Source organism: Azonexus sp. GW821-FHT04F04 (assembly GCF_059420025.1).
Map to the genome: position 1 here is coordinate 228,429 of NZ_JBWKSX010000005.1, position 57,071 is coordinate 285,499.

Consider the following 57,071-nt stretch of genomic DNA (forward strand, 5'->3'; position numbering starts at 1 on the left):
CGACGGCGTCGACGTCGCCGGTCGCCATCACGGTTTTCAGGCCGAGGCGGTGGAGCAGTGCGATGGCCTCGCGGGCGCCGGCGCGGGGCTGATCGGCGATGGCGAAAATGGCCATATTTTTCCGGTCGACCGTAGCAAACACCGGCGTCTTGCCCTGCTCGGCCCAACGGGCGGCTTCGTCGGCCAGCGGGCCGATGGCGATGCCTTCGGCCTCCAGCAGACGGGCGTTGCCGATAACGATATCCACGCCGTCCACCGTCGCCGTGACGCCCAGCCCGGGCCGCGCGGCAAAGGCTTCGGCGACCAGCGTTTCGCCCGCTCGCGGCCGGCACCAGTCGGCCAGGGCGCGGGCCAGGAAGTGTTCGGAACCGGCTTCGGCCGCGGCGATCAACGCCGCCAGCCGGGCCTCGCCCATGCCGGGCAGGATGAAGGTGTCGGTGACGACCGGCTTGCCTTCGGTGATCGTGCCGGTCTTGTCGAAGACCACCGTGGTCAGTTTGGCCGCCGTTTCGAGCGCCTCGCCGTTGCGGATGTAGATGCCGCGCTTGGCGGCCTGGCCGGTGCCGACCATGATCGCCGTCGGCGTGGCGAGGCCGAGGGCGCAGGGGCAGGCGATGAGCAGGACGGCAACCGAATGGGCCAGCGCGGCGGAAACCGGAGCGCCGGCCATGGCCCAGCCGCCGAAGGTCAGCGCGGCAATGCCGCCGACGGCCGGCACGAAGCGCGCCGAAATGCGGTCAGCCAGTTTCTGCACCGGCAGCTTGCTGCCCTGCGCCTGATCGACCAGCTTGACGATCCCTGACAGCACGGTGTCGCCCCCGACGGCAGTCACCGTCATGACGAAACTGCCATTGCCGTTCAGGCAGCCGCCGATCACCTTGTCGCCGGCCGTCTTGGCGACCGGCAGCGATTCGCCGGTGATCATCGCTTCATCGACCGAGGAAGCGCCTTCGAGCACGCAGCCGTCGGTCGGAATCTTGTCGCCGGCCCGCACGCGCAAGCGGTCGCCGATCTGCACGTCGTCAATGGCCACTTCGAATTCGGTGCCGTCGGCCTCGATGCGCAGCGCCGTTTCCGGCTGCAGCTCGATCAGCTTGCGGATCGCTTCTCCGGCCTTGCCCTTGGCGCGCTCTTCCATGTAGCGGCCGAGCAGCACGAAGGTACAGATGCCGGCTGCCGACTCGAAATAGACGTGGTGATGCATCCGGAACACGCCGGGAATGCTGTAGGCCCAGGCGGCACCGGCGCCGATGGCGATCAGCGTGTCCATGTTGGCTTCGCCCTGCTTGGCGAGCATCCAGGCCTTGCGGAAAATGCTGTTGCTGCTGCCGAACAGGATGGCCGACGACAACGCGAACTCCATGACGCGCAGGGCAGGCAAACGGTGCATGGCCATGCCGGAAATCATCACCGGCACAGTCAGGATGGCGGCCTGGATGAAGCGTTTCTTGGCTTCCTCGACGCGTTCCTTTTCACGCTCGACGATCAGGCGGCGTTGCGCCAGCGTGTCCATCGGTCGCGTCGTATAACCCAGCGCGCCGACGACTTTCGACACCGCCTCACGGTCGATCACGCCATTGACCGTCACCGTCTCGGCGGCGAAATTGACCGAGGCGTAGCGCACGCGCGGGTCGCGCTTGAGCTTCATTTCGATGAGCAGGGCGCAGGACGCGCAGCTCATGCCTTCGATGGCCAGCGAGCATTCCTGCAGCGGGCCGTCGACCGGCGCGGCAACGACCGGCGCCGCTTTCGGCGCGGCGATCAGGTTGCCGAGCACGGCGTCCAGCGTCGCAAGCAGGCGTTCTTCCGGCAAGGTGGCCGGGTCGTATTCGACAACCAGCGAACCGATGTCGGCGACGATGCGCACTTCCTTGATGGCCGGATGCTTGCGTAGCAGGATTTCCAGGATGTAGCACCGCTCCTGCTCTTTTTCGAGCGAGGGGGCCAGCACCCGAAGGCGGCGGCGCAGGCGGTGGGCGATCCGGAAATGCTTTGGGGTCACTTGGTTTTACGGTAACGGACGAGCAGGAAGACGAGATAGAACACGGTCAGCCAGGCATTGCTGTTGGCCACCGGGTTCTGCAGCCAGCGCTTGGTGATCAGGTCCCAATGCACGCGGATCAGGTAGAAGGCGACGATGTCGTTGAAGAAATTGGTGATTGCCTTCTCGGTCAGCGCGCTTTCGACCATCGGCTGGAAACGGGCCTGCAGCGAGCCTTCGGCCGGTGGCGCGGCCGGGATGATCAGCGCCTTGAGCTTGTCGAGCAGCGGCTGGAGGCCGTTGTTCAGGTCGATGGACGGGGTGGCTTCCGGCTCGGCGGTCGGCGCTGCATCCAGCGGCAGGCTGGGCAGCAGGCTGAACAGGTGGCGGGCGACCTCGGGCGTGCTCAAAATCTGCGCGTTGAAGCGGATGGAAATCCGCTTCCAGCCACGGTCGACCGCAGCGCTGCTCAGACCAGCCAATGACTTCATGCCTTCTTCGATGGCGCCCACGGCGGCCTCGCCGCAGATCTCGGCCGGCAGTTCGAGGCGCAGATAGCCCGGTTCGCGGTGCAAAACGACGATGCGTTGCGCCAGTTCGGCGGTTTGCGTCATGTTGCCTCCGTCAGGCAGCCGGGGTTTCGCTGGCCGGCGGCGGGTTGCCGGCGAGTTTTTCCTCGGCTTCGGCCATCAGGTCGTTCAGGTTTTCCTTCTGGTGCAGCGCGAAATCCTTGCCCATGCCGGTCGCCTTGGACAGGCCATCGACGATTTCCTTCTGGTATTTGAAGAGCAGGAAACCAGCGGCAATGCCGCCCGCCGCGCCAACGGCCAGCAAGGTCAGCGGATTGCGCAGCAGGGCGCCGCCGAGCAGGCCCTTGCCGGCGGAAAAGCCGGCACCCGCCATCATCGCGCCGGTGGTGACTGGCTTGCTCATCACGTGGCCGGCCTGACTCATCATGTGCGGCATTCGCTTCATCATTTCTTCGGTCATCATGGTCGTTTCCTTTCAGGATTTCTGGTCTGTATTTCGGTCATTCTGAACCGGCGATTCCTGGATATCGTGCAACATCTCGTAAATCCCCCGGCAACCCTCGCAACAGAACCGGTACTGCTTTTCCGGTGTATTCAGGACGAAGGGCTTGACCCCGACATCGAGGCTGCACAGGTCGCAAGCCCGGTTCTCGCTCATTGCAGCAATTCCCGGACGTAGCGGGTGAAGGTGGCTTCATCGGCCTCGCCGACGATCTTGCCGCGCACGATGCCCTTGCCGTCGATGAAGAAGGTGGTCGGCAGGCCAACAACGCCATAGCTGCGGGCGATGGCCGAGTTTTCATCGAGCAGCGCCGGGTAGGTGACGCCGATCTTCTTGATGAAGGCATTGATCGTTGCCTTGTCCTGCCCGGCGTTGATGGCCAGCACCTGCAGCTTGCCCTTGTTGGCCCGATAGACCGTTTCGATGGCCTTCATCTCGCCTTCGCAATACTTGCACCAGTCGGCCCAGAAACGGACGACCAGCGGCTTGCCGAAATAGGCGGCGGGAAAATGCTCGGCCCCGCCATCGGCCCGGAAGGTCTGGAAGGTGGGCGCAATGCTGCCGATGTTGATGTTGGCCTTGGGCGTCTCGCTACCGCAGGCGGCCAGAAACAGGCTGATGATCAGGAGAAAAAGGCGCATTTCAATGTTCGATCAGAATCAGGTTGGAGGTCAGGACGAACCAGGTGGCCAGGGCCGTGAACAGAATATAGCCTGCTGCGGTCAACCCGGAAAAACGGCCGGAAATGGCAGGAATGATCTTCGCCAGACTTGGTACCCGGGCGAACGGCTGCATGGCCCCGGCACCCAGCCCGGCGGCCGTGGCGACGAACAGCGGCACATAGAGCCAGTAGCCCTGATAGTCGTATTCCGGCTTGAGGATGCAGAACGGACAGTGGTGGTGCGGGTGCTCGTAGATGTAGAGCGAGATGAAGGACAGCACGCCGGTGATGGCCGCGACGAAGCCGCCAGCGCTGGTCAGGGCCAGCAGATAGCCGCTAACCCGGCTGCCACGCCGCCAGTGCCACAGCGCCACGCCGATGGCGGCAGCCATCGCGCCATAGAACAGCCAGATGGCTGGCAGCGGTTCGAGGCCGGAGGCTTCGGCGGCGATGGTCTTCGACTCCTCCGAGAACATGCTGCCGCAGCAGGAGGTGATCACGTTGGCCTTGAGGGCGGAGAAATACTGGAATTCCAGCCAGAAACTGGTGGCGAGGATGGGCAGCATAAGCAGCAGCAAACCGTATTTGATGCGAACCAGCGGGTAGTCGCGGGCCTGGGTGTCGACGTGGTTGATGGCCAGCCACATGGCAGCCAGGAAAAACACGGCTATCTGCGCGATCAGCGACGGAAAGCCGTAGCCATTGACGTTGAGCGTACCGACCGCACACATGGCGCCGACGAACATGACCGACAGCCGGTCGGCGTTGAAGACAAAAAGCAGCAGTGCCGCCAGCTGGACGAGCATGACGAAGGACAGCAAGGTCGAGAACAGGTAGGTGCGGCGCTCCAGCGCCAGTTGCCGCTCCGAACCGCTGGCGATGTCCCAGTGCCGGATGACCTGCACGGCAAAGGGTGCGGCGGCGAGCAGCATGAGCACCGCGACGCCGGCGGCCATGAGCAGCGCGATGATGGCGGGCTGGAAGAGCATCAGTCTTCGGTCAGCCGACCGTCACGCATACCGACGACGCGATGCACGGCGCTCGACTCGACGACCAGCGGGTCGTGGCTGGTCAGCAGCACTGTCTTGCCGGCTGCCGTGAAGCCTTCGAGGATGGCCATGAATTCCTTGGATAGCGCGGTATCGAGGTTTGCTGTCGGCTCGTCGGCGATGATCACTTCCGGATTGTTGATCAAGGCGCGGGCGATGGCGACGCGCTGCTGTTCGCCGCCGGACAGCCATTCGACCTTGGCGGCGCTGCGGTGGCCGAGCTTGAGCTGGTCGAAGAGCTCGCCCGCCGCCGTAACCAGTTCGGCGCGTGGCCGGCCGGTCGGAAAGGCCGGCAGGATGACGTTCTCAAGCGCTGACAGGCCCCTGATCAGGTTGAATTGCTGGAAGACGAAGCCGAAGCTCTGGCGGCGGATATCGGTCAGGAAACGTTCGGGCAGGCCGGAGATGTCTTCGCCCTTGAAGCGCACCCGGCCGTGGGTCGGCCGGCTCAGGCAGCCGACGATGGTCAGCAGCGTGGTCTTGCCGGAACCGCTCGGGCCGCGGAAGGCGGTGACCTTGCCGGCTTCGACCGTCAGGTCGATGCCATGCAGCGCCCAGTATTCGTTGGGCTGGCCCTGGTTGAAGGCTTTCTTGATGTTGCTAAGTTCGATCATCGCATCACCGCATCAGGGTCGGTGATGGCCGCCCGCCAGATCGGCACCAGTACCGCCGCCGTGTAGGGAAACACAGTGAAGAAGAACAGGGTGGCGATCTGCAGGCCGTCCACCGCGGGCACTAGCGTGAATTTCGGGTAAAGCACCGACCAGCCCTTGAGCACCGGCTCGAAGACTGCCGCGCCAAAATGGAAGACATGAACGTAGGCGGCGATGAAGCCGAGCAGGAAGGCGGTCAGCGAAATGAGCAGGCCCTCCCAGGTTTTCATGCGGATAACGTCGGCTGTTTCCCAGCCGATGGCCTTGAGGATGCCGATCTCCCGCTTTTCCTCGGCCGACAGCCCGGATGCCTTCTCCCAGGCGAGGATGGCGAAGGCGAGGATGGCCCCGGCCAACACGGTCAGGATGATGCCCTCGCGCCAGTCAAAGACGCTCTGGTAGGTGCGCAGGACCTCCTCGCGCAGGATCGGTCGGGAATCGGGCAAGGCGCTCGACAGCTTGGCGGCGACCGTGCGGACCTCCTGCGGGTTGGCCACTGACAGCGCGATGTCGGTGTAGTGCCCGGCCGGGTACTCGAAGAAACTGCGGAAATCGTTCTCCGAGAGCAGCACGAGATCGGCCGAGAGAAGCTCCGAATCCGGCGAGAGCACGCCACTGACTTCGAACGTGAACAGCTTGCCCGAGTAGGAACGGAAAGAGACGGTGTTGTGCAGCGCCAGCCCCCGCTCGCGGGCCAGGGCGTTGCCGACCATGATGTGGCCGTCCGCCACCTCGTCGGCCGGGCGCGCCATGAAGGTGTAATTGGCGTTCAGCACCGGGTCGTAGTAATAGCCCCAGAGCCGGCCTTCCTTCTTCTGCACGCCACGGATGCGGCCGATCTTGTCGAGATAGCCGGGCGGAATCAGATCGTGCCGGCCGGCCACCATGCGCTGCAAAATCACTTCCGGCGAACCGGCCAGGACAAAAGTCGCCTCCGTGCGCAGGGCCTGCGTGAATAGCGTCAGCGAGGCCAGCACGAAGACGAGCAGCGTGTAGGCCAGCAGCAGGCCGATGTTCTTCGTCTTGCGCCGGGCCAGTGAGGCCAGCGTGAAATCAATCAGGTGACGTTGTTTTTCCAGCCAGATGCGCATGGGGTTGGGTCAGGATAGCCGGGGGAGGAAGCAGCGAGCCGCTCGGGAAATGGTCGAAGGCGCCGGGATGATCCTGCAGGGCCGAATGCAGGTCGGCCTGGGTCGGGTGGCGGGTGTAGCGCGCTTCGGTAAATAGTGCCAGGTCGGTCAGGCCGAGTTTTTCGACCAGCGCGCGGTTGGCGGTCAGTTTTTGCTCGTCTTCCACGGTCAACCGGAAAAAATGGCCAAAAATCAAAAGACAGACGCCGGCCAGAACGGCCAGCACGCCGAGTGCCACAGTCGATGGCCGCATCACAGCAGCTTTCTGATGGCGCCAACCACCTTGTCGGTCGACGCGCCCAGCTCCAGCACGGCCGCCAATTGCCCGTCCGGCCCGACAACGTAGGTCGAGGTCGTGTGATCGACCGCATAGCTGCCATCAGCGGCCGTCGGCAACTTGATGTAACCCGCCCCGAAAGCCTTGGCCAGGGCGGCAATCTGCTCGGGGGTGCCGGTCGCGCCGATCATTTCGGGATGGAAGAAAGCGGTGTATTCCTTCAAATGCTGGACGCTATCGCGCTCGGGATCGACCGAAATCAGGATCAACCTGACCCGACTGCGCTCCTCGGCGCTCAAGGCTTTCAGCGCCTGCCCGCCCGCAGCCAGCGAGGCCGGGCAGATATCCGGGCAATGCGTGTAGCCGAAGTAAACCAGCAAAACCTTGCCGCGCAAGGCTTTCGAATCGACCGGCCCGCTCGCCGACTGCAACACGAAATCGCCGCCGACCGGCAGTTTTGGATCACGCGCCGGGGTTCCACCACGCATCAGCACCGCCACACCGAGCAGTACGGCAAGGCCAAGCGCCACGCCGATCAACCAGTACTTTTTCATAGTCGGGAAAAACAAAAGGCAGACCCAATGTCTGCCTGCATTGTTGCGATGGCGATAACGATCAGATCAAAAACGGTTCGATGCCCGCATCAAGGCACCACGCAGGGCGATGGTCACGGCCGAACCGAGGCCGACGCGCTGGGCGACGGCGGGCAGGATGATCAGCGAGGCCAGTGCAAAGCCGGCGCCAAGCAGCAATGAAGCCATTTCCGGCTGATTCTGAGATTTCTGATCCTGCTGCATGGCGCTCTCCCTTACGCATTTGTCGCCATGCTAACGACTTCGGTGCACCAGGGGGATGCGACATATTGCCGCACACCGTCAAAACAGCCAGAAAGCAAAACGGCCCCAATGGGGCCGATGCAATTCCTTGGCGGGTCCGGTGAGATTCGAACTCACGATGCTTTTCAGCACGCCGGTTTTCAAGACCGGTGCATTCAACCGCTCTGCCACAGACCCGGAAGGCGCGCATGATAACACAGTCGCCACCGGTACAATCTGACACAAAAGCGCACAGGAATATTTGAAACTTCCCTCCCGCTCCGTTAGTCTTAGCGTTTGTCGTAACAACACAAGGGAGTTTCCCGCATGAACACCAACTTCGAGATTGCCAATCAGGGCTCTTCGGGGCTAGCACTGCAGCAGAACCGCGTTCTGCGCAACACCTACATGCTGCTCGGTCTTTCCATGGTACCGACGGTCATTGGCGCACTGGTCGGCATCCAGATGCAATTCAGCTTCCTGGCTGGCAGCCCGTTCATTTCCTTCCTGCTCTTCATGGGCGTTGCCATGGGCTTCATGTGGGGCATCGAAAAGAACAAGGACAGCGGACTGGGCGTCGCCCTGCTCCTCGGCTTCACCTTCTTCATGGGGCTCATGTTGTCGCGCATCCTGCAAGTCGCCCTCGGTTTCTCCAACGGCGGCTCGATGATCGCCATGGCCGCAGGTGGCACGGGCGCCGTGTTCTTCACGATGTCGACCGTCGCTGCGGTCAGCAAGCGTGACTTCAGCAGCATGGGCAAGTTCCTCTTCGTCGGCATGATCGTCGTGCTGCTTGCCGCTGTCGCCAACATCTTCTTCCAAATTCCGGCGCTGTCGCTGACCATTTCTGTCGCCGTTGTCGGTATCTTCTCGGCCTACATCCTGTACGACATCAGCCGCATCATTCAGGGTGGCGAAACCAACTACGTGAGCGCGACCCTGGCGGTTTACCTGGACGTTTACAACGTTTTCGTCGGCCTGCTGCAACTGATCATGGCCTTCACCGGCGAGCGCGACTAAGCTTCGCTGACGCAATAGCAAAAGGCGGCCTCGGCCGCCTTTTTTATGCCTGAAAAACCCGTGTCGTCAGGGCCGTTCGAAAACGGCAATCGACTCGACGTGGGCGGTGTGCGGGAACATATTCACGGCACCTGCCGAGACGAAACGGTAGCCCTTCTCCGAAACCAGTACCGCAGCATCGCGGGCCAGCGTACCGGGATTGCAGGAGACGTAGACTATGCGGCGCGGCGCATCTTTTCCCAGGGACCTGACCAGTTCAACCGCCCCCTCACGCGGCGGGTCGATCAGCATTTTGTCGAAACTGCCCAGCGCTGCCAGCGATTGCTCCGAGCATTCGAACAGATTGGCCACACCAAACTCGACGCGCTCCGCCAGACCATTCGAAACCGCGCTCTCGCGCCCACGCGCCACCAGCCCGGCACTGCCTTCGACACCGACCACGACAGCCCCCGACCGGGCAATCGGCAAGGTGAAATTTCCCAAACCGCAGAACATGTCGGCGATCCGCTCGCCCGGTTGCGGGTCAAGCAGGCGCATGGCGCGGCGGACCAACACGCGATTCACCGCATGGTTAACCTGGGTGAAATCATTCGGCTTGAAATCGAACTCCAGACCGAACTCCGGCAAGGTGTAGGACAAGCGCGGGCCGGGCAGCGGATGAAAATGCTGGATGGAATCCGGGCCTTTTGGCTGCAGATAGAAGACGATGGCGTGCCGGTCGGCAAACTCGCGCAACAAGCGCTCGTCAGCCGTAGTCAGCTGATCCAGAATGCGCAACAGCACAGCCGTACAATGCTCACCAACGGCCACCTCGACCTCGCGGATGCGATCGGCCACGGTCAGCGCGCCAAACAGGTCGCGCATGGGCATCAGCAGGGCCGAGACATGGGGCGGCAAAACATCGCAGCTTCGAATATCGGCGATGTAGCTGCTGCGCCATTCATGGAAGCCAATCAGCACGTCCCCGTTTTTCGAAACCTGACGAACCGCTAGTCGTGCCCGGTGCCGATAGCCCCAAGGCTCGCCCTGAATCGGTGGCAACATCGTTTCCGGACGAACACGACCGATGTGCCAGAGGCTGTCCTCAAGGACACGCTGCTTGGCGGCGACTTGCGCTGACGGATCCATGTGCTGCATGGCGCATCCGCCACACACGCCAAAATGCGGACAACGCGGCACAACGCGGGCGTTCGATGGCTTGATGACGCGGACCAGATGCGCCAGCTCGAACTTGGATTTTCTCCGGAAGCTGGCGTATTCGACGGTTTCACCCGGCAGGGCGCCATCGACGAAGATGGCCTTGCCATCCTGGCGGGTAATCCCCCGTGCCTCATGGTCCAGCGATACGATGATCCCGATTGGCACGGTCAACTCCGAAAAAGCGCGAATTCTATCAATCCTCCGGGCAAGGGTGGTGAGGTCTCTACGTCACCCTGCCCAAAAGAAGTCCCGCTACCTGAACAAGATCCATCTGGAATAGCCACGGCCGACAATCCTCAGGCTTTGATCGCAGCCATGAGACCTCAATTTTCGGTATCGGACGCTGACATATACGTGCTTGAAGGTATATGCCATTCAACTTCGACTAGCTAGGATGGACCGAAGAAATGCGCGAGGGTAATCAATGATCCAGATCACCCATCAGACGGTGACAAGCTGATTCTGCGCCATTTCGAGAATTCAATGTACTTCCTTTTTATGCGGGAGCCGATCATGGAATGCGCAACTGAAGTTGACATGAGCGTTTCTCAGGCAATCCAAACGAGGTGTTCGGTGCGCAGCTACCGAAATGAAAATCTTGATCGTGAAACCGTTCAGGTGCTACTCGACGCTGCTGTACGGGCGCCTACTGCGATGCACGAAGAGCCATGGGCATTTCTTGTTATCCAGGACAGGCATCTGCTAAAGACCATTTCAGATCGGGCAAAACCGCTTTTTGCCGAGCAGATACGAAGATCCGGTAGCGAGCGATCCAGCCGTTCCTTTGACCACTATGCCAGTCCCGATTTCAACATCTTTTATGACGCCGGTACCTTGATTGTGATTTGGGACAAGCCGATTGGCCTCTTCAACGAGGCAGACTGCTGGCTCGCTGCCGAAAATCTAATCTTGGCTGCATGCGCCAAGGGTCTGGGAACCTGCGTTATCGGCTCAGCACTGGAAGCTTTGAACCTGCCGGAGACCAAGTCTGAACTCGGCGTTGCCGATGACTATTCGGCGATTGCTCCGATCATTGTCGGGTATCCGGCCGGCGAAACGCCGGCGTCGTCGCGGCGCAAGCCTTTGGTCCTCGCTTGGCGCTGACGCCCCCCCGGTTTGTTACAGGACTATCGATCATTCAACGCATTTCTATGGAGTAATCATCATGGACCAGCGAATTCAACTCAGTAAGGAAAAGGTCATCTCCGATCTCAACGCCGTTGTTGCCGACGCAGAAGAACTGCTGAGCGCCACCGCCGGCCAAACAGGAGAGAAGATCGCCGAAATACGTAGCCGCATGCAGGAACATCTCAAGCAAGCGAAGGGCAGCCTCTCCGAAGCCAAAGGTACGCTTGCAGCCAAGGCCAGGGGGGCTGGACACGCGGTCAATGATTACGCTCGACAAAATCCCTGGCGGGCGGTAGGCGCTGCCATGGGATTTGGTTTGGTCCTCGGCCTGTTGATAAGCCGGCATTAGGTCTTCGGAATTGATGCGCAGCTAGGGCAATCAAGTTTTGAGCTCATGCCGGAACACCTCGCAGCACAAATCGCCAAGAAAGATTCCCGAGGGTTTTGCAATTCATTTGCCAGCCGATCCGTAGCAAACATGCCCACCCACAACGCCGACATCGCCGCGATCTTCAACGAGATCGCCGACCTGCTGGAAATCGAACAGGCCAACCCCTTCCGCATCCGTGCCTACCGGAACGCCGCGCGGATGCTTGCCGAGTTGGCGCGCGAAGTACGGGGCATGATCGAACGAGGCGAGGATTTGACTGAGTTACCGGGCATTGGCAATGATCTCGCTGCAAAGATTCACGAAATCGTTACGACAGGCAAGTGCCGCGCCTTGGAGAACCTGCACGCCGAACTGCCACCAGCCATCGGCGAGCTGCTACATGTCCAAGGTCTTGGCCCCAAGCGCGTTCGTACGCTCTGGCACGACCTCGACATTCAGACACCGGAACAACTTGCCCGCGCGGCACAAGACGGTCGTATTCGCGCACTGCCCGGCTTCGGAGCAAAGACCGAGGAAAACATCCTCCAGGCTATCGAGGCACACCTCTCGAAATCGCATCGCGTCAAGCTGGTTACCGCAGCCCAGTACGCCGAGCCTCTTGCCTCCTGGCTGCGCGGCGCATGCGGTGTACAGCACGTCGATATCGCCGGGAGCTACCGGCGCAGCCGGGAAACCGTTGGCGACATCGATATCCTTGTCACTCTCAATGTCGGAGCGGATGGCAGTGACGCGATGCGCCACTTCGTTTCCTATGACGAAGTCGCCGAGGTTCTCGCCCAAGGCACCACACGCGCCAGCGTCATCCTCAAGAGCGGCTTGCAGGTGGATCTGCGCATCGTCAGCGCAGCCGCTCATGGCGCTGCACTATGCCATCTTACCGGCGCCAAGGCGCACAACATTGCGCTACGCAAGATCGCCCAAGAAAAGGGCTGGAAACTCAACGAATACGGCATATTCAAAGGCCGCCAGAAAGTCGCCGGGGCCAGTGAGCTGGATGTCTACCGCTGCCTCGGCCTCTCCTGGATTCCGCCGGAACTGCGCGAGGACCGGGGCGAGATCGACGCGGCCCGCACAGGACTGTTACCAGAGCTCGTGGCTCTCCGCGATCTCAAGGGCGACCTCCATGCCCATACCAAGGCCAGCGACGGCCGCGATAGCCTTGAGGCGATGGCGTGTGCCGCACAGGCGCTGGGTCTATCCTATGTCGCCATTACCGACCATTCCCGCCGACAGGCGATGGCCCATGGCCTCGACCCTCAGCGGCTGGCCGAGCAGTGCGATACGATCGACCACCTCAATGACAGACTCAATGGTATCGTCCTGCTCAAGGGAATCGAGGTCGACATCCTCGTGGACGGCCGCCTCGATCTGCCTGACAGTTCGCTACGGCAACTGGATCTGGTCGTCGCAGCAGTGCACAGCCGGTTCGATCTGCCGCGCACCAAGCAGACCGAGCGTATCCTGCGTGCCATGGACAACCCGTACTTCACCCTGCTCGCCCACCCGACCGGCCGCATGATTGAGGAACGCGCGCCTTACGACGTCGACATGCTAAGGGTCATCCGCCACGCGAAACAACGTGGCTGCTTCCTCGAACTCAATGCGCATCCCGAGCGGCTTGATCTGCTCGACACGCATTGCCGAATGGCGCATGACGAGGGCGTTCTCGTTGCAATCAATTCGGATGCCCACAGCTTGGACGACTTCAACAATCTGAAGTATGGCATCGGTCAGGCACGGCGTGGATGGCTGACAGCTAGCAACGTCCTCAATACGCGAGCGTTGCCTGAACTGAAGCAACTACTCGCCGGAATACGTGCGTGATAGCTGAAACCCTCACGATCAGTCAGACGTCGGCGCCCCCTGCCTGGGCAACACGCTCGCCGAGACAATTTCCGGCAAAGTGGGCAAGTCGGGAAGACTCGCGCATCTGCCATAGTAAGCAGCTGCGCAGGGGCCGTTTTGTCGTCGCGCACATTGACAGCGCGCTACCCGCACAGCATGTGCAGGATAATATGCCTCAGAGAAGCCCCCTTCATTCCACTGACCAAAAGGATCAGGTCCGACGCAGGCGGAGTGAGCTCCTTTTCGTAGCACTATCAATCGACTACACTTTGCATCATGGCTCGCGAACTGATTACCTCCTGGGCAGACTACCAGATGGCGCTCGACCGCCTGCTGGCCATTGCCTGTCATAAGATCAGCATTTATGACGAAGACCTTGTCGCGCTGAAGCTTGAATCCGCCCCCCGCCTGCTTCATATCAAACGAGTCCTTCAGGCCGGTGAGCCCAACACCCTGCAAATAGCCGTTCGCAACGCCGGTCCGATCCGGCAAAAAAATCCGCAATTTCTCAACCAACTCGCCACCTACGGCCACCTTGCCACTGCCCGTCAAACGCCGCCACAGCTTGCCCATCTTCGGGACAGCATGATCCTCGTTGACGACAAACACGCCCTGATCCGCTTCGAACGGGATCAGCCACGCAGCAAATTACTAATCGATGAAATTGACGAAGTCCGGCCCTATTTGACCCGCTTCAAGGAAATCTGGTCAGAAGGTGGAGAAGGCGTGACCAGCACCGCGCTTGGGCTCTGAACTTCAAGCGCTATTTTGCACTGCAGCAAGTCTCGCCCACAGAAATAAATTATTGTTATAATCATAGACTGATTAGGTAGCTCCTGATCTCCGATCAATTCAGATTTTGTTGCCTCTTGTCGATAAGGAAATCCCATGAATAAGTCTATCCTCGTTGCTGCTCTGCTCGCCGTTGCCCTGTCCGCTTGCGGCAAGAAGCCGGAAGCTCCGGCTGCCGCCCCGGCCCCGGTTGCTGCTCCGGCTGCTGAAGCTGCCAAGCCGGCTGAAGCCGCTGCTCCGGCCGCTGCCCCGGCTGCTGATGCCGCCAAGCCGGCTGAAGCCGCTGCCCCGGCTGCCGCTCCGGCTGCTGATGCCGCCAAGCCGGCTGAAGCCGCTGCTCCGGCTGCTGCTAAGTAATTTTCCTGCATCAAGAAAAACGGGGCTTCGGCCCCGTTTTTTATTGTCCTGATTTTTATACCACGCTTCGCCAATCAAATCCGCGATCAGGGCTCGCCACGCCGACCCACTCATCCGGGCACCCCAGCACTCTCGCCACCGCGTCAACCGCCAATTCGGGCCGATTATTTCGCTCGCTCAAATGGGCAGCAACCAACGTTTGCAGGCATGAATAATCAATTTGCCCCAGCAATGTCGCTGCCGCAGAATTTTCAAGGTGACCATAGCGCCCGGCAATGCGTCGCTTGAGTGACACTGGATACGCCGAACGCTCGAGCATATCGGCATCATGGTTGAATTCAAGCACCAAGCCAGCACAACCGGACAACATTGCGCAAACATGCGCCGTCGGTTCACCGATATCGGTCAACACCCCCAACCGAACACCCGAACCGGAAAAAACGAATTGCACGGGTTCACGCGCATCGTGAGGCACCGGAAAAGGTTGAACCTCCAGATCGCCGATGGAGAGCAAACGATGACTATCGATGATGCGCAAATCCAATCGGGAATCCGCCTCGCGACAGCCCACCCAGGTACCGTGCGTCATCCAGACCGGCAGTCCGAACTTGCGCGCCAGCCGAAACACGCCGGCGACATGATCGCCATGCTCATGAGTAACGAGAATCCCCGCCAGATCAGATGGCGCTCGGCCAAGGCGAAGCAACCGAGTCTCGGTTTCCCGTAGCCCGAAGCCACAATCGAGCATCAGGCAAGTTGCCCCGTGCTCGACAAGCAGCGCGTTTCCAGCGCTGCCGCTGCCGAGCGAGGCAAAACGAATCACTGCAACTGCTGGAGGAGCAGGCCGAGAATCTTCTTTGCGGTTTCCGACTTATCCGTGCCGCCTTCGTTGGACAGGACCTTGACGGTACTCTGCTCGCCAGCATCGCTGACAAAAATACGATACTGGACCTTGGAGTTGGCCGGTGGCTCGGTACCCTTCCAGAAAGCCAGCTTGGACAGGAATCCATCATCCTTCTTGCTGCGGTTGTCCAATTCCGGATCAACATAGCGCACGAAATACAGGCCACGCGAGCGATCACGATCCTCGACCGTAAACCCGACACGATCCAGTGCCAGTCCGACACGGCGCCAGGCGCGGTCGAAGCGTTCTAGCACTTCCAGGGTACCTGCACCATCATCCGACTTGGCCAGTTTTGCGCGCGGCTCAGCTTTGACCGATGCGATTGAGGCTTCGGCACGTTTTTCTTCTGAACCCAAACGAACCATCAATCGGCGCAGCATCTCCGCCTCCAGTTCAGGATCGGCTGCACGTGGCTGCCAACGCGTATCATCCTTGGCCGACGAGGTGTAGACCTCCTCCATGGCACGATGACTGACGAATACATCTGTTGTTCCCGGCGTTGAACCTGGTTCGAAGCGGGTACGGAACTTGTCGCGCTCGCCGGTCGAATACAGGGAATCGAGCAGACGGCCGAGGGTGTTGCGAAGAATATCATCACCAATCTTGGCGCGATTTTCGGCCCAATCGGTTTCCATCACACCGGCTTCAGGACGCTCGACGGAAATGATGAAACCGGTTTCCTGCCAGAAGTCCTTGACCGTATCCCACAGTTTGTCAGCCGGAGCAGCAACCACGAGCCAGCGCTGATTCCCGGATCGCTCGACACGCACCTTGTCGACCTGAGGCAGGACGACGGAGTTCTGAGCCTGGGCCGACGGCGTCCGGTCGGCGCTGTAGGCCGAGAACGTTGCACTGCCCTTGCCCGCCACATCTGGCACGAGATAGCGGTCATCGCGGGTGATCTGGGAAAGATCTGGCGGCACTTCGAGGCTCGGCACCTTGCCGGCCGACTTGTATTCGATCTTGCGAGAATCAGGAAGAACACCGCATCCTGCCAGCGCAATCGCCAGCAGGGAAAGGGAGAGGCCAGAAAGCCGACGATTCATTTTTTCTTTACTCCGCTCAGGCGAGTACGCCAGCCTGGCGCATGGCGGCCAGAACACGGGCATGGTTGGCTTCGGACAGGGTGGTCAGGGGAAGACGGATGCCGTTGGGCGACAGGCCCATCTTGTGCACCGCCCACTTGACCGGAATCGGATTGGCTTCGCAGAACAGGTCGCGATGCAATCCAAGCAACTTGAAGTGAATTTCGCGTGCCTTGACGATGTTGCCGCTGGCAGCGGCAACACACATTTCATGCATCAGTCGCGGGGCAACGTTGGCCGTTACCGAGATGTCACCATGAAAACCGAGGCTGATGGTTGCCACAGCGGTCATGTCATCGCCGGTGTACAGGGCGAAATCCTTCGGGGCTCGGGCAATCAGATCACAGGCGCGATCGATATTGCCGGTCGCATCCTTGACGCCAACAATGCCCGGCACTTCGGCCAGACGCAGAATGGTGTCGTTCGACATATCGGCAACGGTACGGCCCGGTACGTTATAGAGCAGGATCGGAAGCTCAACCGCTTCGGCTATCGCCTTGAAATGGCGATAGAGGCCTTCCTGAGTTGGCTTGTTGTAATACGGAACCACCGACAGCGCCATATTGGCGCCAGCCTTCTTGGCGAACTCGGTCAATTCGATGGCTTCCGCCGTCGAGTTCGCGCCGGTACCGGCAATGACCGGAATACGACCAGCGACATGGTCGACGGCTACCTTGATCAGTTCACAATGTTCCTCGACATTGACCGTTGGCGACTCGCCAGTCGTACCGACAACCACGACGCCATCGGTCCCTTCGCTGACATGAAAGTCGAGCAGGTTGCGGAATGCGTTTAAATCGAGGCTGCCATCCTCATGCATGGGCGTAACGATGGCGACAATGGATCCAGTAATCATGGCCTGTTTATGGAATAAGTAATCTGTTGATTGTAACTGAAGGCCATTCCCCGCGGAAAGGCGCTTGGTAACACTTTGTTATTTTTCCGGCAGCCAACAGAGCAGGCCACGCGCCACTCGCATTTTCCCGCCAGGCAACACCAGTTCCGGGTGACGATCCGGAGCAGCAGATTGCAGTTGTCGGGCAAACTCCTCAAGGCGTGCCGCCACCGGAACTTGCCATCCGAGGCAACGCAAACGATAGCGCAGCAGGTTCTTGAGGCGGGGAAGTGAAAGCAGACGCAAGGCCGGCATACGCGCAGCATCCTTTTCGCAAACCAGTTGCCAATCTTGCGCCGCGAGCTCATCAAGCAGGCCGGCCGCTTCGGCGAAATGGCCCGCAGCCTGAACCAGTGACGCTTCTGCCGACGGAAAGCGCTGGCTTATTGCGGTCAACGTCTCGTGACGAAGAAAATTGCGCGTCAACGAGGTGTCGGCATTACTTTCGTCGTCGATCCAGGCCAGACCTTCTGCGGTCGCATACTTTTCGATTTCGGCGCGAGAAACATCGAGCAGCGGACGTAACAGACGCAGCTTGCCAAAACGGCGTTCGACCGGCATTCCCGCCGCCCCGGTGACGCCGGTCCCGCGCAGCAGGTTGAACAATACGGTTTCGGCCTGATCGCCGCGATGCTGGGCCAGCAGAAGACTGTCGCCGAGACATTCGGCAAAAGCCGCATATCGGGCGGCACGGGCAGCTGCTTCCAAGCCAAGCCCGGAAGACATATCGACCGCGACATGGCGAGTCACCAGCCGGACGCCAAGCCGTTGGCAATACCCTGCACAGAATTCCGCCCAGGCATCGGCATTGGGCGACAGCCCGTGATGGACATGAACGGCCGCAATATCGGCAAAGCCGAGACGGCTCAAGACGTGAAGCAGGACTACCGAATCGCAACCACCGGACAGCCCAACCCAAAGCTGCTTGTCCGACTGGAGACGGGTGGAAAGAAAGGCACCAACCCGCTCCCTGAGGTTAGGTAACAGGTTGTTCCTTGTAGCGGCCATAACTCATCAGCCGCTCGTAGCGGGTGGCCAGAAGTTCGGCCGTCGACTGGCCGGATAGCTGTTTCAGCGCGTCCTGCAGCGCCTTCTTGAGATTTTGCGCCATCGCGGCGTGATCGCGGTGAGCACCACCCAACGGTTCATTGACGATCTTGTCGATCAAACCAAGGGTTTTCAAGCGTTGCGCCGTGATGCCCATTGTTTCGGCAGCTTCCGGCGCCTTTTCGGCGCTCTTCCAGAGAATCGAAGCACAGCCTTCCGGCGAAATCACCGAGTAGGTCGAATATTGCAGCATCTGCACCGTGTCGCCGACGGCAATGGCCAGCGCACCACCAGAACCGCCCTCGCCGATGATGGTGACGATGACCGGCACTTTCAGTTCAGCCATCACGTACAGGTTGCGACCAATTGCCTCGGACTGGCCACGCTCCTCGGCATCGATACCCGGATAGGCACCTGGCGTATCCACGAAGGTCATGACCGGAATGCCAAATTTTTCGGCCAGCTTCATCAGGCGCAGGGCCTTGCGATAGCCCTCTGGACGCGGCATGCCGAAGTTGCGATAAATTTTGTCCTTGGTATCGCGCCCCTTCTGGTGGCCAATGACCATGACCGCCTGACCATTGAAGCGGGCCAGGCCACCAACGATGGCGTGGTCGTCAGCGAAAGCGCGGTCACCATGCAACTCTTCAAAGTCGGTGAAGATCAGCGACAGGTAATCCAGCGTGTAAGGGCGCTGCGGGTGGCGCGCCACTTGAGAAATCTGCCACGGACTCAGTTTGGCGTAGATATCCTTGGTCAGTTGACCGCTCTTCTTCTCCAGTCGCTCGATCTCTTCCGAGATATCGACGGCGGAATCATCCTGCACGAAACGCAGTTCTTCGATCTTGGCTTCAAGGTCGGCGATGGATTGTTCGAAGTCGAGGAAACTAGTTTTCATGGACTGCTCGTTTGCTAAGTTGGCGCGCATTTTACCCCAAAGGTAAGAAGGCTACCGTTTCAGTACTCGACGGGGACAGGATCGAGACTACGCCACAGATACCAGGTGGCGACCGAACGCCAGGGGCGCCAGCGCTCGCCGAACTCGGCGAGGGCGCGGCGAGACTGCTTCTCACCAGCAAAATACCGTTCATAGACAGCGCGCTGCAAGCCGATGTCGTCAAGCGGAAAAATATCCGGCCGCAACTGATGAAAAATCAGGAACATCTCCGCAGTCCACCGTCCAATACCGCGAACAGCGGTCAGTTCGGCAATGATCTCCTCGTCGCTCAATCGCAACCAGGCTGATGGATCCAGTTGCCCACTGACAAAATGCCCGGCCAGATCGCACAGATATTCAATTTTTCGCCTGGATAGGCCGCAGCCCGCCAAGCCACACTCGCCCAATTCAACGACACGGGCCGGCACCACTTCACCGATCTGCGCGACGAATCGGCCCCAGACTGCATCGGCGGCCTTGACGGAAATCTGCTGACCGACAATCGAACGCGCCAAAGTACCGAACGCATCACCACGCGAGACAAGCGACACGCCGACATAACGCTCGACCAGTTCCGCCATCGTCGGATCCTGGCGTGAAAGTTCGGTGGCAGCTTGGGACCAATACTCGGGAAACATCGGCAAATTATAAGGGGATGCCACAGTCAACCGGAAAAACAAGCCCATTTGCGAATTACATAGGACACGGCCATGGTCAAATTTGCTAACATTGCCAAAAATAATCCGGAGAAAAACCAATGCCCGGCACTGGCCTAGTTTTTGTTTATCCGCTTCTCGGCGCGGATGATTCGTGGTCTGGCTTCAGCATAGAACTCGCCCCCGGAAAAACCGATCGCGAGACACTGACACGGCTATTTTCCTCGCCGCTGCTCGACATGTTTGAGCATCGACTCCCATGGTTAATGCCGGCACTCGCTGGCGGATATGACGCAGGCTTGCTGACCGAACGTTCGGTCACCATCTTCCCAAGCCACCCCAACCCACAGGATAGCGATGCACTGAGCGAACTCGAGGCGAATCTCCGCCTGACTCGACGCAAGGTAGGACTGGCCGCGTCACCCGAATCCAAGTTGCCCGGCGCAGGATGCTGGGACTACCTGCTGATCAGCAGCAGCCACGCCCGCAGCCTGCCGCCCTTTACTCTGATCGGCCTGGCCAGTCGCACCGCGCTGGTTGCCACCGATGTGCACACGCACAACGACCGCGAGTGGATTTTGAACAATGCCTGCGTCCTGTCGACTTGCGAATTTTTGCAAACTCGCTCAACGCCGAATGCGAAGGCCGACATTACCCGCCTGAAGTTGCTGAAATTGCTCACCCTGATCGCCGATGATGCCGATGCCGGCGCCCTCGATACCATTTTCCGCGAAGAGCCAAAACTCTCTTACAGCCTGCTTCGACTCGTCAATTCAGCAGCCCTTTCGCCAGGCAGCCCGATCACCAGCTTTACCCAGGCCATCACTCTGCTTGGCCGTCGGCAGTTGCAGCGCTGGTTGCAATTGCTGGTTTATTCCGACCCGAACAACGGCCAGCACCCCAACCCACTGCTGCAAAAAGCAGCGGCGCGTGGTCGCCTCTTTGAACTGCTGGCCAGGCACATAACACCGCCACTTCCCCCCGAGCAGCTAGCCGATACAGCCTTCATGATCGGCACCTTCTCCCTGCTCGACGTACTGCTTGGCATGTCCATGCCGGAAATCATGCGCCAGCTCCCGCTCCTCGACGTCGCTCAGAAAGCGCTGGTCGAACATGCGGGCGGACTGGGTCAACTTCTGGCCGCCGTCACCGCCGCCGACAAGCACGATCTGAAAGCGGCATCGGTCATGCTTGGAGAACTGGGCATCGACAGCAATGATTACTTTGCGGCCCAACTCGAAGCCTATGGCTGGGCTTCGAAGATCCACGTTGGCGCCTGATCAGCCAAAGCGACCGCTCAGGAAAGGGTTGTATTTGCGCTCCTCGCCAAAGGTCGACATCGGCCCGTGGCCGGGCACAAAATCAACGTCGTCACCGAGCGGAAAGAGTTTTTCCTTGATCGAGCGAATCAGCGTGTCGTGATCGCCGCGCGGGAAGTCAGTCCGCCCGATTGAACCCTGGAACAACACATCGCCGACCTGGGCAAGATGGCTCGGCGCGTGGTAGAAGACGACATGTCCAGGCGTATGGCCGGGGCAATGCAGCACATCCAGTTCAACCTCACCGAAGCTGACCTTGTCGCCATCCTTGAGCCAGCGCGTCGGCTCAAAGCTGAGCACATTGGGGAAGCCGAACATCTTGCTCTGCTGCGGCATGCCTTCAATCCAGAAACGGTCTTCCTCGTGCGGGCCTTCAATGATGCTGACACCACACTGTTCGGCCAGCAGCGCAACGCCCCCGGCATGGTCGATATGGCCATGCGTAACGAGTATTTTGGCCAGGCTCAGCTTTTCATCTGCCAAAAAGCGCTGGATGCGCTCGACATCGCCACCCGGATCGATGACAACAGCCTGACGGGTCTTCTCGCACCAGAAAATAGTGCAGTTTTGCTCGAAGGGAGTAACCGGAACGATGGCGTAGCGCATGGCTGAAAATGGATAATTTGACCGGCCCGGATTATCGCATGCCAACGCGCTTGCCCGGCACCGCCCGCCCCCTTAAACTCCCTGCCGACAGCCCATTTCCCTTCTCGAAAGCCAGCCACTCATGCTCGACCACCCGCTACCGGATCTTGATGCCTGGGCTCTTCTCTTCAGCAGCAATACGCTGCCCATCCTCCGCATTACCAAGCGGCGAATCGAAGAAATGCGGGCCAATCTTGACCGCGTCGACGCCCGTGAACTTGCCCGGCTGATCCTGCAGGACCCGATCATGACGGTCCGCGTCCTGGCCTTCACCCAGCCGATGCGCGGACGTTCCCTGCAGCACGACATCACAACCATTGCCAGCTCGGTCGTCATGGCTGGCATCGAGCCATTTTTCAATCACTTCAGCGAACTGTTCACAATCGAAGACCAACTCAAGGAGGCGGGGCCACATGCTCTGCTCGGTGTCCTGCAGATCGTCCGCCGAGCCCAGCGGGCCGCCGACTACGCACAGGACTGGGCGGTCTGGCGGCATGACGTGAATATGGAAGAGGTGCGTATTGCCGCCCTGCTGCACGACCTTGCCGAAATTCTGGTGTGGTGTTCCGCGCCGAGCCTCGGGCTGGCCATTCACGACCAGCAGAAAGCCAACCCGACGATGCGCAGCGCCGATGCGCAGAAGCAGACCCTTGGCTTCTCCTTCCAGGAAATCCAGCTCGAACTCTGCCGCGTCTGGAACCTGCCCGAATTGCTGCGCACGCTGATCGACGAAGACAACGCCGAGAACCCGCGCGTGCGAAACGTCACGCTGGCCGTCCGCCTCGCCCGCCACTCATCCTACAACTGGGAAGACCCGGCGTTGCCCGACGACTACAAGGATATCGGCGAGCTGCTCAATGTCACGCCGGACACCGTTCGCCAACGCCTCGGCCTGTTGCCGGTACCAGCCCGCGAGGCTGATGGCGAAGCCGCCCTGGCCTAGCGCACTATCCGCAGAATCGCAGGTTGGCCCAATCGAGCAGGAGTTCCGGCATCTGATAGGCAGCGAAGATCAGTGCCAGCACCAACGCCAGCAGTGCTACACCAACCCCACCGAGGAACCAGCGCCAGTTCGGCTTCACGTTGCCACGCTGAGCCGGGCAAGCGGTTTCTCGCTGACCGGCCACGAACAGATGGCAGCCAGAATCGACAAGCCGATCGAGATTGACCAGGCCAGCGAGTACGAGCCGGTTTCGTCGAAAATACGCCCGCCGAGCCAGGCGCCAAGGAAGCTGCCGAGCTGGTGGCCGAGAAAGACCACGCCGGTCAGCATCGACATGTAGCGCAGCCCGAAAATCTGGGCGATCAGGCCGTTGGTCAGCGGCACGGTGCCAAGCCACAGGATGCCGATGACGGCAGCGAAGATCCAGGCTGCTGCGGTGGACAGCGGAACCAGCATGAAAATCAAAATGGCCACGGCACGCAATCCGTAGATCCAGACGAGCAGATTTTTCTTGCTCGAGCGCCCGCCAGCCCAGCCAAAATAGAAGGATCCAAAAATGTTGAACAGGCCGATCAGGGCCACCGCTGTCATGCCGACATTGGCCGACATGCCGGCGTCTACCAGATACGACGGCAGGTGCAGCATGATGAAAGCCGTCTGGAAACCACACACGAAATAGCCCCAGAACAGGTAGTGGAAACTGCGCTCGCGGCTTGCCTCGTGCAGCGCCTCGACGACCGATTGCCCAGCCCCGGCTGAAGGCTTGTGACCATCGGCCATGGCATACGCCAGCGGGGCGATCAGACCGACACCGCAGGCGAGCAGGACGAGCGCGCTCTGCCAGCCGTAGGTGGAGATCATCATCTGGCCGATGGGGAGCACGGCGAACTGGCCGAACGAACCGCCGGCACTGGCGATACCGAGGGCGAGGCTGCGCTTTTCCGGCGTCGTATGGCGGCCAATGACGCCCATGATGACCGGGAAGGTCGTTCCGGACAGACCGAGACCGATGAGCAGGCCGGCCGACAGGTCGAGCGTCAGCGGCGTCGGCGACACCGACATGAGGACCAGCCCGAGCACATAAAGCGCCGCCGCGACGAGCAGCGTGCGCCCGGCACCATAGCGATCGGCGATGGCGCCGGCAAACGGCGAGCCGAGGCCCCAGACCAGATTCTGCAGGGCAAAGGCAAACGAGAAGGTCTCGCGGGACCAGCCATTGTCGGCCGACATCGGCTGCAGGAAGAGGCCCGCCGTGTGGCGGACGCCCATCGACAGCGTCAGGATGACGCAGCCGGCAATCAGGATGAGCGTCGGCGTGCGCCAGTTCGTATTTGTTGTCGTCATGAAAGATCCCGAGCAAGGTCCGTTGGAGCCTCTGGCTTACGCCTGGTTCCCGGCACGTGCTTCGAGCCCCTCCCAGCGCTCGAGCATGACCATCAGTTCATCATCGATGGCAGCCAGACGGTCAGATGCCTTTTGCGCCGCAGCCGGATCGGTCTGGTAGAGGGATGTATCGGCGAGGCGCTTGCCCAGTTCGGCCTGCTCGGCTTCCAGCCCAGCAATTTTTCCCGGCAACTCCTCCAGCTCGCGCTGCTCTTTCCACGACAGTTTTTCGCCCTTCGGCTTGGCCGGCTCCACGACTCTGGCTGGCTCGGCAGCCTTGGCGAGCGGCTTGGCCTCTGCTTTCGCCTTGGGCGTTTCCTTCGCCACGCTAGCCTTGTAGGTCGCCCAGTCGGTGTAACCGCCGGCGTATTCCTTCCAGACGCCATCACCTTCGGCAGCGATGGTCTGGGTCACGACATTGTCGATGAATGTCCGGTCGTGGCTGACCAGAAACAGCGTGCCTTCGTAGGTCTGAAGCAGCTCTTCGAGCAATTCCAGGGTTTCGATGTCGAGGTCGTTGGTCGGTTCGTCGAGGACCAGCACGTTGGCCGGCTTGGCGAACAAGCGGGCCAGCAGCAGACGGTTGCGCTCGCCACCGGACAGCGAGCTGACCGGCGAACGGGCGCGCTCCGGGGCAAACAGGAAATCTTCAAGGTAGCCGATGACGTGCTTGCGGGCACCGCCGATATCGACCCAGTCCGAGCCAGGGGAAATCACGTCGGACAGGGTCGAATTGGGATCGAGTTGGGTGCGGAACTGGTCGAAATAGGCGATATCCATTTTCGTGCCCTGGCGCACGATGCCGGAATCCGGCTTGATTTCGTCGAGGATCAGGCGGAGTAGCGTCGTCTTGCCGGCGCCGTTCGGGCCGATCAGGCCGATCTTGTCACCGCGCTGAATGCGGGTTGAGAAATCGCGCACAATTTGCCGTTGACCGTAGGATTTATAGACGTGCTCGAGTTCGGCCACCAACTTGCCGCTCTTGTCGCCGGAATCGAGTTGCAGATTGACCTTGCCCATCCGCTCGCGCCGGGCCTGCCGTTCGGCCCGCAATTGATCGAGCCGCTGAACACGGAACACGGCGCGCGTCCGCCGCGCTTCGACACCCTTGCGAATCCAGATTTCCTCTTCCTTGAGCAGCTTGTCGGCCCGCGCATTGGCCAGGCCTTCTTCGTGCAGCATGGCTTCCTTGCGCAACTGGTAATCCTTGAAACTTCCGGGAAAGCTGACCAGCTTGCCACGATCCAGCTCGACGATGCGGGTGCACACGCGGTCGAGGAACGAACGATCGTGGGTGATGAAAAACAGCGTGACGCCCGACTCGATAAGCAGATTTTCGAGCCATTCGATGGCCGCAATGTCGAGGTGGTTGGTCGGCTCGTCAAGGAGCAAAACCTCCGGCGCGACGGCCAGGGCCTGAGCCAGCGCCAGGCGCTTCTTCTGGCCGCCGGACAGGCTGCCGACCTTGGCATCGGGATCCAGACTAAAACGCTCGATGACCCGCTCGGCCTGCGCCTCGAAGGCCCAGGCGCCACGCGCCTCAAGCTCGTGTTGAAGCTCGGACATGCGTTCGAGCAAGACGTCGTGATCGGCATCGATTTCACCCAGCTTGTGCGATACCTCGTGGTATTCGGCCAGAATCGCCGCGTTTTCGCCCATGCCGGATATGACCGCCTCGAAAACCGTCGCCTCCATGTCGAAAGGCGGTTCCTGTGGCACGTAGCCGACGCGGATGCCCGGCTGAACCCAGACCTCGCCATCATCGAGCCGACCACGCCCGGAGCCGGCGGCCATGGCAGCGAGCATGGATGACTTGCCGGTGCCGTTGCGGCCGATCAGGGCGACCCTTTCGCCCGGATCGAGCAGGAAATCGGCGTGATCGAGAAGCGGCACGTGGCCGTAGGCAAGGCAGGCGGAGGAGAGTTTTAGGTAGGGCATTGGTCGCAATAAAAACGGCGCCCCACAGGGCGCCGCGTTGGGAAGAAACGGATTTTATCCGCTAGCGGAGCAATCAGGTGGTAAAGCGTGCCAACTGGGCTTGCAAGTCATCCGCCATGCGCTGCAGGTTCTGCGCCCGATCACTGTTTTGCAGGGCACGACTGTTACTGCCCTCGGCAGCCTGGGCGATATTTTCGACCAGACGGGCAATCTCCTGGCTCGCCGTGCTCTGCTCACGCGTGCTATCGGCAATGCTATGCACGACCTCCACCGTTTCCTGCGCCCGCTGGTCAATGATCTGCAACGACTCGCCGGCCTGCCGTGCCATGTCAACGCTGCCACTCATGTTGGCGCTAACACTCTGCATGCGCTGCACGGCCCGCCCCGTTTCATCGAGAATGGCCGACACCGTGGTGGCAATTTCCTGGGTGGACACGGAAGTCCGCTCGGCCAGCTTGCGGACCTCGTCGGCAACCACGGCAAAACCCCGCCCCTGCTCGCCAGCCCGTGCCGCCTCAATGGCGGCATTAAGCGCCAAGAGATTGGTCTGATCGGCAATTTCGCGAATCACGCCGACCACACTGGAGATCTGTTTCGAACGCTCGCCGAGCGACTCGATCAATACGGCCGACTCATTGATTTCACCGGCAACGCGCTCCAACTCGAGCATCGCACTGGACACCACCTGGCGTCCGGAACCCGTGACTTCTTTGGCGCTCTCCGAAATCTGTGCCGCATGATTTGCGTTATCCGCAACATGGGTGATGCTCACCGACAACTGTTCGACCGAGGCCGCGATCCCCGAGGCCGATGACGAAGCCTGTTCGGACGCCGCCAAAGCCGAGCGGGCGGCATCTTGCAGATCATTGGCCGCAACACCAACTTGCGACGACGAAGCAGACACGCCACGTACCAGATTTCGCACACTTTCCGACATCAGCCTGAAGGCATTGCCGATAACGTGTACCTCGTTGCGGCTATTCGAATCACCCACCAGAAGCCCTGAAGCTCGCAGGTCGCCATTGCTGATTCGCGTCGCCTCCTCAACCATCTGCGCCAAACCGCGCAGACGGAAACTGACCAACAGATAGACGATGGTCGCCAGCAGAGCGGCGGCCGCGATGCTGATCAGGATAACCATATTGCGCAAGGCGTGGCTCTCTTCCAGGTACTCGTCCAGCCAGCTACCGGTTGCCACTGTCCATCCCCAGGCCGCGGAAGTGGCGCCATAGACAATTTTTTCGCGCTCGGCGCCGGAAGCATCGTTCATGGCATAACGAACCAGCCCCGCCTTTTTGGCCAGCAACTCGGCAATCGCCGCCTTGGCAACGGCCGGCACATCGGTCTCGCCAACCATCACGCCCTGCAACTTGGGATGCAGCACGAACTCGCCGATAGCTTTCTCGTCAGTCGGCCGCACGATGAAAACGTAACCCGTCTTGCCGGCAACCTGGCTGCCAAACTGGTCGCGGATGCGCTTCAAGTCGTTGTCGAGCGAAATGCGTACCGAATAGGCGCCCCAAGCTTTTCCATCCGGTCCCTTGAGCAACTTGACCGTGCTGAAATTGTATTTTCCACCACGAATAGCCAGGCCCTGATAGTCCTGCCCGGCAAGAATGGCCTTGGCCACCGGGTCGCCATCGGGAATCGCCACACCGTTCATGTATTTGCCGTCCTTGTCCTTCAACAAGGTGGCCAGACGATAGAGCTTCTTGTCGTGAATAACCAGGAAGGCTGTATCGTCACCGGTCAAATCGCGAAATGCCTTGAGCAGCCGATCATTGCCGTTGAGGACTTCGCCGCCCAGCCTGACCACCGGCAAGTCAACCGCACCGGTCTTGATCATGCCAACACCGAGTTCCGGCTGGCCGCCAATGAATTTGACGAAGAACTGGGACTCCGCGTCGCCTCTGACCTGCACGCCGCTAAATATTGAATCCAGCATGCTGGCCATCAGCTTTGCTTCATGCTCCAGATTCTTTTCGGCAACGGCAACGGCAGCGCTATCGGCCTTGTTTTGAACCAGCAAAGTGAGAATTGAAAAAACGGCGATCAGGGCAGCAATCGTTGCAAATATCAATTGCTGAGCAATAGGGCGTCGCGCAAATCCAGCAAACATGACAAATCTCCCCGTATCGTTATATTGTGATTTTCAAATCTATCATAATGCTTTCCTCGTCGGTACAATGCGCTCCGCTGAATGCCTCCATAGTTAAATGGATATAACACGCCCCTCCTAAGGGCGAATTGGTGGTTCGATTCCACCTGGGGGTACCAGCCCCATTCCTCGGCGCAAGGCCATGAGACCCGCAAAAAAAACTCCCCAACACGCCGTCGATATCAGCGAAGAGAGCGGTGTCCGCAACCTGCATTTCGGCTCCGACTGGATACAGGGTGCCATGCGCATTGCTCGTCCGTGGTCGCTGGAACTGGCCTACACCCGAGAAATGATGGCCGGGCTGCTCATGCGGCCAACCAGCCACTGGCCGCGCAGCGCCCTGCTGATCGGCCTCGGCGCCGGGTCGCTGGCCAAATTCATTTACCGCTACTTGCCCGACTGCCGGATCACGGTGGTCGAGATCAATCCGCAGGTCGAGTTCATCGCGCGTCAGTATTTCAAGTTGCCGGACGACCCGCGCCGCCTTGATGTGGTGCTTGGTTGCGGCGCCGACTACATGCTGGGCGGCGACCGGCGTTTCGACATGATGCTGATCGATGGTTACGACCCCGACGCGAAAGCCGGCGTGCTCGACACCGATCCTTTCTACCAGGCCTGCCGGGCCCGCCTGAGCGACAAGGGGCTGTGCAGCATCAACCTGCTTGGCCGCAACCGCGGTTTTGCCGGCAGCGTCGAGCGCATCCGCTCGGCGTTTGATGGCCGTGTCGCCATTTTTCCATCGTGCGACAGCGGCAACACCATCGCTTTCGCGACCGGTGGTGAGCCGGTCGATGTCTCGCTCGACGACTTGCGCGCCCGCGCCGTACAACTAAAAAAAGACACCCGCCTTGACCTGCTGCCAACGATCAGCCGCCTGCAGCTGGCCCACCCGCTACCGGACGGCCGCCTGCGCATCTGACCCCGGCAAGGCTTGCTTTTCCGGATTTTTCAGCCAGAATGGAATGATCCTCCACCGACAATAACGACAAGGCGGACAGAACAAAAATAACAAGCAGGGGTTTTAACCTGACTTTTTATTTTTCCTATCCAGGAGGAGCTTATGCTGTCTATTCAGGATGTTATTGACTATTGCGACCTTGACCAAGGAGAGATCGAGGCCATCGCAGAACACGAACACATTCCAATCACGGTTGCTGCCGAAATGAGCGAAGTATTGTTGTGCTCACCCGATGGCGTTTGCCGTCTGCATTCGATGATCATCGAGAACATGCAGCAGGCGCTTGAATCAGGCCATTACCAGCACGTGAAGGATTTGGCGCAAACCTACGAACACCTGCAGCGGACTCACCCGATCCCGTCGAATTAGCGACCGTATCTTCGCCAGTCAGGCTGTACGACCCGAGCCCCCACCATCAAGGTCGGGGTTTTTTCATTTCAATTTAGGCCAAAATTTCGGGTTGACCGTAGCAAACGTGCCACGCCCCGAAGCCTGTGGGTCAGGCGTGGCGGGCTTGGGCGTAGCCGTGCTCGACAGCATAGAGGGCGACCTGCACGCGGCTGCTCATGTTCAGTTTCTTGAAAATGTTCTGCACGTGAATCTTGACCGTGCTCTCGGCCAGATCGAGCTTGCGGGCGATTTCCTTGTTGCTCTCGCCATGGGCCAGAGAAAGCAGGATATCGCGTTCGCGCGGCGAAAAACGATCGCGCTCGCCGCTTGTTGCTTCAGCCTTGGGCGGATTACGCACGCCCTGGATCAGTTTCGCCGTCATTTGTTGAGAAACGACTGACTCGCCCTGTGCGGCCCGCCGGATGGCGTCGATCAGCGCGTCAGTTTCGATATTCTTGAGCAGATAACCGCTGGCCCCGGCCCGCAAGGCATCGACCAGATCCTGCGCATCCTCCGACACGGTCAGCATCAAGACGCTGACCTCCGGCATTTCCTCGGCGATGACCTTGACCGCTTCGAGGCCGGAAACCCCGGGCATGTGGAGGTCAAGCAAGGTCACATCCGGTTTCAGCGAACGAGCGCGCTTGATGCCTTCCAGCCCGTCACCCGCTTCGCCGACGACCTCGAAATCATCATTGCGCTGGAGCAGCGACTTGATTCCGCTGCGAAACAGCGTGTGGTCGTCAACCAGCAGGACACGGATTTTTTCGCTCATATTCAGACAACCTCTTTGTTTTCGCGGGGCAGGGTCAAGGTAACCCGGGAACCTTCGCCGGGTTTCGATGCGACGCGACACTCGCCGCCAATGCGGTGGGCGCGTTCGCGCATGATTTTCAGGCCGACATGGCGGTCGGACAAGCAGTTCGGATCGTTTTCCGGATCGAAGCCGACGCCATCATCCTCGATATTGACGCCAATCCGGCCAATTTCGCGTTTGACAACGACCCGAACCTGGCTGGCCTTGGCGTGCTTGCGGATATTGGACAGCGACTCCTGAACGATGTGCATGATCTGGATTTCGTCGGTCGGCACCTGCGCGGCGCCGCTGCCGATGCGCTCGAAAGCCGTGGCGATACCGGTCTGCCCCTCGAATTTTTCCAGCGTGGACTGGATGGCCGTATCGAGGTCGGACTGATGGACGCGCGTCCGGAAATGGACGAGCAATTCGCGCACGTCGTCGTAGCTTTCCTGCACCCCTTCGCGTAGCTGGCCTGCCGTCTGCATGGCTTCTTCGACCTTGCCCTTGCGCAGCGAGTCCTGCAGCAACTGGACCTGGATGTTGAGAAAAGCCAGGCCCTGAGCAATCGAGTCGTGCAACTCCTGGGCAAGCAGGTTGCGCTCCTCGGAAACAGCCAGCTCCTTCTCGCGCGACTTGAGGCGCTGGTTTTCGATGGCGACGCCGAGGTGATGCCCGAGCGTTTCGAGCAGATGGATTTGCTGCTCGGAGAGCGCCTGCGGCCGTTTGAAATAAAGGTTGTAGACGCCAAGTTTCTGCTTGTCGTAAAGAATGCTGAAGGCGGTCGCTGTGGCAAAACCTTCGCGGATGCAGGTGCGCAATTTCATGCCTTCCGGCGGGTTGACCGTGGCAAAGGCGGCCGAAATGCCGGTCTGGAAGACCTCGCCGCACAAGCAATCACCACAATTCATTTCCGCCTCGTGGTCGAGGAAACCATCGGACAGTCCTTGATGGGTGATCAAAAACAACCTGTCCGACTGCTGTTCGTACATGCGCACCGCACCGGCATCCGCCCCCAGGGCGCTCATGATCTGATCAAGAAAACCCTCGCTGAGCACTGTCACCGGGGCCGGTTCGCTGAGAAAGGTGGTCACCGAATAGAGGATGCTCAATTCGTGATTGCGCTGGGCGAGACGGCGGGTTTCGGCCTCGACCCGCTGTTCCAGCGTGTTGTAAACATTCTGCAGATGCTCCGCCATCTGGTTGAAGCCGAAGGCCAGCCCGCCCAGTTCGTCATCGCTGGAGACCGGAACGCGCACCGTCAGGTCGTCAATGGTCATGCGCTGCATGCCGGAGTGGAGGACGCCGACCGGCCTGATGACCAGCCGCGAAAAATAGCGGATCAGAACGATCGTACCAATGATCGCCAGAACGACCAGCGCTGCCTGCACGGTACGCAGCAAATTGGTATCGAAGGCGTAGGTACGCTCCATCGCCAGCGCCAGTTCGTTGATCTTGCTGACAAAGGGCTCGAGTTCGGCGTCAAAACGGTCGACGGCGCCTTCCCGCTCGCCCCGCACGCCAGCCAGATAGCCGGCGACCAGCGGCCGCACCGTATCACGCCAGACCTGCTCAACCTTTTGCAGGTGTTCCTGCACCTCGGCATTGCGTGGCGGCGACAACGGCCGCTCCGGATCACCTTGTTGCAGGTCACGCAGAACCTTGTCGAAACGCTGCATTTCTTCACTCAAGGCCTGCGAAGCGCCGACCTCAGGCGCCTTCGCCTCGAGGTCGCGCGCCATCAGGTGGCCCATGCGGTAGGTCCGCATGCGCTGGCTACCGGCATCATTGATTGCCGCAGCGACACCTTCCAGTTGCCAGGAAATAAGCAGCGTCAGGCCGATGGCCGTGGCGGCCACCAGAAAAAAGACCACCAGCATGCCGATGATCTTGCGCGAGAGCTTGCCGGGGTTGGCTAGCATCAATCATTGCCCGAATACGAATTGTCTAACCTTAGCGCCCCGCCAGCGGGAAAGCAAAGGGGATAGATCAAGAAAAAGCCCGCCGGTTTGACCCGGCGGGCAAAAGTCGCTTTGGAGAGAGCGCGGCGACGATAAATCGACTGAAAACCTCAGGCGGCCTGTTTCTCGACGTGGGCCTGCTTTTCGTAAAGGAACTCGAGCACGGCGGCGCGGTAGCCGATGTAGTCCGGATCGTGGGCCAAGGTCAGGCGATGGCGCGGACGCGGCAGGTTAACATCCAGGATTTCGCCGATGGTGGCCGCCGGGCCGTTGGTCATCATGACAATCTTGTCGGAGAGCAGCACGGCTTCGTCAACGTCGTGGGTAACCATGACCGTGGTCGCCTTGGTCGCCTCGCAGATGCGCATCAGCTCGTCCTGCAGCTTGGCGCGGGTCAGCGCGTCGAGGGCGCCGAACGGCTCGTCCATGAGCAGCACTTTCGGTTCCATGGAGAGCGCCCGGGCGATGCCGACGCGCTGCTTCATGCCGCCCGAAATTTCGTTCGGATATTTGCCGCTGGCGTGATCGAGGCCAACCAGACTGATCGCGGCGGCCGTCCGCTCACGCAGCTTCGCTTTGCCTTCCTTGGCGCCGAACACCCGTTCGACGGCCAGATAGACGTTTTCGAAGCAGGTCAGCCAGGGCAGCAGGCTGTGGTTCTGGAAAACCACCGCGCGTTCCGGGCCGGGACCGGCAATTTCGCGGTCTTCGAGCAGCAGCACACCGTCGGTTGGCTTGGTCAGGCCGGCAATCAGGTTGAGCAGCGTCGACTTGCCGCAGCCCGAGTGACCAATCAGCGCGACGAACTCGCCTTGCTTGATGGTCAGGTTGATGTCGCGCAGGGCGACAAATTTGCCCTTCTTGGTATCGAAGGTCTGACCAACGGATTGAACCTGTACGAACTTTTCCATGTTGTGCGCTCCGCTCATGACGATTCCTTGGTCAACTTCCTGGCAAGCAGGATCAGGCTTTGTTCGAGGATGAGGCCGACGATACCGATGACGAAGATGGCGATGATGATGTGCTCCACCTTCAGGTTGTTCCACTCGTCCCACACCCAGAAGCCGATGCCGACACCGCCGGTGAGCATTTCTGCGGCCACGATGACCAGCCAGGCGGTGCCGATGGACAGGCGGATGCCGGTCAGGATGTAGGGCAGCACGGCCGGCAGCAGGATCTTGGTGACGACCTTCCACTCCGACAGCGCCAGGACGCGGGCGACGTTGAGGTAATCCTGCGGCACGCGCTGGACGCCCTGGGCGGTATTCATGATCATCGGCCAGATCGAGCAGATGAAGATTGTGTAGGTCGCCGCCGGGTCAGCCCGCTTGAAGACGAGCAGGCCGATCGGCAGCCAGGCGAGCGGCGAAACCGGACGGAGCAGGCTGATGATCGGATTGATCATGGCCGACAGGAAGGCCGAGCGGCCAAGAATGAAGCCAAGCGGGATGCCGACCACCGCGGCAAAGCCGAAGCCGATGCCGACGCGTTGCAGCGAGGACAGGATGTTCCAGCCGATGCCCTGGTCGTTCGGGCCGTTCTGGTAGAACGGGTCGGCGAACAGCAGGGTGGCCGCATCCCAGGTTTGCAGCGGGCCGGGAATGCTGCCGCCTTTCATCGTGGCGATGTACCAGATGCCGATCAGCACCACCATGCCGAGCAGCGGCGGCAGGACGGCGCGGCCAACACCGGCCAGCCTTTCGCTGAAGGGAGTGCCCGGCTCGGCCGGGACGGTTACTGTTTTTTCCATTATCTTTTCCTTGGCGGGAGCAGCTGCCGCTTCTACGACGGCGACTTCCTGAATTCCACGGTCAACCGGAATTTTTGCCCCAAATTCAACATTCATCGTCAGTGCGCTCATGGTTCTCTCCTAAGCGTTTGGTGAGCCGTCATTCCCGCGCCGCGCAGGGAGTACCCTTGGGGTGCGAACGCGGGAATCCAGGATGAGGCGTCTGGATTCCCAGTCATGCCGGAAATGACGAGTCCGGGCTTGATTTAAGCCTTGACCTTGAAGCCATCGGCGTACTTGGCCGGATCCTTGCCGTCCCAGACCACGCCGTCGATCATCTTCGAGGTCCGCATCTCGCTCTTCGGCAGGGCCACACCCGCGGCAGCGGCGCCCTGCTTGTAGACGTCAATGCGATTGACCTGCTTGGCGACCGCCAGATAATCCGGATGGTTCTTGAGCAAGCCCCAGCGCTTGTGCTGGGTCATGAACCACATGCCATCGCTGAGGTAAGGGAAGTTGACCGCACCATCGTTGAAGAACTTCATGCAGTTCTTGTCATCCCAGCTCTTGCCGAGGCCGTTCTGGTAGCGACCGAGCATGCGGGCGACGATGACTTCGGTGTCGGTATTGACGTAAGCCTTGCTGGCGATGGTTTCAGCCGTCTTCTGCTTGTTGGCGATGGAGGCGTCGATCCACTTGCTGGCATCGAGAATGGCGGCGACCACAGCGCGCGCCGTATTCGGGTTCTGCTTGACCCAGTCTGCCGTCGTGCCGAGCACCTTTTCCGGGTGATCAGTCCAGATATCCTGGGTCGTCGTTGCCGTGAAACCAATGTTGTCCATGATGGCGCGGTTGTTCCACGGTTCGCCGACGCAGAAACCATCCATGTTGCCGACCCGCATGTTGGCGACCATCTGCGGCGGTGGCACGGTAATCGTCTTGACATCCTTCAGGGGGTTGATGCCCTGGGCGGCCAGCCAGTAGTACAGCCACATGGCGTGGGTGCCGGTCGGGAAGGTCTGGGCGAAGGTGTATTCGCGCTCCTTCTTGGCGACCAGCTTGGCCAGACTGCTGCCATCGGTGGCCCCCTTGTCCTTCAACTGGTTGGACAGCGTGATCGCCTGGCCGTTGTTGTTCAGGCTCATCAACGCAGCCATGTCCTTCTTCGGACCGCCGACACCGAGCTGGACGCCGTAGATCAGGCCGTACAGCACGTGGGCACCATCGAGTTCGCCATTGACCAGCTTGTCGCGCACCGAAGCCCACGAGGCTTCCTTGGTCGGGATGATCTTGATGCCGTACTTCTCGTCAAATTTCATGACCGAGGCCATGACGACGGAGGCGCAGTCGGTAAGCGGGATGAAGCCGATACGGACTTCCTTCTTTTCGGGGGCGTCGGAACCAGCGGCCCAGGCACCGCTGCGAACGCCGGGAGGGACCATGGCCATCAGAGAGGCTCCCAAGGCAGTTGAAACGAAATCACGACGTGAAAAGCTCGGCTTGTCAGCGACGACTTCCGGCACGACCAGTTTATTGTCTTCCATTGCTTGCTCCTTGATTACGAGAATCTAAAAAACAAAATGGGCGTCTCATCCTGGCTGCCGGTTGGCAGCTCGGATGGACGCCCTTGTCCTTGAATCGGCTTTACTCGACTCTCGCCCGGCCGCCATTGACCGTGCGCTTTGACAGGACTATCGCAATGGCCGTGCCAGGCCTAGTTATTTAGAACTAGTTACAAATAACTACTTTATTTTCAATTACTTGGTATCTGCATTTCTTGCCCCCCCGGGCCGGCACCGATGCACTATTGCAGTGCAGCAAGTGGTTTTACCGCACAGCTTTAGAGCAGCACGCGCGCCATATCGATGACGTCGCGCGCCACTTTGGCCATCGACTGACCGCGCTCCATGGCCAACTTGCGCATGGCGTGATAAGCCGCATCCTCGTCCAGGCCACGTGCCTTCATCAGGACGCCCTTGGCCTTGTCGACGAGCTTGCGGTCGGTCAATTTCTGCGAGACCTCGTCGAGTTCCCGGCGCAGGGCCTGGGTATCCTCGAAACGAGCCCGCGCCACTTCGACAATCGGCTTGATCCGTTTCGGGTCGAGACCGTCGACGACATAGGCCGAAACGCCTGCCTTGACAGCGTCGCGGATGGTTGATTGGCCATCCTCCTGGGTAAAGATGACAACCGGGCGCGGCATATCCTTGTTCATTGCCGCCAGATGTTCGAGGGTGTCGCGACTCGGGCTGTCGGTGTCGATCAGGATGACATCGGGTTGCAGACGCTCGACTTCGGCTGTCAGGTTTTCCGAGCCGGCCAGAATGGCTGCGACCTGATAGCCGGCCAGCGCGAGACCGGCACAGATTTCGCCGGCGCGGGAACGGGATTCATCAATAACGAGTACGGTAATCATGAGGCTTGACTAGCAAGCTACAGGCCAGCAACCTCGAGCGCCGCCGTCGCCATGGCCTGAACCACCAGTTCATGCTCGCCGATGGCATTGCCCAGCGAAAATTCGACATTCGGATAGGTCGACCGTAGCGCTTCGATCATCTCCGGCGTCTCCTTCTTCAAATGGCCGCCACGGGCGACGAACATCGGCATTACGACGATCTTGTCGGCGCCCTGGGCGATCAACTCGGCGGCCCGCTCCGGCAAGGTCGGACTCATGAACTCGAGAAAGGCCAGTTCGACCGGCACGCTCGTCATGCGTTGGCGAATGGCCGCCTGCACGCGGCGCATCGGATTGGCCCATTCCGGGTCGCGAGCGCCGTGGGCGAAGAGGATGAGGGCGGTAGTCATGGCAAATCTTCCGTTCGTTTGTTCAGTCTGGCCGCCGGAACTGGTGGCCGCAGGTAGTGCGATATCTTAACTGGAGGATTCCCCGGGATATCGCAAAAACCATGAACGGCCTCGAAATGTGACGAAAAGACAAGCCAGGAAAACCGCATCGTGCACTTTGCCAACGCTTGCGATAGGATGGACGAAATTCGAAAGATACCCGATGGACGGGGCCCGGACGGGGGAAGAATGCGAGGATTACTGAATCGTCAAATCATCTTTTGGCACCTGACAGTTTTTCTGTGCTGTTTGGCCAGCGCCCTCTGGTCAGTTGCGGCATTGGCGGCAAGCAACGGCACCGAAAGTGCTCCCCGCATTCTTCATGTCGTCACCGATGACAACTACCCGCCCTATCTTTTCCGCAACTCGGCTGGCGAACCCGAGGGCTATCTGGTCGACTACTGGAACCTCTGGGAAAAGAAAAATGGCGTAAAAATCCAGTTGACCGCGACAAACTGGGCGGAAGCGCAGGAAATGCTCAAGGATGGCCGGGCGGACGTCATCGACATGATTTTTCGCACGCCGTCACGCGAACCTTTTTATGACTTCTCGGCCCCCTACGCCGACCTCCCGGTTGCCATCTTCAACCACGCCTCAATCACTGGCATCAGCGGCGTATCGACACTTCACGGCTTTCAGGTCGGGGTCCAGGCGGGCGATGCGTGCATCGACAAGCTGGCCGAGAACGGGATTACCAATCTGCTCGTTTACCGGAATTATGCCGAGTTGATCGATGCCGCCCAGCGTCAGGAGGTCAAGGTTTTCTGTCTCGACGAGCATCCGGGAAACTTCTATCTTTACAAGGCCAAAGCCGAGAACACCTTTCTCAAGGCATTCGTGCTCTACCAGGGCCAGTTCCATCGTGCCGTCCGCAAGGGCAATCTTGAAACGCTCAAGGTGATCGAGCAAGGCATGCAGGCGATCAGCGCCGATGAAGAGGCCGCGCTTCGAAAAAAATGGTTTGGCACACCGCTCGATCTCGGGGCCTACGGTCGCTATCTGGGCTGGGGCGTTCTTTCCATGGTGCTGCTTGGCACCGTACTGCTGGCCTGGAACCTGACATTGCGCCGCCAGGTTGCGGCCAAGACATCGACGCTCAAGCAAGCACTGAAGGAATTGCACGAGGCGCATCAGGTAACCCAGAAAGCCCAGGAAAACCTTGCCACGACACTACAAGCAATGCCCGACCTGCTCTTCGAACTGGATGCCGACGGACGCTATATTGACGTCTTTGCCAGCCAGGAGGCTCTGCTCGCCAGCCCGAAGGAAAACCTGATCGGCAAACGGGTCGACGAGATTCTGCCGCCCGATGCTGCGCACATGGCCAAGGCGGCGATTGCCGGGGCCATCGAGCACGGCAGCGATTACGGCAGGACAATTTGCCTGAAGCTGGGCGACAAGAAGCACTGGTTCGAACTCTCGGCAACACGCAAGGCGCCGGAAGCCGATGGCTCCTTCCATGCCATGGTGCTGTCCCGCGACATCACCCAGCGCTGGGAAGCCGAACAGGCTCTGCTGGAAGCCAGGGAAGCTTCGCTCCTGGCCGAACGTGACAAGCATTTCCGTACCCTCTTCGAGGCTGCACCGGTGGCGCTTTCCTATGTCAGGGGCGAGGAAATCACCCTGGTCAATCAGCGTTTCGTTGAACTGTTCGGCTATCGAAGCGGAGAGATTCCCGACCTCGAAACCTGGTGGCTGCGCGCCTATCCCGATCCGGTCTATCGCGACTGGGTAAAGGAAACCTGGCAGTCCGCCATTGAACGGGCCAGCGCTACCGCCGGCACGCTGGACAGCCTGGAGTATCGAGTGCACAGCAAGGATGGCCGGGAATTGACCTTGCTTATCGGCGGCCAGTTGATCGACGAGGGCATGATCGCCACCTTTACCGACATCTCTGCACAAAAGGCGGCTGAAGCGGCCCTGAAGGAAGCCAAGGAACTGGCCGATGCGGCCAACGTGGCAAAGAGCTCTTTTTTGGCCAATATGAGCCATGAAATCCGGACGCCGATGAATGCCATCCTCGGCTACACCTATTTGCTGGGCAAGACGCCCTTGCTGCCGGAACAAACGGACCGCCTGGAAAAGATAGAAGGTGCTGGCAAACACCTGCTCTCGATCATCAATGACATTCTCGACGTTTCGAAAATCGAAGCCGGACAACTGATCCTCGAACAAGCCAGTTTCCCGCTCAGCAGCGTCATCGATCACGTCCATTCAATCATTGCCGAATCGGCCAGCGCCAAGGGGCTGAGCGTCACGGTCGACTACGGCACAGTGCCCGCCATGCTGCGCGGAGACTCGACGCGGCTGCGCCAGGCCTTGCTCAACTTCGCCAGCAATGCCGTCAAATTTACCGATCAGGGCGGCATCACGCTGCGCGCCCGACTCCTCGAGCGGCAGGGGGCACAACTGCTGATCCGCTTCGAAGTCGAGGACAGCGGCATCGGAATCCCCCGCGAAAGCCGGAAGGAACTGTTCCAGGCCTTCAAACAGGTCGACTCCTCAACCACGCGCAAATATGGCGGCACCGGACTTGGTCTGGCGATTACCCAGCGACTGGCCCAACTGATGGGTGGCGAGACTGGCTTCGAGAGCGAGGTTGGCGTCGGCAGCACCTTCTGGTTTACGGCGCGCCTTGAACCAGGTGACGAGATGGCCGGGGAAATGCCCGCCACGCCCTCGCCCCCCGAAAAAGCCATCGAGCGCCACCACGCCGGCGCACGAATCCTGCTCGTCGAGGACGATCCGATCAACCAGGAATTGGCCTGCGAACTACTGAAAGAGACCGGCCTGTATGTCGAAATCGCCGAAAATGGCCGGCAAGGGGTGGCCAAGGCGGCCAGCGTGAATTACGCGCTGATCCTGATGGACATGCAGATGCCGGTCATGGGCGGCCTGGAGGCCACCGCCATCATCCGCAAGATGCCGGACAGGGCGTGGACACCGATTATCGCCATGACCGCCAACGCCTTCGATGAAGATCGGGAACGCTGCATCAGCGCCGGCATGAGCGATTTCATCGCCAAGCCCGTCGTCCCGGAAGTTCTCTACCAGACGCTGGCCAAATGGCTGGCCACCCCGAGGAACTGATTGCTGGAACACGCGGACAGCCCTGGCCGACGCATTTCGTTTTTGGGCGTTTATTCCGGTTGACCGTGGAACGCGGTATTTGGCGGCAAGGCGCGAGAAACGACTCACCCCGGTTTTCGGCGCCAGGCCAGCAGCAGCAAGGTGAGCAGACAGAAAACCGCCCCTGCATAGAAGGTGAAAGCAGCGCCAAAGACATCCCACAGCAAGCCGGCACAGACGCTGGCCAGCAACATGGCGATGCCGCTGAGCAGGTTGAAAAATCCGAAAGCCGTGCCGCGCAAATCAGCCGGCGCCGTATCGGCCACCATCGTCGCCAGCAGCCCCTGCGTCATGCCCAGATGCACGCCCCACAACACCACGCCGCCGAGCACGGCCGCCCAGTGCGCGCTGCTCGCCAGCACCAGATCGGCGGCGATCAGCACAAGCAGCCCAATCGCCAGCAACCGGGTGTGGCTGACCCGATCCGACAGCTTGCCGAACGGATAGGCCGACAGCGAATAAACGACATTCATGGCAACCATGACCAGCGGAATCAGTGCCAGCGCCATGCCGCCCTGCTCCGCCCGCAGCACCAGAAACGCCTCGCTGAAGCGGGCCAGGGTAAACAGCCCGCCGACCGCCACCACCCACCAGTACGGCGAACCGAGCCGGCGCAGATTGGCCCGCGTGACCGGATTGCGCCGCACCGTTTGCGCCGGCCGATCCGGCTCATGTACGCCGAAGACCAGCACGGCGACGGCAAGCAAGCCGGGAATGACCGCCACCCAGAAAACGGCGCGAAAATCATCGTGCCACAGCAACATCAACCCGACGGCGAGCAACGGCCCGACAAAGGCGCCGACCGTATCGAGTGACTGACGCAAACCGAATGCCGCCCCGCGCAATTCCGGCGGCGCGATGTCGGCGACCAGCGCATCGCGCGGCGCCCCACGAATCCCCTTGCCAATCCGATCGGCCAGGCGGGCAGCGAAGACCAGGCCGGTGCTCGAAGCCAGCGCAAACACCGGCTTGCTCAGCGCCCCCAGCGCATAGCCGAACACCGCCAGCCCCTTGCGCCTGCCCAGGTAATCGCTGAGCGCCCCGGAAAAAACCTTGACGATCAGCGCCGTCGCCTCGGCCAACCCTTCGATGACGCCGACCACCAGCGCGCTCGCGCCCAGTGTGCCGACCATGAACAGCGGCAGCAGGCTGTGGATCATCTCGGACGAAATATCCATGAGCAGGCTGACGAAACCCAGCATCCAGATGCCGCGCGGCATCTGGGTCGGGATTGGCAGACTGCACTTGAGATCGCTCATGGCTGCGGTGGCGTCGACGGGAGATGGAAATGCCAGCTTAAGCGAAGCCCTGCCTGGCGACCACCCTTTCAATTTTGGGCAAAATTTCCGGTTGACCGTAGCACTCGACTTCGGGGCATTTAAAAGATGAAAGGCCGTGGTTTCTATTGATTATTTTCAAACAAACCGTGCTCAACCCTGTGTTTTCCTGGTTCCTGTTTTCTATTCACATCCCGTTTACGTATGGAGGCCAGGGAAAATACCAATGAGGGAAACCCGGATTGACTGTCTGGTCTACATGGACAAAATCGGAGCCTGCCTGCGCAATGGCGCATGGCTTGGAGGGGTTCGGGTGCAGCAGCCAACCGATGGAGAAATAATGCAAAAATTCATAAACTTGTATGCAATTTTGGCGATCGCCTTGTGGTCAGTGGGTGGTCCGCTATGGGCCGAGCCGCAAAGTATCAAGATTGGCGTGGTCGGCCCACTCAGCGCAAAGTCGTCGGAGGACATGGGGCTGAGCATAGTCGGTGGGGCCAAAGTGTTTCTTTCGGACATCAACACGACGGGCGGGATCATGGGGCGGCCGATCGAACTGGTCATCCGTGACGACCAGGCCAAGCCGGAGGTCGGTGTAGCCATTGCCCGGGAACTGGTGGAAAAGGAAAAGGTGGTCGCCGTCGTCGGCTTCGCCAATACCGGGGTCGCCTTGCCGTCGTCCAAGGTGCTGCAGGAGGCGAGAATTCCGCTGATCGTGAGCGGCGCGACCGGCGCCACAATCACCCGGTCGTTCATGCCGCCAGCCTATCCGGTCAGCTACGTGTTCCGTACCTCGGCCAGCGACGAACTGCAGCCGGTCGTCATCCTCGACGATGTGATCGACCGGCGAAAACTGGGCCGGATCGCGCTACTGCACGACGAATCACCCTATGGCCAGTTCGGTCGGCAAAGCGTGCTGGCCGAACTTGAACGGCGCAAGCTCAAGCCGGTTACCGTCGCGAGCTTCAAGGTCGGCGAGACGGATATGAGAGCGCAACTGCAGCAGGTCAAGGAGAGTGGCGCCGACGTCATCGTCATGTATTGCCTGGGGGCCGATGCTGCGATGCTGATCAAGAGTGCCGAGAAAGTGAACCTGAAATTGCCGATGGTCGGCCCCTGGACCTTGTCCCAAAAAACGTTTATCGACCAAGCAGGAAAGAGCGCCGAAGGGGCGCGGACATCGGTGACTTTCATCGAGAGCGAACTGAGTTCGATCAAGAGCCAGTTCTCTCTCAATTACCGCAAGATCAACAAAGTCAGCCGAATTCCGTCGGCGGTGGCCGCGGCCCAGACCTACGATGCGCTGCGCCTGATCTCGCTGGCCATCTTCCAGGCCAACTCGACGGAAGGGCCGCAGATTCAGGCAGCTCTCGAAAATTTGCAGTACCAGACCTCCTCGACAGTCGTCTCGCGCTACGCCAGGCCTTTCACCAAAACCGACCACGAGGCGGTCGCCGGGAACATGGTCATCATGGGTGAAATTCGCAATGGGCAGGTCGTCTACGCCTATAAGGAAGACGCCAGCAGCTCGGTGATAATGCGGACGAAAGCCCCTGCTAGATAAGGTGTAATTCCGGGTCACACAGGAACAGGGCGCAGTTTTCAGTATTTTTTGCCATATGCCCGACATACCCGCTCTATGAGAACCGGTGAGCCCCTGCCCGCCGACTAGCGCATCAATATGAGCAATAAAATGAGGTTGACCGCGAGCGATAGCGCTGCCAAAACTTTCCAGAATTGCAGCGGATTGCGCACGATCAGGGGCTGCCGGCTCGGTGCCGCGATCGGCCGGGTGGCACCGCGTTCGAGCGCCAGGACGAATTCCTCGGCGGTTTCGAAGCGATCTTTTGCTTCGCGCGCCACGGCCTTGAGCAGGATGTTTTCGAGCCAGCCGGGAATTTCCGGGCGCCAGCGGGTCGGTCGGGCCGGCTCGCCAAATTTTGGCGTCTGGAAGGGTTCGATTTCGCCGTAGGGATATTTGCGCGTCAGCAAGTGGTAGAGCGTCACGCCGGCGGCGTAGAGGTCGTAACCGGGCTGCGGTTCGGAACTGTCGAACAGCTCCGGCGCCATATAGGACGGCGTGCCGGCCTGACCGATCGGGTCGTCGGCCTTGCGTTCGGCCAGGCTGATGGCGACGCCCAGATCAAGGACGCGCAGCACGCCATCCTGGCCGAGGTGAATGTTGTCGGTCTTGATGTCGCGATGCACGATGTCGAGCCGGTGCAAGGCACCAATCGCCCTGAGCAGGGCAATGCCGAGCCGGACGACCTCGCCGGCCGGAAAATGCTGGCCGGCATCGAGCCGCGCCTGCAGCGTCGCTCCGGCGTGCCAGGTCATCAGGTAGTAGAGGCAACTGCGCTGTTCGGCCGGCACGACTTGCGGGAAGAAGGGCGAGACGACGCGTTTGGCCCGCCATTCCTCCATGAGCAGGGCGGCGATGGCGCCCTGGTCGCCCTCCATCGCCGGTTGCAGGGTTTTGAGCACCAGCTGCTGGCTATTGCGCGGGTTGCGCACGCGATAGAGCAGCGTTTCGCGCGAATCGTGCAGCACCTCTTCGACAATCAGGCCGTCGAGTTCATGCCCTACTTTGAGGCGGTGCGGCAGAGGCAGGCTGGCCGCGCTTTCCAGACTGTCGCGCAGGCTGGCCGGCGGCAGGCCGAGCACGTCGACGACCACCGCCGTCGCATTGTCGTGGCCGCCCTGAGCCAGCGCCAGGCTGGTCAGCGCGGCGGCGGCGGCCTGCGGATCGGGATGATCGAGCAGCACCTCGGCCATCAGCGCATCGGGCAGGATGCCCCAGACGCCGTCGGAGACGAGCAGAAAACGGTCATTGACCGCCAGTTCGCCATCGGCAAAATCAAGCAGGACGCGCGGGTCGAGGCCGATGGCGCGCGACAGCACGTTGTTGAGTTCAGGATGTTCCCAGGTGTGATCGACCGTCATTTGCTGCAGACGGCCTTCCTGCTGGCGGTAGATGCGGCTGTCGCCGATATGCGCCGTGTAGAAGCGACGGCCGCGCAGGACGAGCACCGACAGCGTTGTTGCCATACCGGACAGTTCGGCGTTGCGGCTGCCTTCGGCGATGACCCAGCGGTTGAGCGCCGTCGTCACCGTTTCGATGGCACGGGGCACACCCCAGGTGTCGGGCGTCGCGAAATAATCGGAGAGCAGGCCGCGCACCGTGTATTCGGAGGCTTCGCGACCGCCCAGGTGACCGCCGATGCCGTCGGCGACGGCGGCGATGACGCCCTTGTTTTCGAGCTCCAGCCCTTCCGGCGTGGCGACGCCGCAAAAGTCCTCGTTCCGCTCGCGCGGCCCGGTCAGCGAGGCGTGACCGATGGCCAGTTGCAAACCGCTTTTCGCAGGATTATTCATGCCCGTCATGTTACGCCACCTGTAGCCAGCCCCCAGCGGGCATCAGCCACGCACCAGGCTCTCGTAGCGGCCGGTCAGACTATCCATGATTTCGAGAATCCGCTCGCTGGTCGTCGCCACATTGCGGGCAGCGATTTCCCGGACCGCTTCCCGACCATTCAGCGCCTGTTCGAAAAAGAGCCACTGGGTGTTGGCCAGTTCCAGTTCGGTGCGAATGGCCGCATTGTTCTGCGGCGCCGCATTCAGCTCGGCCAGCGCCACGACGAATTCGCGCCGCGCCGTGTCGCGCTCGGCGCGCAGGCCGTTCGAATCAAGGCCGGACTGTTCGAACAGGAAACACTTGGCCATGCGCTGCGACAGCATGCGTTGGCGCCCGGAAATATTGACCAGGTGACCGGCGCTGTTGGCCGCGTATTTTTCGTAGAGGACGGTCAAGGCATGGGCGGCGCGCAAGGTATTTTCCGACTCGGCCAGCACCAGCCGGGCATTTTCCGGCGAACGCGGCCGGGACAACACTTCGCGATAGAGCCGCCAGGCGGTATCCAGCCCGACCAGCGCGGCCTGGATTCCCTCCGTCGGCGCCAGCGTCTTGAGCTCGGTCAGCTGCGCGTCGAACAGGCGACGCGAGCTATCGAGCAGGGGCCCCGCACGTTCCGGCATCACCCCGGCCGCTTGCATCGCGTAGGCCTTGGCCATGCGCTGCGACAACATGCGCTGGCGACCGGCCTTGTTGATCGCGGCGCCAACGCCCAATCCGCCGGTCGGCCTGGCCTCGTTCAGGGCAAATACCGGGGAAGCCAGCAGCCCGCCGGCGGCGCAGATCAGAAACGTTCTTCTCTTCATGGCTGAGGTCGGCAGCAATCAGATCTTGGCTGCGGTCAGGTGGCTGGCGCCCCAGGTCGTCCGCCAGCGGGTCTTGACGCTGGTCAGGCCGACCAGCGCGAAGACGGCCAGGGCGGCAAAAATGAGGAAGCCGGCCTGGTAAGTCCCGGTCAGTTGCTTCGAGTAGCCCAGGCTGGAGGCCAGGTAGAAGCCGCCGACACCACCGGCCATGCCGACCAGCCCGGTCATCACGCCGATTTCCTTGCGGAAGCGCTGTGGCACGAGCTGGAACACGGCGCCATTGCCCATGCCGAGGGCGAGCATGGCGCCGACGAAGGCGGCCAGCGCCATCCACGCTTCGGGCAGGCCGAAGCTGACGATGGCCAGGAAGATGGCGGCGAAGACATACATCACCGACAGCGATTTGACGCCGCCGATGCGGTCAGCCACGTTGCCGCCAATCGGCCGCACCAGCGAACCGGCAAAAACGCAACCGGCGGTGAAGAAGCCGGCCATCTTCGGATCAAGACCGTACTGGGTGTTGAAGTAGATGACCAGCGACGAGGCCAGGCCGACGAAGCCGCCGAAGGTGACTGAATAGAAGAACATGAACCACCAGGCATCCTTGTCCTTGAGGACCTTGAGGTATTCGGCGAAAGTCTTGGGCGGCGGCGCATCCGGTGCATCCTTGGCCATGAAGACGAAGACGATCAGGACAAGCACGAGCGGAATGAGCACGATGCCGAAAACGTTGGTCCACCCGAAAGCAGCCGCCAGTCCGGGGGCGAACAGCGCCGCCAGCGCCGTGCCCGAGTTGCCGGCCCCGGCAATGCCCATCGCCGTGCCTTGATGCTCGGCCGGATACCAGCGCGAGGCAAGCGGCAAGGCGGCGGCGAAGGAAGCGCCGGCGACGCCAAGAAAGAGGCCGAGGATCAGCACTTCGGCGTAGGAATGCACGCCGACCTGCCAGGCGTAGGTCATGGCGGCGATCACGATGACCTGCCCGATGATCGCTGCCTTCTTGGGCGACAGGCGATCAACCAGAATGCCCATGATGATGCGCAACAGCGCGCCGGCCAGCACTGGGGTGGCGACCATCATGCCCTTTTCCGCATGCGACAGACCGAGATCCTTGGCAATGCCGACGCCGAGCGGGCCGAGGATGACCCAGACCATGAAGGCAAGGTCGAAGTAGAGGAACGCAGCGAGCAGCGTCGGCGTGTGGCCGGCCTGCAGGAATGATTTCTTGTCCATTTTGGATAATTTTCCGGGTTGACCGTGGGAACGGTCGTTGAGGGAGGATGGCTTGCTTCAGCGCATGGCGTCATCGCCATCAGCCCACCCTCGTTGGCGGAAAATCGCTGTGATGGACTTGCTTCGCAAGCTGCGTGCCAAGGCAATAAACCACTGATTTATTGAGGGCATGGACAAAACAGTGCAGGACACCCGCACCAAAATAGCGCGCGCATTTCCATTGCGGTGCAGCATTTCCTACCTGTGCCATTTTATTTTTGGCCGTTGTTTGCGTTTTACCCCGTTGACCATGGGCGTCGCATCCCCGGTTACGTAACCATCCGCCTCTGGCGGTCTCGCAGTTCGATGCTCCTGCCGCGTCGAAACAACCCGGCTGTACTCAAATTTCTCCGGCTCAGACCAGAACGGAGTGAACCGGCCGCCGCATGGACAAGGGCATGCCCGGACCGCGGCCGAAGCGCACGACCAGATCAGGTCGCCGGTCGCCCAGACCGATGGCCGCGGCGAACTGCGGCCGCAGCGCGGTGACCTCGACCGGTTGGTTGAGGAGCGCATTGCGAATGCCCAGCGCCGTCGCCTGCAAGGCGAAGCGCTCATAGCAGCGGCCGGTTTCCACCCAATGCGCCTTGTCGCTGGCCTCCGAAACGAACACGGCGATGCCGGCCGAATTGCGAATTTGCCGGGCATAGCGCTCGTTTTCGGATTTTGCCGTGAAGAACAGCTCCATCATCGGGCTGCCCAACCAGCGCGGCACGGCCGGGTTGCCCGTGGCGCCGGCGAACAGGCCATCGCCAGTCCGAATCGCTTCGTCATGGCTGAAGCGAATCCACATTTTCAATTCCTCGACGAAGGCCGGATCATCTATTTGCGCCGTGTTGGCGGCTACCACGTAGTCGAGAACCGTCTCCATCGCCGACCGCTCAGTCAGCAACAGTAGGCGCATCCCATTGCCGCTGCCGGCTTGTTCAAGCAAGCGAAGCTCCGCGCTGGACAGCGGCCGGCCATCGTAGTCACCACGCGTGCACTGCCGCTCGGCAATCGCCTGAAACAGCGGCGAGGCATGGGCCTTGGTCGCCTCCAGTCGCACAACAACCTCACCATCCCCGGCCGGATCGAAGCTGGTGCCGGCCTGCAGCCCGTTGGCCAGGGCAGCGTGCGCCAGATTTTCGGTAGCGCAGCCCAGCGAGACAAACAGGTGATGGTCATCCGGATCGACCGCCGGGCAGCGCCGCGAAAAATCCGGCGCGATGGTGATCAAGCCATCCTGAACCCGAAACTTCCAGCACTGCGTGTTATGGCTCGATGGTGCCAGCGTGGCTTGGCGCACCAGTTCACCAAGCAGCAGCGCGTGGTCGCTGGCGCCCACCGCCACCGGGCGACGAAGGCGGCGAGCCGCAGCCTCAACCGGCGAGTCCGTCGAACAGCCCACCAGCAATGGCCCCGCAACCGCCAACGCACCCGCGCCCACGACAAACTGTCTGCGTCTCAACATGGCATGCCCCGCTCAGTATGAATAAACCGCGAATACCACCAACATATTCTCTACCAATTATCGGCTCTGTTCGATAGCGAACGCAGGAAGAGGGCATTTCATTTTCAGGGCTTTTTTCGGGTCGACCGCAGAAGAGGCGCAGCAAGACTGCTTTGACACCCAAAATATCGGGGTTGTCCCTGATTACGCGCTGACTAAGCCGTGAGCCAGGGCCCCTCAAGCTGCATCTGGACGAATGACGGTCTCCGGCGGAGCGTGCTGGATCTGGTACTCGACCATCCGGATTGCCGTCAGGATATCGGTCTTGCGCTGGGCGCAGACGTATTTGTCGGCTTCGGAAAACACCGTCCGCAAACGCCGCTTCTCGGCATCACCGAACTGCTGGCCGTTGGCGATGGCCAGCAGCATGTCCTGGATGCCGCTGTAGAAATTGATCGAGCGCCTGTCCTTGTTGATGTAGGCCAGAGCCAGGGCAACGTTGAAGACGCCGGCGACCGAGGCGACATGGAGGTTATTCCATTCGCCGCTGGCCAGCAGGAGCGAGAGATGAAGATGCGGAATCAGCATGATGTGCACTTCTTCCGGCTCGCTGATGCCAAGTTCGGCGCCGAGCAGACGATTTATTTTGCGATGACCTGAAAAAGACATTGGTTTCGGGGTGTCCTTGAGATGGCTGCGGGGCGGCTGCCCGGGTTAGTGAAAGCGAACGGTACTGACAACGATGAGCCCCAGCATCAGCACAAACGACACGCTTTTCCAGAAGATCACCGGGTTGCGCTCAATGAGCGGCGGTTTGGTTTTGTTGAGGAAAATCCGGTTCGGGTGGTGGAGGTCGTAGATGAACTCGGAAAGCTCTTCGTAGCGGGCGAAGGGGTCGGGGTCGACGGCTTTGCGGAGGGCGTCGTCGATCCAGGCGGGGATTTCGCGTTCTTCGCTGAGCACGCTTTTGTAGGCCAGTTTTTTCTGCGCCGATTTGGTGCGCGACTTGGGGACTTCCGTGCCGTAGGGGAAGCCGCCGGACAGCATCTGGTAGGCGATGACGCCGAGCGAGTAGAAGTCTGAGCGGGCGCTGCCCGGCTCGCCGAGGAAGTATTCCGGCGCGGCGTAGAGGGCGGCGCCGAGCAGGTTGATCTGGTCGACGGCGGTGGTGATTTCCTCGATGCCGGCGACACGGGTGGCGCCGAAATCGATGATTTTCACGGTGCCCGTGGTGTCGATCATGATGTTGTCGGGCTTGAGGTCCTGATAGACCATTTCCAGCCGGTGGAAGGCCTGCAGGCCCTTGGCGATCTGTTCGAGGAGGCCGCGCACGACGGCCAGTTCGGGCCGCGGGTTGTCGATCATCCATTGCGTCAGCGTCTGCCCTTCGATGTATTCGCTGACGACGTAGATCGACTGGCGCTGGCGGGTGTGGGCACAGGGTTTGAGGACGTGCGCGCTGTTGATGCGGCGGGCGATCCACTCTTCGAGCAGGAAACGTTCGAGCGCGGCTGGGTTGGCCTGCATGTCGGTAGACGGGGTCTTGATCACGACCCGCTCGCCGGTTTCGCGGTCGACCGCGAGGTAGATGTGGCTGCGGGCGCTGTGCTTGATGACGCGGACGATCTGGTAGCCCTCGAACTCGGCCCGGGCGTCGAGCAAGGGCGGGCACGGCAGGTCGGCAAGCTGGCGGTAGACTTCGTTGGCTTCGGGATCGGGGAGGACCTCAATGCGCACGAGCTGGATGGTCAAGTTGTCGGGGCTGCCGCGCTGCAGGGCCGCCTCGGCGATGCCCCGGGCCGCAGCATCGAGATCGGCGCTACCGGCGATGGCGCCAAGAATGCAGGCGGCGTCGACGTATTCATAGACGCCGTCGGTAGCGAGCAACAGCAGGTCGCCGACGGCGAGTTGCTGCGCGTCGTAGTCGATATCGACATTGCGGTCCATGCCCAGGGCGCGAGCCAGGTAGCTCTGGACCGATGAGACCCGGACGCGGTGGTCTTCGGTCAGTTGCGTCAGCTCGCTGCCGCGCAGGCGGTAGATGCGGGCGTCGCCGACGTGAAAGAGATGCGCCGTCGTGGACTTGATGACGACCGCGCTGAAGGTGCACACGTAGCCGCGCTCGCGGTCATAGCGGTGATGGCTTTGCTGGGTCTGCGAATGGAGCCAGGAGTTGGTGGCACTGAGCACGTGCTGGCCGGACTTCCTGACCGACCAGGCGTCCGAAGTGCAGTAATAGTCTTCGAGAAAACCCGTCACCGCCGACTGCGCGGCCTCCTGGCTGACCGCGCTGCTCGAGATGCCGTCGGCCAGCGCGATCGCGATGCCCTTGGCCGAGCGTTGCGGTTCTCCGGGAATGGCGACACCATGGAAATCCTGGTTGAGTTCCTTGCGCCCCCGGTCGGAATACTGCCCGATGGCGACTTTCAGATGACGGCTCATGGCGCCCCTTGCCTCTGCTACGGTCAACCGGAAATTCCGGCCAAAATTGAAATCAGCCCCCGACCGTCGCCGGGGACTGTGCTGCAATTCCGCGCCGATCAGTAGGCGTTACGCTTCGGGGCGGTGCGCACGTGGGTTGAGTACAGGGTCAGACCGACGAAGGCGATGCCGCCGACCAGATTGCCGAGCACGGTCGGAATTTCGTTCCACACCATGTAGTCGTAGATCGAGAAGTTGCCGCCGAGCATGAGACCGGACGGAAAGAGGAACATGTTGACGATCGAGTGCTCGAAACCCATGTAGAAGAAGACCATGATCGGCATCCACATGGCGACGACCTTGCCGGTCACGTTGGTGCAGATCATGGCGCAGACGACGCCGGTGGACACCATCCAGTTGCACAGCACGCCGCGAATGAACAGGGTCAGCATGCCGGCGGCACCGTGCGCGGCATAACCGACGGTACGGCCTTCGCCGATGGTGCCGATCTTCTGGGCAACGGCATTGGGGGCCTCGGTGAAGCCGAAAGTCCAGATGACCGCCATCATGATCGCCACGCTCAGCGCGCCGCCGAAGTTGCCGACGAAGACCAGCCCCCAGTTACGCAGGATGCCGCCGACGGTGACGCCCGGACGCTTGTCGATCAGCGCCAGCGGGCACAGCGTAAAGACGCCGGTGAGCAGGTCGAAACCGAGCAGGTAAAGCAGGATGAAGCCGACCGGGAACAGCATGGCGCCAACCAGCGGCTGGCCGGTCTGCACGGTGACAGTGACGGCGAAGGCGGCGGCAAGCGCCAGGATGGCGCCGGCCATGTAGGCGCGAATCAGGGTATCGCGGGTGGACATGAAAATTTTCGATTCGCCAGCGTCAATCATTTTCGTGACGAATTCGGTGGGTGCCAGATAGGCCATGGTGGTTTCCTTTTCGGATTTGGTTTGTTTTGAAAGCGCCCGGGTCTGCTTGAGACCAAGGGGCCTGAATCCCACCATTGGGATTGGCCGGGCCGGCTACGCTGCCGGCCCTGTTCATGCGTTGGCCGCTCAGGCGGCCATGAAGACCTGGCCGTTCTCGACCTTGACTTCGAACTTCTTGCAGCCGCCAACGTCCGGCGCCACGGCCTGGCCGTCTTCGAGACCGATATTCCAGCCATGCAGCGGACAGGTGACGCGTTTGCCGTGCACGATGCCTTGCGACAGCGGGCCGCCCTTATGCGGGCATTTGTCGTGCAGGGCGAAAACTTCGTCGTCGGAGGTACGGAAGACGGCGATCTTGCCGCGCTCTTCCCAATGGACGAGGCGCGAGCCGAGTTGCGGGATGTCTTCCAGTTTGCAGATCAGTTTCCAGTTGCTCATTTTTCTGTCCTCGGTTTTCAGGCTTCGACCATGATGGGGATGAATTGCTTGACGGGGCCCTCTTCGCGCGAAGTCGCCCACGGGTCCTTGGCATCCTTCAGCGAGTCGAGCAGCTCGGCGTAGAGCGCCTTGCGGCCTTCTTCGTCCTCGACGATCTTGCCTTTCACGTAATCCAGCCCGACGCGTTCCAGCCAGTGGCAGGTGCGCTCGAGGTACCAGCCTTCGAGGCGGTAGAGCTGGAGGAAGGCGCCGGAATATTCCATGACCTCTTCGTCGGATTTCACCTTGCACAGGAACTGGGCAACCTCGGTCTTGATGCCGCCGTTGCCACCGACGTACAGCTCGTAGCCGGAATCGACACCGATCACGCCGACGTCCTTGATGCCGGCTTCGGCGCAGTTGCGCGGGCAGCCGGAGACGGCGAGCTTGACCTTGTGCGGGGCGTACATGTCGAACAGCATTTTTTCGAGCTTGACGCCCATCGACATGGCCAGTTGCGTGCCGAAACGGCAGTGTTCCATGCCGACGCAGGTCTTCACGGTGCGGATCGACTTGCCGTAGGCGTGGCCGGAGACCATGCCGGCGGCGTTGAGGTCGGCCCAGATGCCGGGCAGGTCTTCCTTCTTGATGCCGAGCAGGTCGATACGCTGGCCGCCGGTGACTTTCACGGTCGGCACGTTGTACTTCTCGGCGGCATCGGCGATGGCGCGCAGCTCTTTCGGATTGGTCAGGCCGCCCCACATGCGCGGGACGACCGAGTAGGTGCCGTCCTTCTGAATGTTGGCGTGGGCGCGTTCGTTGATGAAGCGCGACTGCGGATCGTCCTTCGCCTCGTGCGGCCAGGTCGAGATCAGGTAGTAGTTGATGGCCGGGCGGCACTTGTCGCAGCCGTTCGGCGTCGTCCAGCCGAGTTCGGCGAAAACCGTTTCCTTGCTCGTCAGGTGCTCGTCGCGGATCAGCTTGCGGACCTTGTCGTGCGAGTGCTCGGTGCAGCCGCACATCGGCTTCTTGTCGGAAGCGGCCGGCGTGTAGGCGCCACCGATGGTCGAAGCGAGAATCTGCTCGACCAGACCGGCGCAGGAACCGCAGGAAGACGCCGCCTTGGTGTGCTTCTTGACCTCGTCGAGCGTGAACAATCCCTTGGCCTTGATGGCCTGCACGATGACGCCCTTGGTGATGCCGTTGCAGCCGCAGACTTCGGCGCTGTCGGGCATCGAAGCCGCCTTGCTGTTGCCGGCGTGGCCGACGTCGCCGACCAGCGACTGGCCGAAGATCAGCGAGTCGCGGATATCGTGGATGTCGCGGCCATCCTTGAGCAGCTGGAAATACCACGGGCCGTCGGCCGTATCGCCGTACATGACGCCGCCGACCAGCTTGTTGTCCTTGATCACCAGTTTTTTGTAGACGCCGCCGTGCGGGTCGTTGAGCAGGATTTCTTCGGTGCCCTCGCCCCCCATGTAGTCGCCGGCCGAGAACAGGTCGATACCGGTGACCTTGAGCTTGGTCGAGGTCACCGAACCGGTGTAGCGGCCGATGCCGTAGCCGGCGAGATGATTGGCCGCGACCTTGGCCTGCTCGAAGAGCGGGGCAACCAGGCCGTAGGCAATGCCGCGGTGGCTGACGCACTCGCCGACGGCGTACACCTTCGGGTCGTAGGTCTGCATCGTGTCGTTCACCACGATGCCGCGGTTGCAGTAGATGCCGGATTTCTCAGCCAGCGCGTAGTTCGGGCGGATGCCGGCGGCCATGACAACGAGGTCAGCCGGGATGGTCATGCCGTCCTTGAAACGCACGGCGGCGACGCGACCGGACTCGCCCTGGACGAGCATTTCCGTCTGCTTCTGGAGCAGGAACTTGAGCCCCTTGTCTTCAAGCGACTTCTGCAGCATTTTGGCGGCGACTTCGTCGAGCTGACGCTCGAGCAGCCACGGCCCGAGATGCACGACCGTCACATCCATGCCGCGCAGCTTGAGGCCATTGGCGGCTTCCAGGCCGAGCAGGCCGCCGCCGATGACCACCGCATGCTTGTGCAGGCGGGCGGTTTCGATCATCTCATCGGTATCCTTGATGTCGCGATAACCGATGACGCCGGGCAGGTCATTGCCGGGAATGGGCAGCATGAAGGGCGTCGAGCCGGTGGCGATGAGCAGGCGGTCGTAGCTTTCTTCGGTGCCATCTTCGGCGATGACCTTGCGCTTGACGCGGTCGATGGTCTTGATCTGCTTGCCGGTGTGCAGCGTGATGCCCTTTTCCTTGTACCAGTCGAGTTCGTTGAGAACGATCTCGGAAATGGTCATTTCACCGGCGAGGACCGGAGAAAGCAGGATGCGGTTGTAGTTCGGGTGCGGCTCGGCGCCGAAGATGGTGATGTCGTAATGATCCGGGGCGATCTTCAGCAGTTCTTCGATGGTGCGGACACCGGCCATGCCGTTGCCGATCAGGACGAGACGAGGTTTGACAGCGGTTGTGCTCATGGTTGACTCCAACGTTGCGCGCACCCGAGGGTGCAAAATTTACTTCAGCGCATGACGTCGTTGCCATCGAACCGCCGACGTTGGCGGTTGATTCGCTGTACCTGCAGGGTTATTGCAATCAGCGTGCCAGCTGATCAGATGTTTGATTTTTAGGCGTTTTTTCGGGTTGACCGTGGCAATCGCGCACCAAGGCGGGGCAAGCGGCTCCAGAGCGGTGCAGAATCAAATTGGAGGCGCTCACAAAATGCAGCGAAGCGGTTCTGGCGAGGCGGTTCAACGACGCCAGAAGCATTTTGTTGGCGCCGCTCAGTTGCCGCCGATGATCAGGCCGGTTGCTTCAACGGCGACGATAGCCTTGGCCTGGTTGAAATCCTCGGCATAACCGCTGGCGTAGAGCAGGCAGGCCAGTTGGTTGGCGAGCGGTTTGGGCAGCGGGGCCTGCTTGTCGAGAATGCGTCGAATCCATTTTGCCGTGCTCACCGCATCGTTGGCCTCCGGCAGATTTGGCAAGGCGCGCAGGCTCTCGTGCTCGGCCTCGAACAGGGTGTCAACGCCGCCGTCGTGGATGAACTCAAGGCGCGGCCGGCGCTTCGGATTGGCAAAGGGCTCACCCTCGGTGCCGCGCAGGAGCAACGCACGGTCGCCACGGGCGAGCAGGATGTCGCGCATCAGATCGATAAATTCTGGATGGGTCGCTGGCGCGACGAGGACAGCATCGCCGTGGAAGGGGTTGATCAGTTTGACCAGACTGTGCGCGCTGTTGCGCACGCCAAGGCGGCTGCGCAGGCCGAGCAGGTTGTGGATGCCCGGGCACAGCGCGTTGAGCGGCAGGAAGGCCAGCCCTTTCTCTTCGAGGGCGATCTGCGCCTGCGTCGTCGAGGCGACGGGCATGATGCCCAGCTCGCGAAAAATGTGCGCCGTGGTTACCCGGCCAAAACCCTCCAACAGGCCATGGACCACGACCGGCACGCCAAAGCGCTGGAGCAGCAAGGCGAGCAGTGGCGTCAGGTTGGCTTCCTTGCGGCCCCCGTTGTAGGTCGGCAGGGCAACCGGCCGAACGCGGCCGTGCGGCATGTCGAGACGGTGCGTGCGCTCGGCTGTGGCGTCCATGAAGCCGAGCATTTCGTCGAGCGATTCGCCCTTGACGCGCAGGCCAAGGATGATTGCACCCATTTCGAGATCCGGCACGCCGCCGTCGAGCATTGCCGCGTAAATCTGCTGCGCATCGTCGCGCGGCAGATCACGCGCGCCCTGGGCGCCGCGTCCGATCTCCTTGATGAATTGTCCGTAGCTCACTGTCTCCTCCGGTTGCGGTCAAGCCGCAGCTGCGATTCTGGGGGGATGCTCTGCCACCATGCGCTTGATATCCGGCACACATGAACCGCAGAACGTTCCGCATTTCAAGCTCTTCTGGAGTTGCGGCAGATCAGCCCCTTTCTCCAGTTCCTGGTGAATCTGCACATCGCTGACATCAGCGCATTTGCAGACGATGTTGCGTGCCACCATGCTCACCGGCGGCTTGGCCGACGGCGCCAGAGCGAAGCGGATCAGGCTGACATCGAGTTCATCCTCGGCCATCGCCTGCCGCAACCACGCCAGGGCCAGCGTCTCGCCGGCCAGCCGGACGCCAAGCAGGCGGCCTTGCTGGGCAATGGCCTTCTTGCTGATCCGGCGCGTCGGGTCAGCATAGAGAATGGCCCCCTCCTCGCCATCCAGCCCGAAGAGGCGATCCAGCGCAAAGATCTCGGCATCCGCCGCCGGCCCGGCACAGGCGGCGCGGAAGACGACCAGCGGCGTGGTCCGGCCATACAGGCCGACGTTGGCATACGGATAATCCGCCAGAACAGCGCGGGCCCGCTGAAGTAGTTCCAGCGCCTCCGATTGGCTGGTGCAGCGACGAACTACAGCCAGCGGGTAGGACAACTCGGCCTTGATGATCTGGACAGCGGCATGCTTCAGCTCGGGCTGTAACGAATAGGGGTCGATGGCATCCGAGCTCAGCGCATTGGTACCCGGCGTATTCATGAACTGGCTGCCCCAATGCATCGGCATCCACGCCCGGCCTTTGGCCAGCCCGGGACGCTCGGCTATACGGACGACCATCTCGCCGCGGCCATTGTTCACTTTGGCCAAATCGCCCGACTCCAGCCCACGATGCCGCATGTCGCAAGGATGCATGGCGAGCAGCGGTTCGTCTTCAAGATTGAACAGGCGCGGCACGGTGCCGGTGCGGCTCATACCGTGCCATTGATCGCGCATGCGACCGGAAAGCAGGCTGATCGGCCGCTCGGGCGTCGTCAGTTCGGCCGTTGGCTGATGTTCGATGGCGACAAAGCGCGCCTTGCCATCGGCTGTCGGAAAACGTCCATCCTCGTAGAGGCGGACCTTGCCAATACTGGCACCTTCCGGATACGGCCATTGCTGCGGCCCCTGCGCTTCGAGCACGGCATAGGACAAGCCAGTGATGTCGAGATCGCGCCCGCGCGTACTTTCCCGGTGCTCGTTGAAGATATCTTCGGGGTTGGCGTAGGGGAACAAGCGCCCGGCGTCGGTACG

General features: G+C 60.9%; 54 protein-coding genes and 2 tRNA genes (2 of these 56 cut by a window edge). 13 read left to right on the plus strand and 43 right to left on the minus strand.

Translation table 11 applies throughout. From position 1 onward, the window contains the following. The 12 genes from AC07TV_RS12450 to AC07TV_RS12505 form a co-directional block, all read right to left on the minus strand. Positions 1–2,002, minus strand: partial view of a heavy metal translocating P-type ATPase gene (locus tag AC07TV_RS12450; RefSeq protein WP_494648675.1) — the 5' portion only. It extends 431 nt beyond the left edge of the window; only the first 2,002 of its 2,433 coding nucleotides appear in the window; it begins with the start codon at positions 2,000–2,002; the stop codon falls past the left edge of the window. Further along, positions 1,999–2,595: a hypothetical protein gene (locus AC07TV_RS12455; RefSeq protein WP_494648676.1), complete on the minus strand. Its 597-nt coding sequence runs from the start codon at positions 2,593–2,595 to the stop codon at positions 1,999–2,001. Before AC07TV_RS12455 ends, AC07TV_RS12450 begins: the two co-directional genes overlap by 4 nt. Before the next feature lie 10 nt (positions 2,596–2,605). After that, positions 2,606–2,974: a hypothetical protein gene (locus AC07TV_RS12460; protein WP_494648677.1), complete on the minus strand. Its 369-nt coding sequence runs from the start codon at positions 2,972–2,974 to the stop codon at positions 2,606–2,608. Between the two features lie 12 nt (positions 2,975–2,986). Then, positions 2,987–3,169, minus strand: coding sequence for a heavy metal translocating P-type ATPase metal-binding domain-containing protein (locus tag AC07TV_RS12465; RefSeq protein WP_494648678.1), 183 nt, complete (start codon positions 3,167–3,169; stop codon positions 2,987–2,989). After that, positions 3,166–3,654 (minus strand): TlpA family protein disulfide reductase, encoded by a 489-nt coding sequence (locus tag AC07TV_RS12470; RefSeq protein WP_494648679.1) that lies wholly within the window; start codon positions 3,652–3,654, stop codon positions 3,166–3,168. Before AC07TV_RS12470 ends, AC07TV_RS12465 begins: the two co-directional genes overlap by 4 nt. 1 nt (position 3,655) lies before the next feature. After that, positions 3,656–4,663 (minus strand): hypothetical protein, encoded by a 1,008-nt coding sequence (locus AC07TV_RS12475; protein WP_494648680.1) that lies wholly within the window; start codon positions 4,661–4,663, stop codon positions 3,656–3,658. Next, entirely contained in the window at positions 4,663–5,337 is a 675-nt protein-coding gene (locus AC07TV_RS12480; protein WP_494648681.1) for an ABC transporter ATP-binding protein, read from the minus strand. Before AC07TV_RS12480 ends, AC07TV_RS12475 begins: the two co-directional genes overlap by 1 nt. Beyond that, complete coding sequence (locus AC07TV_RS12485; protein ID WP_494648682.1) at positions 5,334–6,467, minus strand: ABC transporter permease; 1,134 nt, start codon at positions 6,465–6,467, stop codon at positions 5,334–5,336. Before AC07TV_RS12485 ends, AC07TV_RS12480 begins: the two co-directional genes overlap by 4 nt. Next, positions 6,430–6,759, minus strand: coding sequence for a hypothetical protein (locus AC07TV_RS12490; RefSeq protein WP_494648683.1), 330 nt, complete (start codon positions 6,757–6,759; stop codon positions 6,430–6,432). Before AC07TV_RS12490 ends, AC07TV_RS12485 begins: the two co-directional genes overlap by 38 nt. Further along, the gene (locus AC07TV_RS12495) at positions 6,759–7,337 is read right to left on the minus strand and encodes an SCO family protein (RefSeq protein ID WP_494648684.1); all 579 of its coding nucleotides are present in this window, start codon (positions 7,335–7,337) and stop codon (positions 6,759–6,761) included. The genes AC07TV_RS12490 and AC07TV_RS12495 overlap by 1 nt, the downstream gene beginning before the upstream one ends. Positions 7,338–7,403: 66 nt before the next feature. Beyond that, positions 7,404–7,580: a hypothetical protein gene (locus tag AC07TV_RS12500; RefSeq protein WP_494648685.1), complete on the minus strand. Its 177-nt coding sequence runs from the start codon at positions 7,578–7,580 to the stop codon at positions 7,404–7,406. Between the two features lie 128 nt (positions 7,581–7,708). Then, positions 7,709–7,796: transfer RNA gene (locus tag AC07TV_RS12505), tRNA-Ser, on the minus strand. A gap of 129 nt (positions 7,797–7,925) precedes the next feature. On the opposite strand from AC07TV_RS12505, the gene AC07TV_RS12510 reads away from it, so the two are divergent. Then, positions 7,926–8,618: a Bax inhibitor-1/YccA family protein gene (locus AC07TV_RS12510; protein ID WP_494648686.1), complete on the plus strand. Its 693-nt coding sequence runs from the start codon at positions 7,926–7,928 to the stop codon at positions 8,616–8,618. Between the two features lie 66 nt (positions 8,619–8,684). On the opposite strand, the gene rlmD is transcribed toward AC07TV_RS12510, so the two are convergent. Further along, entirely contained in the window at positions 8,685–9,983 is a 1,299-nt protein-coding gene (gene rlmD, locus AC07TV_RS12515) for a 23S rRNA (uracil(1939)-C(5))-methyltransferase RlmD (RefSeq protein WP_494648687.1), read from the minus strand. Positions 9,984–10,301: 318 nt separating this feature from the next. Here rlmD and AC07TV_RS12520 point away from each other — a divergent pair, with 318 nt between their 5' ends. From AC07TV_RS12520 to AC07TV_RS12540, 5 genes are all read left to right on the plus strand, one after another. Continuing rightward, positions 10,302–10,922: a nitroreductase family protein gene (locus AC07TV_RS12520; RefSeq protein ID WP_494648688.1), complete on the plus strand. Its 621-nt coding sequence runs from the start codon at positions 10,302–10,304 to the stop codon at positions 10,920–10,922. Between the two features lie 61 nt (positions 10,923–10,983). Next, positions 10,984–11,295, plus strand: coding sequence for an ElaB/YgaM/YqjD family protein (locus AC07TV_RS12525; protein WP_494648689.1), 312 nt, complete (start codon positions 10,984–10,986; stop codon positions 11,293–11,295). A 129-nt stretch (positions 11,296–11,424) separates the two neighbouring features. Beyond that, on the plus strand, positions 11,425–13,161 hold the full coding sequence (gene polX, locus AC07TV_RS12530) for a DNA polymerase/3'-5' exonuclease PolX (RefSeq protein ID WP_494648690.1): 1,737 nt from the start codon (positions 11,425–11,427) through the stop codon (positions 13,159–13,161). A gap of 336 nt (positions 13,162–13,497) precedes the next feature. Continuing rightward, positions 13,498–13,935 carry a DUF7931 domain-containing protein gene (locus AC07TV_RS12535; RefSeq protein WP_494648691.1) on the plus strand — a complete coding sequence of 146 codons (438 nt, stop codon included), beginning with the start codon at positions 13,498–13,500 and terminating at the stop codon, positions 13,933–13,935. 135 nt (positions 13,936–14,070) lie between these two features. Continuing rightward, complete coding sequence (locus tag AC07TV_RS12540) at positions 14,071–14,331, plus strand: hypothetical protein (protein ID WP_494648692.1); 261 nt, start codon at positions 14,071–14,073, stop codon at positions 14,329–14,331. A gap of 55 nt (positions 14,332–14,386) precedes the next feature. Here the strand turns inward: AC07TV_RS12540 and AC07TV_RS12545 are convergent, their stop codons facing one another. The 6 genes from AC07TV_RS12545 to AC07TV_RS12570 form a co-directional block, all read right to left on the minus strand. Next, positions 14,387–15,154: an MBL fold metallo-hydrolase gene (locus AC07TV_RS12545; RefSeq protein ID WP_494648693.1), complete on the minus strand. Its 768-nt coding sequence runs from the start codon at positions 15,152–15,154 to the stop codon at positions 14,387–14,389. Continuing rightward, entirely contained in the window at positions 15,151–16,281 is a 1,131-nt protein-coding gene (bamC, locus tag AC07TV_RS12550) for an NlpB/DapX family lipoprotein (protein WP_494648694.1), read from the minus strand. The genes AC07TV_RS12545 and bamC overlap by 4 nt, the downstream gene beginning before the upstream one ends. A gap of 16 nt (positions 16,282–16,297) precedes the next feature. After that, the gene (gene dapA, locus AC07TV_RS12555; protein ID WP_494648695.1) at positions 16,298–17,176 is read right to left on the minus strand and encodes a 4-hydroxy-tetrahydrodipicolinate synthase; all 879 of its coding nucleotides are present in this window, start codon (positions 17,174–17,176) and stop codon (positions 16,298–16,300) included. A gap of 78 nt (positions 17,177–17,254) precedes the next feature. Beyond that, positions 17,255–18,223 (minus strand): tRNA lysidine(34) synthetase TilS, encoded by a 969-nt coding sequence (gene tilS, locus AC07TV_RS12560; protein WP_494648696.1) that lies wholly within the window; start codon positions 18,221–18,223, stop codon positions 17,255–17,257. Next, positions 18,192–19,160 (minus strand): acetyl-CoA carboxylase carboxyltransferase subunit alpha, encoded by a 969-nt coding sequence (locus AC07TV_RS12565; protein WP_494648697.1) that lies wholly within the window; start codon positions 19,158–19,160, stop codon positions 18,192–18,194. Before AC07TV_RS12565 ends, tilS begins: the two co-directional genes overlap by 32 nt. Before the next feature lie 59 nt (positions 19,161–19,219). Further along, positions 19,220–19,780: a DNA-3-methyladenine glycosylase family protein gene (locus AC07TV_RS12570; RefSeq protein ID WP_494648698.1), complete on the minus strand. Its 561-nt coding sequence runs from the start codon at positions 19,778–19,780 to the stop codon at positions 19,220–19,222. A 176-nt stretch (positions 19,781–19,956) separates the two neighbouring features. On the opposite strand from AC07TV_RS12570, the gene AC07TV_RS12575 reads away from it, so the two are divergent. Further along, entirely contained in the window at positions 19,957–21,135 is a 1,179-nt protein-coding gene (locus AC07TV_RS12575; RefSeq protein WP_494648699.1) for an EAL and HDOD domain-containing protein, read from the plus strand. Here the strand turns inward: AC07TV_RS12575 and AC07TV_RS12580 are convergent, their stop codons facing one another. Next, the gene (locus AC07TV_RS12580) at positions 21,136–21,780 is read right to left on the minus strand and encodes an MBL fold metallo-hydrolase (RefSeq protein ID WP_494648700.1); all 645 of its coding nucleotides are present in this window, start codon (positions 21,778–21,780) and stop codon (positions 21,136–21,138) included. A gap of 121 nt (positions 21,781–21,901) precedes the next feature. On the opposite strand from AC07TV_RS12580, the gene AC07TV_RS12585 reads away from it, so the two are divergent. After that, positions 21,902–22,762, plus strand: coding sequence for an HDOD domain-containing protein (locus tag AC07TV_RS12585; RefSeq protein WP_494648701.1), 861 nt, complete (start codon positions 21,902–21,904; stop codon positions 22,760–22,762). A gap of 4 nt (positions 22,763–22,766) precedes the next feature. Here AC07TV_RS12585 and AC07TV_RS12590 read toward each other — a convergent pair whose 3' ends face one another. The 4 genes from AC07TV_RS12590 to AC07TV_RS12605 all read right to left on the minus strand — a co-directional run bounded on the left by AC07TV_RS12590 (position 22,767) and on the right by AC07TV_RS12605 (position 28,202). Continuing rightward, positions 22,767–22,901, minus strand: coding sequence for a hypothetical protein (locus AC07TV_RS12590; RefSeq protein ID WP_494648702.1), 135 nt, complete (start codon positions 22,899–22,901; stop codon positions 22,767–22,769). Then, on the minus strand, positions 22,898–24,106 hold the full coding sequence (locus AC07TV_RS12595; protein ID WP_494648703.1) for an MFS transporter: 1,209 nt from the start codon (positions 24,104–24,106) through the stop codon (positions 22,898–22,900). Before AC07TV_RS12595 ends, AC07TV_RS12590 begins: the two co-directional genes overlap by 4 nt. A 36-nt stretch (positions 24,107–24,142) precedes the next feature. Then, complete coding sequence (locus tag AC07TV_RS12600) at positions 24,143–26,083, minus strand: ATP-binding cassette domain-containing protein (RefSeq protein WP_494648704.1); 1,941 nt, start codon at positions 26,081–26,083, stop codon at positions 24,143–24,145. A 73-nt stretch (positions 26,084–26,156) separates the two neighbouring features. Continuing rightward, a complete protein-coding gene (locus AC07TV_RS12605) occupies positions 26,157–28,202 on the minus strand; it encodes a methyl-accepting chemotaxis protein (protein WP_494648705.1) in 2,046 nt (681 codons plus the stop codon). 83 nt (positions 28,203–28,285) lie between these two features. Between AC07TV_RS12605 and AC07TV_RS12610 the strand changes: the two genes are divergently transcribed. The 3 genes from AC07TV_RS12610 (at position 28,286) to AC07TV_RS12620 (ending at position 29,568) form a co-directional block, all read left to right on the plus strand. Next, positions 28,286–28,360 (plus strand) — tRNA-Arg (locus tag AC07TV_RS12610). Positions 28,361–28,383: 23 nt separating this feature from the next. Beyond that, complete coding sequence (locus tag AC07TV_RS12615; protein ID WP_494648706.1) at positions 28,384–29,160, plus strand: spermine/spermidine synthase domain-containing protein; 777 nt, start codon at positions 28,384–28,386, stop codon at positions 29,158–29,160. 141 nt (positions 29,161–29,301) lie between these two features. Next, positions 29,302–29,568, plus strand: coding sequence for a hypothetical protein (locus AC07TV_RS12620; RefSeq protein ID WP_494648707.1), 267 nt, complete (start codon positions 29,302–29,304; stop codon positions 29,566–29,568). A gap of 130 nt (positions 29,569–29,698) precedes the next feature. Here the strand turns inward: AC07TV_RS12620 and AC07TV_RS12625 are convergent, their stop codons facing one another. The 7 genes from AC07TV_RS12625 to AC07TV_RS12655 form a co-directional block, all read right to left on the minus strand. Beyond that, positions 29,699–30,364 (minus strand): response regulator, encoded by a 666-nt coding sequence (locus AC07TV_RS12625; protein ID WP_494648708.1) that lies wholly within the window; start codon positions 30,362–30,364, stop codon positions 29,699–29,701. A gap of 2 nt (positions 30,365–30,366) precedes the next feature. Continuing rightward, on the minus strand, positions 30,367–32,307 hold the full coding sequence (locus tag AC07TV_RS12630) for a type IV pili methyl-accepting chemotaxis transducer N-terminal domain-containing protein (protein WP_494648709.1): 1,941 nt from the start codon (positions 32,305–32,307) through the stop codon (positions 30,367–30,369). A gap of 149 nt (positions 32,308–32,456) precedes the next feature. Further along, positions 32,457–33,257, minus strand: coding sequence for an ABC transporter ATP-binding protein (locus tag AC07TV_RS12635; protein ID WP_494648710.1), 801 nt, complete (start codon positions 33,255–33,257; stop codon positions 32,457–32,459). 14 nt (positions 33,258–33,271) lie between these two features. Next, positions 33,272–34,207 carry a nitrate ABC transporter permease gene (ntrB, locus tag AC07TV_RS12640; protein WP_494648711.1) on the minus strand — a complete coding sequence of 312 codons (936 nt, stop codon included), beginning with the start codon at positions 34,205–34,207 and terminating at the stop codon, positions 33,272–33,274. Positions 34,208–34,341: 134 nt separating this feature from the next. Then, complete coding sequence (locus tag AC07TV_RS12645) at positions 34,342–35,619, minus strand: CmpA/NrtA family ABC transporter substrate-binding protein (protein ID WP_494648712.1); 1,278 nt, start codon at positions 35,617–35,619, stop codon at positions 34,342–34,344. 296 nt (positions 35,620–35,915) lie between these two features. Continuing rightward, positions 35,916–36,491: an ANTAR domain-containing response regulator gene (locus tag AC07TV_RS12650; protein ID WP_494648713.1), complete on the minus strand. Its 576-nt coding sequence runs from the start codon at positions 36,489–36,491 to the stop codon at positions 35,916–35,918. A 17-nt stretch (positions 36,492–36,508) separates the two neighbouring features. Further along, positions 36,509–36,880 (minus strand): sirohydrochlorin chelatase, encoded by a 372-nt coding sequence (locus tag AC07TV_RS12655; RefSeq protein WP_494648714.1) that lies wholly within the window; start codon positions 36,878–36,880, stop codon positions 36,509–36,511. Positions 36,881–37,168: 288 nt separating this feature from the next. Between AC07TV_RS12655 and AC07TV_RS12660 the strand changes: the two genes are divergently transcribed. Then, positions 37,169–40,009 carry a transporter substrate-binding domain-containing protein gene (locus AC07TV_RS12660; protein WP_494648715.1) on the plus strand — a complete coding sequence of 947 codons (2,841 nt, stop codon included), beginning with the start codon at positions 37,169–37,171 and terminating at the stop codon, positions 40,007–40,009. 104 nt (positions 40,010–40,113) lie between these two features. Here the strand turns inward: AC07TV_RS12660 and AC07TV_RS12665 are convergent, their stop codons facing one another. Further along, positions 40,114–41,307, minus strand: coding sequence for an MFS transporter (locus AC07TV_RS12665; RefSeq protein WP_494648716.1), 1,194 nt, complete (start codon positions 41,305–41,307; stop codon positions 40,114–40,116). 358 nt (positions 41,308–41,665) lie between these two features. Between AC07TV_RS12665 and AC07TV_RS12670 the strand changes: the two genes are divergently transcribed. Continuing rightward, positions 41,666–42,889, plus strand: a complete 1,224-nt coding sequence (locus tag AC07TV_RS12670) for an ABC transporter substrate-binding protein (RefSeq protein WP_494648717.1) — start codon at positions 41,666–41,668, stop codon at positions 42,887–42,889. A 104-nt stretch (positions 42,890–42,993) separates the two neighbouring features. Here the strand turns inward: AC07TV_RS12670 and AC07TV_RS12675 are convergent, their stop codons facing one another. The 11 genes from AC07TV_RS12675 to AC07TV_RS12725 form a co-directional block, all read right to left on the minus strand. Continuing rightward, positions 42,994–44,709 (minus strand): bifunctional protein-serine/threonine kinase/phosphatase, encoded by a 1,716-nt coding sequence (locus AC07TV_RS12675; protein ID WP_494648719.1) that lies wholly within the window; start codon positions 44,707–44,709, stop codon positions 42,994–42,996. Between the two features lie 33 nt (positions 44,710–44,742). Further along, a complete protein-coding gene (locus tag AC07TV_RS12680) occupies positions 44,743–45,543 on the minus strand; it encodes a type IV pili methyl-accepting chemotaxis transducer N-terminal domain-containing protein (RefSeq protein WP_494648720.1) in 801 nt (266 codons plus the stop codon). Between the two features lie 18 nt (positions 45,544–45,561). Next, entirely contained in the window at positions 45,562–46,776 is a 1,215-nt protein-coding gene (locus tag AC07TV_RS12685) for a nitrate/nitrite transporter (RefSeq protein WP_494648721.1), read from the minus strand. Between the two features lie 394 nt (positions 46,777–47,170). Further along, entirely contained in the window at positions 47,171–48,268 is a 1,098-nt protein-coding gene (locus AC07TV_RS12690) for an Acg family FMN-binding oxidoreductase (RefSeq protein ID WP_494648722.1), read from the minus strand. 216 nt (positions 48,269–48,484) lie between these two features. Continuing rightward, positions 48,485–48,916 carry a hypothetical protein gene (locus tag AC07TV_RS12695; RefSeq protein WP_494648723.1) on the minus strand — a complete coding sequence of 144 codons (432 nt, stop codon included), beginning with the start codon at positions 48,914–48,916 and terminating at the stop codon, positions 48,485–48,487. A 45-nt stretch (positions 48,917–48,961) separates the two neighbouring features. Continuing rightward, positions 48,962–50,689: a bifunctional protein-serine/threonine kinase/phosphatase gene (locus tag AC07TV_RS12700; RefSeq protein ID WP_494648724.1), complete on the minus strand. Its 1,728-nt coding sequence runs from the start codon at positions 50,687–50,689 to the stop codon at positions 48,962–48,964. A gap of 98 nt (positions 50,690–50,787) precedes the next feature. Next, positions 50,788–51,600 (minus strand): formate/nitrite transporter family protein, encoded by an 813-nt coding sequence (locus AC07TV_RS12705; protein ID WP_494648725.1) that lies wholly within the window; start codon positions 51,598–51,600, stop codon positions 50,788–50,790. A gap of 129 nt (positions 51,601–51,729) precedes the next feature. After that, positions 51,730–52,041, minus strand: coding sequence for a nitrite reductase small subunit NirD (gene nirD / locus AC07TV_RS12710; protein ID WP_494648726.1), 312 nt, complete (start codon positions 52,039–52,041; stop codon positions 51,730–51,732). Positions 52,042–52,058: 17 nt separating this feature from the next. After that, positions 52,059–54,515, minus strand: a complete 2,457-nt coding sequence (nirB, locus tag AC07TV_RS12715; RefSeq protein ID WP_494648727.1) for a nitrite reductase large subunit NirB — start codon at positions 54,513–54,515, stop codon at positions 52,059–52,061. Positions 54,516–54,821: 306 nt separating this feature from the next. Beyond that, positions 54,822–55,811 carry a DNA-binding protein YbiB gene (gene ybiB, locus AC07TV_RS12720; RefSeq protein WP_494648728.1) on the minus strand — a complete coding sequence of 330 codons (990 nt, stop codon included), beginning with the start codon at positions 55,809–55,811 and terminating at the stop codon, positions 54,822–54,824. Between the two features lie 18 nt (positions 55,812–55,829). Further along, positions 55,830–57,071 carry the end of a nitrate reductase gene (locus tag AC07TV_RS12725; protein ID WP_494648729.1) on the minus strand. It continues 1,482 nt past the right edge of the window, so 1,242 of the gene's 2,724 nt are visible here — the last part of the coding sequence; its start codon lies off the right edge, out of view — the gene reads right to left on this strand; its stop codon occupies positions 55,830–55,832.

Bases quoted from the DNA above. Each gene is read 5' to 3' on its own strand.
- AC07TV_RS12685 (WP_494648721.1), bottom strand. From the start codon at position 46,776: ATGGACAAGAAATCATTCCTGCAGGCCGGCCACACGCCGACGCTGCTC.
- AC07TV_RS12475 (WP_494648680.1), bottom strand. From the start codon at position 4,663: ATGCTCTTCCAGCCCGCCATCATCGCGCTGCTCATGGCCGCCGGCGTC.
- nirD (WP_494648726.1), bottom strand. From the start codon at position 52,041: ATGAGCAACTGGAAACTGATCTGCAAACTGGAAGACATCCCGCAACTC.
- nirB (WP_494648727.1), bottom strand. From the start codon at position 54,515: ATGAGCACAACCGCTGTCAAACCTCGTCTCGTCCTGATCGGCAACGGC.
- AC07TV_RS12650 (WP_494648713.1), bottom strand. From the start codon at position 36,491: ATGATTACCGTACTCGTTATTGATGAATCCCGTTCCCGCGCCGGCGAA.
- AC07TV_RS12455 (WP_494648676.1), bottom strand. From the start codon at position 2,595: ATGACGCAAACCGCCGAACTGGCGCAACGCATCGTCGTTTTGCACCGC.
- AC07TV_RS12655 (WP_494648714.1), bottom strand. From the start codon at position 36,880: ATGACTACCGCCCTCATCCTCTTCGCCCACGGCGCTCGCGACCCGGAA.
- polX (WP_494648690.1), top strand. From the start codon at position 11,425: ATGCCCACCCACAACGCCGACATCGCCGCGATCTTCAACGAGATCGCC.
- AC07TV_RS12695 (WP_494648723.1), bottom strand. From the start codon at position 48,916: ATGTCTTTTTCAGGTCATCGCAAAATAAATCGTCTGCTCGGCGCCGAA.
- AC07TV_RS12630 (WP_494648709.1), bottom strand. From the start codon at position 32,307: ATGCTAGCCAACCCCGGCAAGCTCTCGCGCAAGATCATCGGCATGCTG.
- AC07TV_RS12670 (WP_494648717.1), top strand. From the start codon at position 41,666: ATGCAAAAATTCATAAACTTGTATGCAATTTTGGCGATCGCCTTGTGG.
- AC07TV_RS12570 (WP_494648698.1), bottom strand. From the start codon at position 19,780: ATGGCGGAACTGGTCGAGCGTTATGTCGGCGTGTCGCTTGTCTCGCGT.
- AC07TV_RS12460 (WP_494648677.1), bottom strand. From the start codon at position 2,974: ATGATGACCGAAGAAATGATGAAGCGAATGCCGCACATGATGAGTCAG.
- AC07TV_RS12600 (WP_494648704.1), bottom strand. From the start codon at position 26,083: ATGCCCTACCTAAAACTCTCCTCCGCCTGCCTTGCCTACGGCCACGTG.
- AC07TV_RS12705 (WP_494648725.1), bottom strand. From the start codon at position 51,600: ATGGCCTATCTGGCACCCACCGAATTCGTCACGAAAATGATTGACGCT.
- AC07TV_RS12700 (WP_494648724.1), bottom strand. From the start codon at position 50,689: ATGAGCCGTCATCTGAAAGTCGCCATCGGGCAGTATTCCGACCGGGGG.
- AC07TV_RS12615 (WP_494648706.1), top strand. From the start codon at position 28,384: ATGAGACCCGCAAAAAAAACTCCCCAACACGCCGTCGATATCAGCGAA.
- AC07TV_RS12480 (WP_494648681.1), bottom strand. From the start codon at position 5,337: ATGATCGAACTTAGCAACATCAAGAAAGCCTTCAACCAGGGCCAGCCC.
- AC07TV_RS12575 (WP_494648699.1), top strand. From the start codon at position 19,957: ATGCCCGGCACTGGCCTAGTTTTTGTTTATCCGCTTCTCGGCGCGGAT.
- AC07TV_RS12490 (WP_494648683.1), bottom strand. From the start codon at position 6,759: ATGCGGCCATCGACTGTGGCACTCGGCGTGCTGGCCGTTCTGGCCGGC.
- AC07TV_RS12585 (WP_494648701.1), top strand. From the start codon at position 21,902: ATGCTCGACCACCCGCTACCGGATCTTGATGCCTGGGCTCTTCTCTTC.
- AC07TV_RS12540 (WP_494648692.1), top strand. From the start codon at position 14,071: ATGAATAAGTCTATCCTCGTTGCTGCTCTGCTCGCCGTTGCCCTGTCC.
- AC07TV_RS12665 (WP_494648716.1), bottom strand. From the start codon at position 41,307: ATGAGCGATCTCAAGTGCAGTCTGCCAATCCCGACCCAGATGCCGCGC.
- AC07TV_RS12520 (WP_494648688.1), top strand. From the start codon at position 10,302: ATGTACTTCCTTTTTATGCGGGAGCCGATCATGGAATGCGCAACTGAA.
- AC07TV_RS12485 (WP_494648682.1), bottom strand. From the start codon at position 6,467: ATGCGCATCTGGCTGGAAAAACAACGTCACCTGATTGATTTCACGCTG.
- AC07TV_RS12620 (WP_494648707.1), top strand. From the start codon at position 29,302: ATGCTGTCTATTCAGGATGTTATTGACTATTGCGACCTTGACCAAGGA.
- AC07TV_RS12580 (WP_494648700.1), bottom strand. From the start codon at position 21,780: ATGCGCTACGCCATCGTTCCGGTTACTCCCTTCGAGCAAAACTGCACT.
- AC07TV_RS12510 (WP_494648686.1), top strand. From the start codon at position 7,926: ATGAACACCAACTTCGAGATTGCCAATCAGGGCTCTTCGGGGCTAGCA.
- tilS (WP_494648696.1), bottom strand. From the start codon at position 18,223: ATGGCCGCTACAAGGAACAACCTGTTACCTAACCTCAGGGAGCGGGTT.
- AC07TV_RS12625 (WP_494648708.1), bottom strand. From the start codon at position 30,364: ATGAGCGAAAAAATCCGTGTCCTGCTGGTTGACGACCACACGCTGTTT.
- AC07TV_RS12535 (WP_494648691.1), top strand. From the start codon at position 13,498: ATGGCGCTCGACCGCCTGCTGGCCATTGCCTGTCATAAGATCAGCATT.
- AC07TV_RS12595 (WP_494648703.1), bottom strand. From the start codon at position 24,106: ATGACGACAACAAATACGAACTGGCGCACGCCGACGCTCATCCTGATT.
- ntrB (WP_494648711.1), bottom strand. From the start codon at position 34,207: ATGAGCGCACTGACGATGAATGTTGAATTTGGGGCAAAAATTCCGGTT.
- AC07TV_RS12680 (WP_494648720.1), bottom strand. From the start codon at position 45,543: ATGAAGAGAAGAACGTTTCTGATCTGCGCCGCCGGCGGGCTGCTGGCT.
- AC07TV_RS12635 (WP_494648710.1), bottom strand. From the start codon at position 33,257: ATGGAAAAGTTCGTACAGGTTCAATCCGTTGGTCAGACCTTCGATACC.
- AC07TV_RS12690 (WP_494648722.1), bottom strand. From the start codon at position 48,268: ATGTTGAGACGCAGACAGTTTGTCGTGGGCGCGGGTGCGTTGGCGGTT.
- dapA (WP_494648695.1), bottom strand. From the start codon at position 17,176: ATGATTACTGGATCCATTGTCGCCATCGTTACGCCCATGCATGAGGAT.
- AC07TV_RS12500 (WP_494648685.1), bottom strand. From the start codon at position 7,580: ATGCAGCAGGATCAGAAATCTCAGAATCAGCCGGAAATGGCTTCATTG.
- AC07TV_RS12605 (WP_494648705.1), bottom strand. From the start codon at position 28,202: ATGTTTGCTGGATTTGCGCGACGCCCTATTGCTCAGCAATTGATATTT.
- AC07TV_RS12465 (WP_494648678.1), bottom strand. From the start codon at position 3,169: ATGAGCGAGAACCGGGCTTGCGACCTGTGCAGCCTCGATGTCGGGGTC.
- AC07TV_RS12495 (WP_494648684.1), bottom strand. From the start codon at position 7,337: ATGAAAAAGTACTGGTTGATCGGCGTGGCGCTTGGCCTTGCCGTACTG.
- AC07TV_RS12645 (WP_494648712.1), bottom strand. From the start codon at position 35,619: ATGGAAGACAATAAACTGGTCGTGCCGGAAGTCGTCGCTGACAAGCCG.
- AC07TV_RS12525 (WP_494648689.1), top strand. From the start codon at position 10,984: ATGGACCAGCGAATTCAACTCAGTAAGGAAAAGGTCATCTCCGATCTC.
- AC07TV_RS12470 (WP_494648679.1), bottom strand. From the start codon at position 3,654: ATGCGCCTTTTTCTCCTGATCATCAGCCTGTTTCTGGCCGCCTGCGGT.
- AC07TV_RS12565 (WP_494648697.1), bottom strand. From the start codon at position 19,160: ATGAAAACTAGTTTCCTCGACTTCGAACAATCCATCGCCGACCTTGAA.
- AC07TV_RS12675 (WP_494648719.1), bottom strand. From the start codon at position 44,709: ATGACGGGCATGAATAATCCTGCGAAAAGCGGTTTGCAACTGGCCATC.
- bamC (WP_494648694.1), bottom strand. From the start codon at position 16,281: ATGAATCGTCGGCTTTCTGGCCTCTCCCTTTCCCTGCTGGCGATTGCG.